Raw genomic sequence first — 56,701 nt, 5'->3', positions numbered from 1 at the left:
TATCGCCATCGCCCCCTCGATTTACCGTTTCTCGCCCTTAATCCCTAGCGATTCTGCCAGCTGCTGCGCCAGCCGGTTGTTGTCGTCCGCGCCGTATTCCCAGAACATCGCACCGCCCAATCCCTGGCTTTTGATGTACTCGGCTTTGATGGCCACCGAACGCGGGTTCTCGTAGGAGATGGCGAACAGGGGTTTGCCTTCGGCGGATTGCAGCGTCAGGTAAGGTACCTTGGCGTCGTCATCCCAGTGTTCGTGAAAACGATGCTGCGGATCGTTGAGCAATTTGCTGACGATATCGTGGTATTTGAAGTAGGTGTCTTTGCCGAGATCCAGCCCCAGCGCGTTGAACTGGGCGATTTCGCGCGCACTGAAATAAGGCTGCGTCACCGGATGTTTGGCGGCGTCCGGCTTGTCCCAGTCGATGCCCGCCTCGGTCGCCCGCTTCGGCACCCGACCGTAGAAACCGATGCCCAGATTCATTTGCGCCGGTTTCAGTCCGGCAGCCAGATAATTCTTTACCACGAAATCGGCGCTGTAACGGTCGGCGGCCGCCACGGTTGGCCAACGCTTTGAATCGTACAGGTTGGCATTGAAATACTGCGTGCCGTAAGCCATGTCGTAGGTCATCAGATTGATGTAGTCGAGGTAAGGGGCAATGCTTTTCACATCGACCCATTCCTGCGGGCTTTTGACGTTGGCCCCGACGGCGATAGTTAACAGCTTGCCTTTACCCAGCGCCTGGTGAAGCTCTTTCAGCAGCAGGGTGAAGTTGTCGCGGTCTGCCGGTTGGCTTTCCACCAGCCCCCAGGCGCCGTTCACCGGATATTCCCAGTCCAGATCGATGCCATCCAGTTGATACTGTGCGATCACCTGCAGCGCGGAGCGGATGAATATCGCCCGGTTTTCCGCAGTTGCCGCAGCGGCGGAGAAGCCCTGTGCGCCCCAGCCGCCGACCGACAGAAGCACTTTCAGCTCGGGGTTCTGCTTGCGCAGCGTCGGCAGCCGTTCCAGATCGGCCATTACCTTCGGCGACAGGTAGATCTGGTGGCGGCGAGCGGGGTCTTTCAGCGCCGCATTGATTTCGTCTTTCTCGTCGTTGTAGATCAGGCCAAAAGAATAGTTGAGGTGGGTGATTTGCGTGACGTCCAGCTTGTCGATGTCGCCACCGGGACCGGCGGTGACGTCGCCGCCGCCGTTGAAGTAACCGACGGAGAGATACGCCGCCTGGGCCGTGCTTGCGCCGGCCATAGCCAACTGCACCGCCGCCAGCAAAGGCAGCAGTTTTCGGGTTATTTTCATGTCTGTCTCCTTGGGCCGGCAAGGCCGACCGCACCGCCAGAGGCGGTTACAATAAAGCCGGGCTCAGCGGGCCCCGGATGCGTATAACCGGTTGACGCCAAAAGCGTCGCAGCCATAACAGCAAAAGCGCCTGTCGGTCACAAGCCGTTGGGGAAGAAGAAGGGCGGTATTGTGAGCGGCGTCGATATTTTCGCCGCCGCGCAGAGAGGGCGCCGGTGGCACCCGAGAGGATTTAGTTGGCGAGAAATTGTGACAGGGTAACCAGTTGTGCGCCTGCGCGCGCCATGCCCTGCAGCGCCCGCTCGCTGTCGTCCGGCTGCAGATTAACGCCGCGGCAGCCGTCGACGATCACTTGCGTTGGATAGCCGGCAGCCAGCGCATCCAGCACGCTGAACTTCACGCAGTAGTCGGTCGCCAGGCCCATGATTGCCAGCCGCTGGACGCCTTGTGATTGCAGCCAGTTGTGCAGCTCGGTCTGAGCCCGGTGGCCGTTATCGAAAAACGCGCTGTAGCTGTCGATATCCGTATCCTGGCCTTTGCGAAAGACGGCATTGATGTGTTGCCGTTGCAGCTGAGGGTGAAAATCGGCGCCGTGGCTCTCTTGCACGCAGTGCACCGGCCACCACACCTGCGGTAGACCTTCCAGCTCGCCGAGGGTACCGACCTGCGTATGGGAGTTCACCGCAAAGCTGCGATGATTGGCGGGGTGCCAGTCCTGGCTGGCGACTACCGGCTCGCCCCGCGCCAGACTGGCGGCGATCGCCTGATTGGCGACCGGGATGACGGCGTCGCCTGCCGTGACCGCCAGCGCGCCGCCGGGGCAGAAATCATTTTGCAGATCGATCAACAACAGGGCCGTTTTCATCGCTACTCCAGAGGTCAGTAGGTTAACCGTTGATACTCAGTTCACCGCGCAGGTCCTGCTGCATCAGGGCGCGGATTTGTTCCGGCGTCAGCGGCTGGCTCAACAGATAGTGCAATTTGGTCAGGGCGGCTTCCACCGTCATGTCGAAACCGCTGATCACCCCGGCGTGCGCCAGCGCGTTGCCGGTGGCGTAGCCTTCCATATTGACGCGCCCGGAGATACATTGCGTCAGGTTGACCACCACGATGCCGCGTTCGGAGGCCGCACGCAACTCGTCGATCAACTCGGCCTTTTGCGGTGCGTTGCCGACGCCGTAGGAGCGTAGAATCAGCGCTTTGACCGGCTGCAGCAGGAAATTACGCACTACCGCGCCGGAAATGCCCGGGTAGATGGTGACTACGCCGATCGGCTGTGGCGTGATGTCGTGCACCCGCAGTGCGCCGTTGCAAGCCGGGCTGTCGATGCCGTGCTGGCGACGAATGTGAATACCGGCTTCCAGCAGCGGCGGCAGATTCGGAGAGGCGAAAGCGTCGAAGCCGTCGGCGTGCGCTTTGGTGGTGCGGTTGCCGCGGAACAGCTTGTTGTTGAAGAACAGGCTGACTTCGTTCACCGGATGGTTGGCCGCCAAATACAGCGCGTTGAGCAGGTTAGTCTGGCCATCGGAACGCAGCTCCGCCAGCGGAATTTGCGAGCCGGTGACGATCACCGGTTTAGCCAGGTTTTCCAGCATGAAGGAGAGCGCCGACGCGGTGAACGCCATAGTGTCGGTGCCGTGCAGGATTACGAAGCCGTCGTAGCGATCGTAGTTCTGCTTGATGTCGTCGGCGATGTGCTGCCAGTCTTCCGGCGTCATGTCCGAAGAGTCGATCAGTGGTGCGTATTCATGAATGGTGAAATCGGGCATCTCCGGGCGATGGAATTCAGGCATCAGCGCCAGCTGGCGCTGCAGGTGACCGGAAACCGGGATGTAGCCGTGATCGGAGCGCTGCATGCCGATGGTGCCGCCGGTGTAGGCGACGTAAATGGATTTCTTTTGCATGGTCATGATTTTAACAAAGATAAGATGGGCTGAATTATAGGGGTATGGCGGCAGAAAAAAAGCCCGGCGGAGGCCGGGCTGCAGAATTATTTGTTAGCGGACTTCTCCGCAGGTGAGGCAGATCGCATAACGGTTCTGCGGATCGTTCAGGTTATTGAACAAGCCCGGCTGTTCTTTCACCGCATTGGCGACCGAGACCAGTGGAGCGGGCAACATGGCCTGAATCGCCGCCGGCAGCAGGGCGTGAATGGAAACGCCGAACTGGCTGAGCACCATATCGCTCAGGCTTGGGGTATCGACGAACCAGTCGAGCTGCCACTGCTGCAGCTTGGCCAGCTCGGCGGCTTTCTTCACCGCGTCGTCGAAATCGCCCAACTGATCGACCAGGCCGTTAGCCTTGGCGTCACTGCCGAGCCAGACGTGGCCTTGGGCGATTTGATCGACCTGTTGCGGGGTCATCTTGCGTGATTTGGCGACCAACTCGAGGAAGTTCTTATACCCGTTTTCGATGTTCAACTGCATCATCTGCGAGAACTCCTGCGGCAACGCCTTGGTGACCGCAATGTCGGCCAGCGGTGAGGTCGCCACGCCGTCGGTGTGCACGCCCAGCGTATCCAGGGTTTTCTCATAGGTGTTGATTATGCCGAAAATGCCGATGGAACCGGTCAGGGTGCTCGGGCTGGCGATGATGTAGTCGGCCGGCGTCGAAACCCAGTAGCCGCCTGATGCGGCCATGCCGCCCATCGACACGACCACCGGTTTGCCGGCGGCGCGCACGGCGGCCAGTTCGGAGCGGATCACTTCGGACGCGCTGACGCTGCCGCCCGGGCTGTTGACGCGGAACACCACGGCCTTGATGGCCGGATCCAGACGTGCCTGACGCAGCTCGGCGGCGGTGGTATCGCCACCGACGTTGCCCGGCGTCTGCGGGCCGTCCATGATGGCGCCGTTGGCGAACACCACGGCGATCTTGCCGCCTTGGTTGGCATCGGGCTTCGGTTGGTAGTCGTAGATGCTGGTGGCGTTGAAATCGTTCGCCTGCTTATCCCAGCCGAAGGCCTTGACCAGCTGATTCTCGATCGCGGTGCGCGACGCCAGCTCATCTACCAGCTTATTGTCCAGCGCATAGCGGGCGGTGTCGCCACCGGCCGCCTGCAGGCCGCTCAGCACGCCGGCGGCGCCCGGGAACAGCTGCTGCGGCGTCAGCTGACGGTTGGCCGCCACGGTCTCCAGATAGTTCTGCCACAGACCGCCGATCCAGCGGCTGTCCGCTTCGCGCGCCGCTGGGGACATATCATCGCGGATCAGCGGCTCGACCGCCGATTTATAGGTGCCGACACGGAAGATATTGGTAGTGACCTTAAGCATGTCCAACAACGATTTGTAGTAAAGATTGTTGGTGGCGAAACCGTGCAGATCGACCGCGCCCTGAGGCGACAGGTAGATTTTGTTGGCGTAGCTGGCCAGGAAATATTGCGTCTGATTGTAGCTGTCGCCGATGGCGAAGATTGGCTTGCCGCTGTCGCGGAATTCGCGCAGCGCCTTGCCGATATAACGCAGCGACGGCTGATCGGCACCGGCGAAGTCATTCAGCTGCAACACCATGCCGGTAATGTTTTTGTCGTCTTTGGCTTTGCGGATGCTGTCCACCACGTCGAACAGCGAGTTTTCCTGCAGGCGGCTGCTGGAGGCACCCAACAGCTCGCGGCCCCATTGCCGTACCCGGTTGTTTACCGAAGGCTGATCGACCACCACGCCGCTTAAGTCGACCAGCAGCGCGCCGCGTGCCGGGGCCGTCGAGGTGGAGGAACTTTGGAAGGACAGATAGATGCCGACCCCAACCAGGATCAGCAATACCAGGAACAGGTTAAGGATCAGTTCCCTGATAAAATTCAGCAGACGCCATGTCCACCGGAAAATGCCGGCAATAATTTGCCACAATGTGCGCATGTGCTCTCCAACAAGAGTCGAGAATGTTCCGCTATCCTAATGAGCGGCCGGGTAAATGTCAGCTTTAAATCGTGGCACGCAGACGCTATCGCCGAGGCTGTAACTCGTCGTTTAGCTATGTTAACGTGGCCGGAATGAAAATTGTTATCAGGAGTTTACGATGGATGCTCTGGATCTTTTATTGAATCGCCGCTCGGCTTCGCGCCTGGCGGAACCGGCGCCGGCGGGGGAAGTGCGCCAAAATATCATCAACGCGGGTCTGCGTGCGCCCGATCACGGTGCGCTGCAGCCGTGGCGTTTCGTGATGATCGAAAATCAGGGCCTGGAGCGCTTCAGCCAGCTGCTGCAGGCGGCGGCGAAGCAGGATCAACTGGACGAAGCGGCGATCGAAAAGGCCACCAAGGCACCGTTCCGCGCACCGCTGATCATCACCGTCATCGCCCATTGTACTGAAGAGACCAAGGTGCCGCGCTGGGAGCAGGTGGTTTCCGCCGGTTGCGCGGTGCAGGCGATGCAGATGGCGGCGCTGGCGCAGGGCTTTAACGGCATCTGGCGCACCGGCGCCTGGACCGAACATGCGTTGGTGCGCGAAGCCTTCGGCTGCCGCGAGCAGGACGAGATCGTCGGCTTCCTCTATCTGGGCACGCCGCAGTTGAAGGCCGCCACCAAGGTGACACCGCCGGACAGCACGCCTTTCGTCAGCTATTTCTGAGTTTGCTCCAACGGGGCGCGGCGAAAATGCGCCAAACCCCGCAAAATCGCATGGTTTCTGAGCAGGCCGTTCGCTTATCGGCGGCGCGCTCTTATCAATCCCCTCGGCAAGCGCTACCCTATGTTATCTTGAGTGCCGTTACCGAAGGGAGTGGACTATGACATCGCCAGCGATCCGTTTAACCCAGTACAGCCATGGCGCTGGCTGCGGCTGCAAAATCTCACCGAAAGTTCTCGAAACCATCTTGCACAGCGAGCGGGAAAAGTTCGTCGATCCGCGCCTGCTGGTCGGTAATGAAACCCGTGACGACGCAGCGGTGTACGACATCGGCAACGGCGTCGGCATCATCAGCACCACCGACTTCTTCATGCCGATCGTCGACGATCCGTTCGATTTCGGCCGCATTGCGGCCGCCAACGCCATCAGCGACGTGTACGCCATGGGCGGCAAACCGGTCATGGCGATCGCCATTCTCGGCTGGCCGATCGCCAAACTGCCGCCAGAGGTGGCACAGCAGGTGATCGACGGTGGGCGTTTCGCCTGCCAGCAGGCGGGAATCGCGCTGGCAGGTGGCCATTCCATCGATGCGCCGGAGCCTATTTTCGGCCTGGCGGTCACCGGCATAGTCAATACCGAACGGGTGAAGAAAAACAGTGCCGCACAGGCCGGGGCGAAACTCTATCTGACCAAACCGCTGGGCATCGGTGTGCTGACGACCGCCGAGAAGCAAAGCAAGCTGCGCCCTGAGCATCAGGGCCTGGCGACGGAAGTGATGTGCCGCCTGAACAAGCCGGGCGCCGACTTTGCCGAGGTAGCGGGCGTCACGGCGATGACCGATATCACCGGCTTTGGCCTGCTGGGCCATCTGAGCGAAGTATGCCAGGGCTCAGGTCTGCAGGCGACGGTCTGGTTTGATCGGGTGCCGAAACTGCCGGATGTCGAGGCGTATATTGCCGAAGGCTGCGTGCCAGGCGGCACCGGGCGTAACTTCGACAGCTATGGCCATCTGGTGGGCGAGATGAGCGATTTGCAGCGCCAACTGCTGTGCGATCCGCAAACTTCCGGTGGCTTGCTGTTGGCAGTATTGCCTGAGTCGGAAGCGCAGGTGCTGGCGATTGCCGCGCAGCACGGTATCACGCTTGAGGCCATCGGTGAGCTGCATGTGGCATCAGCCGGTAAGCCGCTAATCGAGGTCGTGTAGTGTCCAGCATGCCAGGAAGACCGGACTGCGCCGATTATCAACGCATTTTTTTGCAGGACGTGCCGCTGATTGACGTGCGCGCGCCGATCGAGTTTCAGCAGGGCGCCTTCGCACAGGCGGTGAATTTGCCGCTGATGGTCGACAGCGAGCGGCAGGCGGTCGGTACCTGCTATAAACAGCATGGTCAACAAGCGGCGATCGCGCTCGGCCATAGTCTGGTGAACGGCAAACTGCGCGAGCAGCGCACCGCCGCCTGGCTGGCAGCCTGCGCAGAGCGGCCCGAAGGCTACATTTATTGCTTCCGCGGCGGGCTGCGCTCGCAGCTGGTGCAGCAATGGCTGCATGAGGCCGGCGTGGATTACCCGCGTATCACTGGCGGTTATAAGGCACTGCGTAATTATCTGCTCGGTGTACTGACGCAAAGCGCAGCATTACCGATGGTCCTGGTGGGCGGCAATACCGGCAGCGGCAAGACGCTGCTGGTCAACGAATTGGCCGACGGCGTCGATCTGGAAGGCGCGGCGCGCCATCGCGGTTCATCTTTTGGCCGAACGCTGGCGGGCCAGAGCTCGCAGATAGATTTTGAGAATCGTCTGGCTGTGTTATTGCTGAAAAAACAGCATGGTGGCAGCCGCCGTTGGGTGCTGGAGGACGAAGGGCGGATCATCGGCAGCAACAATCTGCCGCTGCCGTTGTTCAACGGCATGCAGCAGGCGCCGGTGGCGGTGATCGACGATCCGTTCGACATTCGCCTGGCGCGCCTGCAGGCCGAATACATTGACGGCATGCGCGAACAGTTTGAACAGGCCTATGGCGTGGAAGAAGGCTGGCGGCAGTACGACGACTATTTGCATCACGGTCTGTTCGCCATCCGCCGCCGTTTGGGCCTGGAGCGCTTCCAGCAGCTGACGCAGCGGCTGGAGGCGGCGCTGCGGGTGCAGCACCTCAGCGGCCAGGGCGACGCGCACCGCGAATGGTTGGCGCCCCTGTTGCAGCAGTACTACGATCCGATGTATTGCTATCAGTTGGAAAAGAAAGCCCAGCGGATTGTTTTCCGTGGGAACTATGCAGAAGTAAGAGAATTCTTGATGACGTTCAGCCAGAAAAACGGTGATTAATGCGACTGTTCATAGCCGAGAAACCGAGTTTGGCGCGCGCCATTGCCGACGTCTTGCCCAAGCCGCACCGCCGTGGCGACGGCTATATCGCCTGCGGCAACAACGACGTGGTGACCTGGTGCGTCGGTCACCTGTTGGAACAGGCCCAGCCTGACGCCTATGACAGCCGCTATGCGCGCTGGTCGTTGGCGGATCTGCCGATTATTCCCGAAAAATGGCGCTTGCAGCCGCGGCCTTCGGTCAGCAAACAGCTCAACGCCATTAAAAAGTTGCTGCTCGAAGCCGATGAAGTGGTTCACGCCGGTGACCCGGATCGCGAAGGGCAACTGCTGGTGGATGAGGTGCTGGACTACCTGGATTTGACGGCGGAGAAGCGTCAGAAGGTGCGCCGCTGTTTGATCAACGATCTCAACCCGCAGGCGGTAGAACGTGCGGTCGAACGCCTGCGCGACAACCGTGATTTCATTCCGCTGTGTGTGTCTGCGTTGGCGCGTTCGCGCGCCGACTGGCTGTACGGCATCAATATGACCCGCGCTTATACGCTGCTGGGCCGCAACGCCGGTTACGACGGCGTGCTGTCGGTGGGCAGAGTGCAGACGCCAGTGCTCGGATTGGTGGTGCGCCGCGACGAAGAGATTGAAAACTTCGTGCCAAAAGACTTCTTTGAGGTCAAAGCGCACATCGTCACGCCGAAAGAAGAACGCTTCGTGGCGCTGTGGCAACCCAGCGACTCCTGCGAACCTTATCAGGATGAAGAGGGGCGTTTGCTGCACCGGCCGTTGGCTGAGCACGTGGTCAAGCGCATCGAGGGCCAGCCGGCCCTGGTCACGGCCTATAATGATAAACGGGAATCAGATACCGCACCGTTGCCATTCTCGCTCTCCACGCTGCAAATCGAGGCGGCCCGGCGCTACAACCTCAGCGCGCAACAGGTGCTGGACGTTTGCCAGCGGCTGTACGAAACCCACAAATTGATCACCTATCCGCGTTCCGACTGCCGCTATCTGCCGGAAGAGCATTTTGCCGGCCGCCACGCGGTGCTGAACGCCATCAGCGTGCACCAACCCGAGCTGTATCCGCAGCCGGTGATCGACAGCGATCGCCGCAACCGCTGCTGGGACGATAAAAAGGTCGATGCGCACCATGCCATCATCCCCACCGCCCGTGCCGGCAAGGTGAATCTGACGCAGGATGAACGGAACGTGTATGGGCTGGTGGCGCGCCAGTATCTGATGCAGTTTTGTCCGGATGCGGTGTTCCGCAAATGCGTGATCGAGCTGGATATCGCCGGCGGCAAATTTGTCGCTAAGGCGCGTTTCCTGGCGGAAGCCGGCTGGCGCACGCTGCTGGGCAGCAAGGAGCGCGACGAGGAAAACGAAGGCGCGCCGCTGCCGGTAGTGGCCAAAGATGATGAGCTATTGTGCGAACGCGGTGAAGTGGTGGAGCGCCAGACGCAGCCGCCGCGGCCGTTTACCGATGCCAGTCTGCTGTCGGCTATGACCGGCATCGCGCGATTCGTACAAGATAAAGCGTTAAAGAAAATCCTGCGGGCGACCGATGGTTTAGGAACGGAAGCGACGCGAGCGGGGATCATCGAATTGCTGTTCAAGCGGGCGTTTCTGTACAAGAAGGGACGCTATATTCACTCCAGCGAAACCGGGCGCGCGTTGATTCATTCGCTGCCTGATCTTGCTGCGCGTCCTGATATGACGGCCAACTGGGAAGCCACGCTGACGCAAATCAGCGAGAAATCCTGCCGCTATCAGGACTTTATGCAGCCGTTGGTCGGCACGCTGCAGGAGCTGATTTATCAGGCCAAGCAGAGCCGGGCGAGCATGGCGTTTCGTGGATTGCCGCCGCCGCCCTCCAGCGGAGGCAAAAAACGCAGGAAAAGCGCCGGTAAGGCGCAGGAGAAGAGTGAATGAAGCGTGGATTCAGTGGAGTATTGGCTGCCGCTGCCCTGATGTTTTCCGGCCTGGCCGCCGCCAACCGCGGCGATGTGGACGTGGTGTTACCGGTTTCGCCGGAGATTTGGGGCACGGCCAAAAGCGGCGTCAACCCGCCGCCGGCACAGCCCTGCAACCGCTGTTGCGTCTACCAGAACCAAAACTATTCCGAAGGCGCGGTGCTTAAAGTGGAAGGGGAAGTGCTGCAGTGCGTGCGTGAGCCTAACACTATCGGCACCAACCCCTTGGTTTGGGTGCGCTTGAAGAAGTGACGATGTAACCTATTGCCGTGCTCAGCGTGCATCGCCTTGCGCGGCGATATAGTCTGCCAGCAGTGGAACGTCGGCGGGCGCGAGGGCGTATTTCTGCGCCTGTTGCGGCGTAACCCAGACCAGCGCCGAGTGGCAGCGCTGTTGCAACTCACCGGTGAAATCCGCGACGCGCCAGGCATGCAGCCGAATGATGCGTTCGCCTTGCTGCCACTGATTACTGCTCACATAGTCGTCGATACGGGCGCAAATCCCCAATTCTTCATCCAGTTCGCGCTTCAGCGCCTCTGGTTGGCTCTCGCCGGCTTCAACCTTGCCGCCGGGAAACTCCCACAGACCGGCCTGATCGCTGCCTGCGTCGCGCTGAGCCAGCAAAATGCGGCCGTTCTGTTCCAGAATAGCGGCTACCACGTCGATAATTTTCATTGGCTTCACAGAGTAAAACCCCGGCGAGCGCCGGGGTGATGGGATTACAGCGTAAATTCTGCCCAGACAGGCGCGTGGTCGGAAGGTTTCTCCATACCGCGGGTTTGGTAATCGATGCCGGTGGCGATGCAGCGTGAAGCCAGCGGGGTGCTGGCCAGCAGCAGATCGATACGTAGGCCGCGGTTGTCGTCGAACCCTTTGGAGCGGTAGTCGAACCACGAGAATTCGTCGTTGCGCCCCGGGTTGGTGTGGCGGTAGGTGTCCACCAGGCCCCAGTTCAGCAGGCGGTCCATCCATTCGCGCTCTTCCGGCAAGAAGGAACACTTGCCGGTGCGCAACCAGCGTTTACGGCTGTCTTCGCCGATGCCGATGTCATAATCACTCGGGCTGATGTTCATGTCACCCATGATCAACACCGGGGATTCCGCCGACAGCTGCTGCTCCAGGTAGTTTTGCAGATCCTGATAAAAGCGTGTTTTAGCTGGGAATTTGATCGGGTGGTCGCGGCTTTCACCTTGTGGGAAGTAGCCGTTGATCACCGTCAGCGTGCCCTGTGGCGTTGCCAGATCGGCCATGATGATGCGACGCTGAGCGTCTTCTTCATCGGTCGGGAAGCCGCGGCGCACGGCCAGAGGCTCCGCTTTGGTCAGCAGTGCCACGCCGTAATGGCCTTTTTGCCCGTGATAGAACACGTGATAGCCATGCTGGCTGACTTCTTCCAGCGGGAACATGTCGTCGTGAACTTTGGTTTCCTGCAGACCGATCACGTCGGGCTGGTGCTGTTCGATAATTGCCGCCAGCTGATGCGGACGCGCGCGCAGTCCATTGATATTAAAAGAGACAAACTTCATGAGCGGTGCCGTTTTCACGAGAAAAATGTGTTGTGATAGTAGCAGAGTTCGGCGGGAAATGTAACGCAGACAGCGGCGGGACCGCTGACTGCGCAGCAGGTTTATTTCGCCCAGCGGTCGTAATTTTTGGGTTGATAGTCGTCAAATTGTTGCAGCAGCGTTTGCGATGATTCGCTGATGTGCAGGGTGCCGAGGTAGTCGTGGCGCATAAACCCCTGATCGGCGACGTGTTCGAGGAATTGGCTCAACGGGCGGTAGAACCCGTTAACGTTCAACAGGCCGACCGGCTTGTTATGATAGCCGATTTGCCCCCAGGTCCAGATTTCAAACAGCTCTTCCAGCGTGCCGATGCCACCGGGCAGGGCGATAAAGCTGTCTGCCAGCGCGGCCATACGGGCTTTGCGCGTATGCATATCAGGCACCACTTCCAGTTCGGTCAGGCCGCGATGCGCGGTTTCCGCTTCAACCAGACGCTCGGGGATAATGCCGACAGCTTCACCACCCGAGGCTAACACGGCGTCCGCCACGATCCCCATCAACCCTTTTTTGCCGCCGCCGTAGATCAAACGGCGCCCCTGTGCGGCCAGCAACTGCCCCAGTTGACGAGCATGCTCGGCATAAGCAGGATTGACGCCTTCGCTGGCGCCACAAAAAACGCAAATATTGTTTCGCATCCACCTGTTCCTTACTGCACTAAAGAAGCCAGTGGTATAGCGAATTGTCGGCCGGAGTTCAAGCTACGGCTGGGCGGGTGGAAATAAAACATCAAGGTGAAAGTGGGGAATAAGGGAGATAAATTGAGTTTTATTGATGCGAGAGCATTGGATGTGATGTGCTTTAAGTCGGTTTAGGGAGTTTTTGCAAGAGATGGTGGTGGGGGAAGGATGATTCGTCGCTGCGCGCCTCACCCTGCGGGCCGTGCTGAAGCGCGTTGTCTCACTGCGTGAGACTCGAACCTTGGTCGAAGCTTCTCATCCTTCCCCGGTGCGGAGAATTATGGATGCGATGTGTTTTAAGTTTGTTTGGGATTTTCTATAAAGGGATGGTGGTGGGGGAAGGATGATTCGTCGCTGCGCGCCTCACCCTGCGGGCCGCGCTGAAGCGCGTTGTCTCACTGCGTGAGACTCGAACCTTGGTCGAAGCTTCTCATCCTTCCCCGATGAGGAGCATTATGGATGCGATGTGTTTTAAGTTTGTTTGGGATTTTCTATAGATGGATGGTGGTGGGGGAAGGATTCGAACCTTCGAAGTCTGTGACGGCAGATTTACAGTCTGCTCCCTTTGGCCGCTCGGGAACCCCACCATGGTATTCATGGATTTACTGATTTTTTAAGGAATGGGCTAAATTCCTGTTGTGTGCTTCTAAGGATTACCGCGCTAAAGCGCGTTGTCTCGCTACGCTCGGCTCGAACCTTGTCGAAGCTTCTCATCCTCCCCCTCGGCGTTTAATGAGATTTCAGCTTTCGCTTCAAATTCATCAACAAAGAGAAGATGGTGGTGGGGGAAGGATTCGAACCTTCGAAGTCTGTGACGGCAGATTTACAGTCTGCTCCCTTTGGCCGCTCGGGAACCCCACCATATTACATGGCTATTTAACTGGCCTTGCTTGCGAGAGCGCTGTCTCGGTAAGCGGGGCGCATCATATCAAATGAAGCGGATGTGTAAAGCATTGAAATGCAGAAAATGAATCGTTTGACGTTTTTTTATTCTTGGCGGTGCATCCCTGAACGAAATGCACCGATTTATTGAGCGATTACAGAATAACGGTGCGGTTGCCATAGACGAAGACGCGCTGGGCCAGCACCTGATACAGCGCGCGGCTGAGCACGTTTTTCTCCACGTCGCGGCCGGCGCGCATCATATCCTCGGCGGAATAGGTGTGATCGACATGGATCACGTCCTGCATGATGATTGGGCCTTCGTCGAGGTTATCGTTAACGTAGTGGGCGGTGGCGCCGATGATTTTTACCCCGCGCTCGTAGGCTTGGTGATAAGGGCGCGCGCCGATAAACGCCGGCAGGAACGAATGGTGAATGTTGATCACCTGATTTGGATAGTGCTGCACGAAGGCTGGGGTCAGCACGCGCATATATTTGGCCAGCACTACATAATCCGGCTGATATTGATCGATCTTGGTCGTCATTTCGCGGTCGTGTTGTTCACGCGTCAAGCCTTCGTGACTTACCAGATGGAAAGGAATATCGAAACGCTCCACCAGTGATTGCAGCGTGTCGTGGTTGCCGATCACGGCGGCGATCTCCACGTCGAGGCCGCCATAGGCGCTTTTCATCAACAGATCGCCCAGGCAGTGGGCCTCTTTGGTGACCAGCACCACGATGCGCCGACGCCCGGTACTGTGCAGCTCGCGCAGCGAACCTTCCGGCAGTGCACTGTCAAGATCGGCCAGCAGCGTGTTGTCGTTAAAAATGCCTTCCAGTTCGGTGCGCATGAAGAAACGCCCGGTACGGTGGTCGACGAACTCATTATTCTGGACGATATTGAGTTCGTGCTTGTAACAGATGTTGGTGATCTTGGCGATCAGCCCTTTGGCGTCCGGGCAGATGGTGCGTAACACTTTCCGTTGTACATTTTGGTGTGGCATGGGTTTGAGGATCCTGTCTGATACTGAACGGCCTGTCTGCGCAGGCGTAAACGTGAAGAACCGGCCGGCTAACGCCCGCAGCACTTCTTATATTTTTTCCCTGAGCCACAGGGACAAATTGCATTTCTGCCCGGCTGGGGTTTGGTGCCGTCGATATAATACCAACGTTGATTGCAACGAAGGAAGCGCGAGCGCTCATGCATCGCCTGCGGTTCGCCGCTCTCGCCATCGGTAAAACGGGCGACGAATTCGACGAAGCCTTCGTCCGGCTCATGACCGGCTTTCTCTTCCACGATCGTCAGGCCCAGCCATTCGGTATTTTTAAAGCTGTCGACGATCGCATTGCGCCACGCTTCGGCGCCGCAGTCGGGGTGCCAGGTGGCGATCAGATAGTCGACGTTATGATTAACGTAGGCGGTGAAGCGTGAACGCATCAGCTGACCGGGCGTCGGTGCCGGCTGATTGCCGTTGATAAAAGGGGCGCAGCACGCGTTATACGCCAGTCCGCTGCCGCATGGGCATGATTCGGGCAAAATAACTCCTGAGTAGACGAGGCAGAAAATGAATTTAGCGCATATGTTACCTAACAATATTCGTTAGTGACAATCTACCCTGAAAGCGGAGAACACCTTTCACTGAGAGGATGGTGCGATGCGGCAAATCAAGATCGGACTGGCGCTGGGAGCAGGCTCGGCCAAAGGCTGGGCGCATATCGGCGTGATCAATGCGTTAAAGAAACTGGGAATTGAGGCCGATATCGTTGCCGGCTGTTCTGTCGGTGCGTTGGTGGGTGCGGCGTTCGCCAGCCATCGCCTGCCGGCGATGGAGCAGTGGGTGCGGTCGTTCAGCTATTGGGACGTGATTCGTCTGATGGATTTTTCCTGGCAGCGCGGTGGCTTGTTGCGCGGTGAGCGGGTGTTTAACGCCGTCGGACAGTTGTTGAAGATCAATGACATTGCGGAATGTGCGTTGAAGTTCGGCGCCGTGACGACCAATCTCAGCACCGGGCGCGAACTGTGGCTGACCGAGGGCGATATTCATCAGGCGGTGCGCGCGTCTTGCAGCATGCCCGGCCTTTTGGCACCGGTGTGGGCCGATGGCTATTGGCTGGTGGACGGCGCGGTAGTCAATCCGGTGCCGGTGTCGCTTTGCCGGGCGATGGGGGCCGATATTGTCATCGCAGTCGATTTGCAGCACGACGCCCACCTGATGCAGCAAGATCTGTTCTCGGTACGTGGCGAGGAAGAAAGCCCGGGCGATGCGCCTGCAGACACCTGGCGCGGGCGTCTGAGAGAGCGCGTCGGCAGGATGCGACAGCGTAAACCGACGACGGCGCCGACGGCGATGGAGATTATGGGCACCTCGATTCAAATGCTGGAAAATCGCCTGAAGCGCAACCGAATGGCGAGCGACCCGCCGGACGTGTTGATCCAACCTTTTTGCCCACAAATCTCGACGCTGGATTTCCACCGCGCCGAGGAAGCGATCGAGGCGGGATTACTGGCGGTGGAAAAACAACTGGATCGGTTGTTGCCGTTGATAAAAAATAGATAATTCTCGGTTCTCGGTTGGTAATGCGCGGTCGGTCTGTTTCAGACGAGCATAAGTGACCTTTTTGAGCCACTATTACACTATGGAAAGGGACGAGGCTCGGCTGATGGCATTACCACTCACTCACAAGCGCATCTTGATCGTTGAGGACGAACAGGTTTTTCGTACCGTGCTGGTCGGTTATTTGACCTCGCTGGGCGCTGAAACCAGCGAGGCAACCAACGGTTTACAGGCGCTGAGTGCCGTCGATGACTTCAAACCGGATCTGATTCTATGTGACCTCGCGATGCCGGAAATGGGCGGTATCGAATTCGTTGAACATCTGCGTTTGCAAGGGGTGCAGATCCCGGTGCTGGTGATCTCGGCCACCGACAAGATGGCTGACATCGCCAAGGTGCTGCGGTTGGGCGTGCAGGATGTGCTGCTGAAACCGCTGACCGATCTCAATCGCCTGCGTGAAGCGCTGCTGGCGTGTTTATACCCCAATATGTTCACCTCCCAGGCGATTGAAGAGGTTGAGCTGTTTCAGGATTGGGATGCGCTGAGCAAAAATCCTTCCGAAGCCGTCAAGCTGCTTAAACAATTACAACCGCCGGTACAGCAGACCATTGCGCATTGCCGGATCAACTATCGGCAGTTAACCACCGGCGAAAATCCTGGTCTGGTGCTGGATATCGCCGCCTTGTCAGAAAAAGACTTGGCGTTCTATTGCCTGGACGTCACGCGCGCCGGAGATAATGGCGTATTGGCGGCGTTGCTGTTGCGCGCATTATTTAATGGACTGCTGCAAGACCATCTGGCTAATCAACAACATCGCCTGCCGCAAATGTCGGCATTGTTAAAGCAGGTTAATCAATTATTGCGGCAAGGGAAATTAGACGGCCAATTCCCTCTGTTGTTGGGATATTATCACGCCGAAAATAAAAACCTGATTCTGGTTTCCGCCGGGCTGCATGCCAACGTCAATACCGGTGACAATCAAATTCAGCTGAGCAACGGTGTACCGCTGGGGACGCTGGGGGCCACCTACATGAATCAGATCAGTCAACGTTGCACCGCCTGGCAGTGTCAGGTATGGGGAAGCGGTGGCCGATTGCGACTGATGCTCAGCGCTGAATAACAGGCAACGAGCGGCGAGATCTTAAGCTATTCACTTATCGGCAATTAAACCGTCTATTTATTCTCCCGATTATCAGAACGGGTAATAGTCCTAAATGTTTTCTATTTGTGTTCTGACTAATGCTCGGCGCGCATAAGCTGGTATACTCCGAAGGTTTTTTTATATCGAGCCCAAGCTCATAAAATGAGCGCTTTAGCTTTAAGAGAGGAAATAATGCCTGCTGTAAATCGCAAAGTCAGAAAAGCCGTGATCCCGGTTGCAGGCTTGGGTACGCGGATGTTACCGGCCACCAAAGCCATTCCAAAAGAAATGCTGCCGCTGGTTGATAAACCGCTGATCCAATACGTCGTCAATGAATGCATTGCGGCAGGGATTAACGAGATTGTGCTGGTCACTCACTCCTCCAAAAACTCGATCGAAAACCATTTTGATACCAGTTTCGAACTGGAAGCGATGCTGGAAAAACGCGTCAAGCGCCAATTGCTGGATGAAGTCCAGTCGATCTGCCCGAAAGGCGTCACTGTAATGCAAGTCCGCCAGGGGAATGCCAAAGGCCTGGGGCACGCTATCATGTGCGCCTACCCGATGGTGGGCGATGAGCCGGTTGCGGTGGTGCTTCCGGATGTGATCCTCGACGAATACAGCGCCGATCCGAAAAAAGATAACCTGCGCGAAATGTTGCAGCGCTTCGAAACCACCGGTGTCAGCCAGATTATGGTTGAACCCGTGCCGCATAAAGATGTTGGAAACTACGGCGTAGCCGATTGCCAGGGTGTCGAGCTGCAACCGGGCGAAAGCGCACCGATGGTGAGCGTGGTCGAGAAGCCATCACCGGATAAAGCGCCTTCCAACCTGGCGATTGTCGGTCGTTACGTGCTGTCCGCAGATATTTGGCCGCTGTTGGCGAAGACGCCTCCAGGCGCAGGCGACGAAATTCAGCTGACCGACAGCATCGAAATGTTGATGCAACAGGAAACGGTGGAAGCGTATCACCTGAAAGGCGTAAGCCATGATTGTGGCAACAAACTGGGTTACATGCAGGCATTTGTGGAATACGGCATGCGCCATGCCAGCCTGGGCAAAGAATTTTCTCAGTGGCTGCAACAGGTTGTTGCTGCTGACAAGAAATAATTGAGTGATCTTTCGTCTTAATTTGAAAAACTAGGATTTTCACATGAAAGTAACAGTTTTTGGTATTGGTTATGTGGGTCTGGTACAGGCCGCCGTGCTGGCTGAAGTTGGCCACGACGTTATGTGCATTGACGTCGATGAGCGAAAAGTCGAAAACCTGAAAAAAGGAAATATCCCGATTTTTGAACCGGGTCTGACGCCGCTGGTGCAGCAAAACTACGAAGCAGGCCGTCTGCATTTCACTACCGATGCCAAGGCAGGTGTGGCGCACGGGAATATCCAGTTCATCGCCGTCGGTACGCCGCCGGATGAAGACGGTTCCGCTGATCTGAAATATGTCACTGCGGTTGCGCGCACCATCGCCGAGCACATGACCGATCGTAAAGTGGTGATCGACAAGTCTACCGTGCCGGTCGGCACGGCGGACAAGGTGCGTCAGGTGATGGCTGAAACGCTGGCTAAGCGCGGCAGCAACGTGCAGTTTGACGTGGTATCCAACCCGGAATTCCTGAAGGAAGGTGCGGCAGTAGCAGACTGCATGCGCCCTGAGCGCATCGTGATCGGTACCGATAATAAAGATGTGATCGAACCTATTCGCGAGCTGTACGAGCCGTTTAACCGCAATCACGATCGCATGATCATGATGGATATCCGCAGCGCAGAGCTGACCAAATATGCCGCCAACTGCATGCTGGCGACTAAAATCAGCTTTATGAACGAAATGTCCAACCTGGCGGAAATGTTGGGCGCTGACATTGAGAAAGTGCGCCAGGGCATCGGTTCCGATTCCCGCATCGGTTATCACTTCATCTATCCTGGCTGCGGCTATGGCGGTTCTTGCTTCCCGAAAGATGTGCAGGCGCTGATCCGTACTGCGGAGCAGATCGGTTACCAACCGAAACTGCTGCAGGCGGTAGAGCAGGTCAACTACAAACAGAAAGACAAGCTGAACAGCTTTATCAACGACTACTTTGGCAGCGATCTGAAGGGGAAAACCTTTGCGCTGTGGGGCCTGGCGTTCAAGCCGAATACCGATGACATGCGTGAAGCGTCCAGCCGCGTGCTGATGGAGCAGCTCTGGGCTGCCGGCGCCACTGTTCAAGCTTACGATCCGGAAGCAATGAACGAAGTTCAGCGCATCTATGGTCAGCGTGACGATTTGAAGCTGATGGGAACCAAGGAAGCTGCGTTGCACGGCGCCGATGCTTTGGTGATCTGCACCGAATGGCAGAACTTCCGTGCACCGGACTTCGATGTGATCAAAAGTGCACTGAAGCAGCCGGTGATCTTTGATGGACGTAACCTGTACGATCCGGAGCGTTTGGAAAATCGCGGCTTTACCTACTACGCGATTGGCCGCGGTGCTTCGATTAAGCCGGTTATTTAAGGAGTGAGCATGAAATTCCTGGTTACAGGCGCCGCAGGGTTTATTGGTTATCACGTTGCAGAGCGTTTGTTGACCGCCGGTCATCAGGTTGTCGGCATTGATAACCTGAATGACTATTATGACGTGGGCCTGAAAATGGCCCGTCTAGACAGGCTGGCGGATAAGCCAGGATTCCGCTTTATCAAGCTGGATTTGGCCGATCGTGAAGGTATGGCGGCATTGTTTGCCGAGCATCAGTTTCAGCGAGTCATTCATTTGGGGGCTCAAGCCGGCGTACGTTATTCGCTGGTCAATCCGTTGGCTTATGCGGACGCTAACCTGATCGGCCATTTAAACGTTCTGGAAGGCTGCCGTCATAATAAAGTTGAGCATTTGCTTTATGCTTCTTCCAGTTCGGTATATGGCCTGAATCGCAAGCTGCCGTTTGCCACTGAAGATTCTGTCGACCACCCAGTGTCACTGTATGCGGCAACGAAAAAAGCCAATGAGCTGATGTCACACAGCTACTCCCATTTATACGGTCTCCCGACGACCGGGCTGCGGTTCTTTACCGTTTATGGTCCTTGGGGGCGTCCGGATATGGCGTTATTCAAATTTACCAAAGCCATATTGGCGGGGGAGAGCATCGACGTATATAACCACGGTGAAATGCACCGCGATTTTACTTACATCGATGATATCGCCGAAGCAATCGTGCGCTTGCAGGCGGTTATTCCGCAGGCGGACCCATCATGGACCGTTGAGCAGGGATCGCCGGCGACCAGTTCTGCACCGTATCATGTTTATAATATCGGCAATAACACCCCCGTTAAGCTGATGGAATATATCCGTGCGCTGGAGCAGGCATTGGGAGTGACGGCCCGTAAGAATATGCTGCCGATGCAACCAGGTGATGTGATGGATACCAGTGCGGATACGGAAGAGCTTTATCGTGACATTGGTTTTAAACCGGAAACCAGCGTTGAAGAGGGCGTGAAGCGCTTTGTTGACTGGTATAAGGCATTCTATCAGGTTCAATAATTGAACGTGATTTAATGCGATACAGGGGCCCCAGGGTCCCTTTTTTTTCACTGGAATCCCATACACGGAAGGAAAAGTGAATTAGGATATTTACTAAAAGGCGAGGAGAATGGCTGTGTCAGGTCTGAAAGCTTTAAAATGAAAAGGCCCCCCGCAGAGAGCCTTTCAGATACGGATTGAATCGCTATTACAGCAGGAAATCGTCCAGAGATTTACCTTGCTCTTCGATAGCTTTCTTAATCACCGCAGGAGTACGGCCTTGGCCGGTCCAGGTTTTCAGTTCGCCGTTTTCGTCTTTATATTGGTATTTAGCAGGACGTGCTGCACGTTTTGCTTTACCGGCAGCCTTGTTGGCAGCCATAGTTTGCAGCAGTTCATTTGGGTCGATACCGTCAGCAATCAGCATTTCGCGGTATTGCTGCAGTTTACGAGTGCGTTCTTCGATTTCTGCTTGAGCCTGGCTGTCTTCTTCGCGACGTTCGTTCACAACAACTTCCAGTTTCTCGAGCATTTCTTCCAGCGTTTCCAGTGTGCATTCTCTTGCCTGGGCGCGCAGAGTGCGGATGTTGTTCAAAATCTTTAATGCTTCGCTCATTGTCCTAGTCTCAAATTATATTGGTGGGGGGCGTCTCGATAATAATAGAGTGCTCTTTTCTTTTCTGCAATAGCCAAATTGACTTGAATACTCAAATTTACCTTTAAAAAAACCTTTAATCGGATCAGTCCGACTAATAATAGGAAGGCCCGTTAACTATTACCCTCACCGTGCTTAAGTCAAAATTTCAACAGACATGCTTTAAAAGGCGCGTGTCGTAAGGCTTTCATCGATAAGTTATCGCCGTAATTTATATCAATATTACAATGGGTTCTGTGGGCTTAATCACGCCATGGCGAGGCAGACATTGTAAACAATAGGGGTATATAGGTAAAGATTGCGTCAGGAAACGTCGTGGTGTCGGCAAAGGTGATTAAATGCCCTGAGTTGGCCTTCACCTATAATACACAAGGGCTCCATCGTGGCAGCAGTGCCTGTGACGAGGAAAGGGCGACTCGGCATTAATGGGCAAATGACCGGGCTTAACCATTAGCAGGAATTAATAGTGATGACAGGCATACATTATCCTGTAAATAGACGTAAAAAGAACATACCGACAGAACGATATGTTTCGCTTGAAAGCGCATTATTACGGCGAACGCAATATTCGTTCGCTTTGGGCTGAGCCGGGAGGCGGGTTATGGTACACTTACCGCCCTAATCAACATTTGAATATTTCTTATACCATCGGAGTGGCGGGGCCATGGCTCAACTTTATTTTTATTACTCTGCGATGAATGCCGGCAAGTCCACCGCGCTGCTACAGTCTTCATATAACTATCAAGAGCGTGGGATGCGCACGCTGGTGTTCACCGCGGAGATCGATCACCGCTATGGTGTAGGCAAAGTCAGCTCACGCATCGGTTTATCTTCGCAGGCCCAGCTCTATAACAACGACTCAATGCTGTACACCATGATTCAGCAAGAGCATCAACAGCAGCCGGTACATTGTGTGTTGTTGGATGAAAGTCAGTTCCTGACCAAAGCGCAGGTTGAGCAATTGTGCGATGTGGTGGATCAACTGGACATTCCCGTATTGTGTTACGGCTTGCGTACCGATTTTCTCGGTGAGCTGTTTGTCGGCAGCCAATATTTGCTGGCCTGGGCCGATAAGCTGGTGGAATTGAAAACCATCTGCCACTGCGGGCGCAAAGCCAATATGGTGTTGCGGTTGGATGAGAATGGCAAAGCGATGCACGCCGGGGAGCAGGTGGTGATTGGCGGTAACGAGAGCTATGTCTCCGTCTGTCGCAAGCATTATAAAGAGGCGATTCATTCCCTGGAGTAAGATGAGAAACGCCGCCAAAGCCCGCTGAGGGCGTTTTAGCGGCGGAACGGGAAAGACAGCGCCTCGGGCGCAATAAAAAACCCGCCGTTTGGCGGGTTTTTTTATCGGTTCATGCAACCGTTATTTCTTGGGCTTCTTTACAGCGGCTTTGGCGGCAGCCGGCGCGGCCACTTCCTCTTCTACCGCTTCGCTGAATTCGCGACCGTAGAAGGTATCCAGCATGATTTGCTTCAGCTCGGCAATCAGCGGATAGCGTGGGTTGGCGCCGGTGCACTGGTCATCGAAAGCGTCTTCCGACAGCTTGTCGACTTTCGCCAGGAAGTCCGCTTCCTGCACACCTGCCTCACGGATGGAGGCTGGGATACCCAACTCGGTTTTCAGCTCGTCCAGCCAGGCCAGCAGTTTCTCAATCTTCTGCGCGGTGCGGTCGCCCGGCGCGCTCAGGCCGAGGTGGTCGGCGATTTCAGCGTAGCGGCGACGTGCCTGAGGGCGGTCGTACTGGCTGAAGGCCGTCTGCTTGGTTGGGTTGTCGTTCGCGTTGTAGCGAATGACGTTGGAAATCAGCATCGCGTTGGCCAGGCCGTGCGGAATGTGGAACTCCGAACCCAGCTTGTGCGCCATGGAGTGACAGACCCCGAGGAAGGCGTTGGCGAAGGCGATACCGGCGATGGTGGCGGCGTTGTGCACGCGTTCACGAGCAACCGGGTTTTTCGCGCCTTCTTTATAGCTGGCCGGCAGATACTCTTTCAACAGTTTCAGCGCCTGCAGCGCTTGGCCGTCGGAGTATTCGTTCGCCAGCACCGAGACGTAGGCTTCCAGCGCGTGGGTGACCGCATCCAGGCCGCCGAAGGCGCATAGGGATTTCGGCATGTTCATCACCAGGTTGGCGTCGACAATCGCCATATCCGGGGTCAGCGCATAGTCGGCCAGCGGGTATTTCTGCCCGGTGGTGTCGTCGGTTACGACGGCAAACGGCGTGACTTCCGAACCGGTGCCTGACGTGGTGGTGATGGCGATCATTTTCGCTTTCACGCCCATTTTCGGGAACTTGTAGATACGCTTGCGGATGTCCATGAAGCGCAGCGCCAGATCCTCGAAGTGGGTTTCAGGATGTTCGTACAGCACCCACATGATTTTCGCGGCGTCCATCGGCGAACCGCCGCCCAGCGCGATGATGACGTCCGGTTTGAAGGAGTTCATCTGCTCGGCGCCTTTACGCACGATGCTCAACGTCGGGTCGGCTTCCACTTCGAAGAACACTTCGGTTTCGATGCCGTGTGACTTCAGAACCTTGGTGATCTGGTCGGCATAGCCATTGTTGAACAAGAAACGGTCGGTCACGATGAAGGCGCGTTTTGCCCCGTCGGTCGCCACTTCTTCCAGCGCGATAGGCAGCGAGCCACGGCGGAAGTAGATCGATTTCGGAAGTTTATGCCACAACATGTTTTCTGCTCGCTTCGCTACAGTTTTCTTGTTGATCAGGTGTTTAGGTCCGACGTTTTCAGAGATGGAGTTACCACCCCAGGAGCCGCAACCCAGCGTCAGCGAAGGCGCGAGTTTGAAGTTATACAGGTCGCCGATACCGCCCTGAGAAGCCGGGGTGTTGATCAGGATGCGAGCCGTTTTCATTTTATCGCCGAAGTAGGCGATGCGAGCCGTTTGGTTATCCTGGTCGGTGTACAGGCATGAGGTGTGACCGATACCGCCCATGGCGACCAATTTTTCGGCTTTGGCGACGGCGTCTTCGAAATCTTTGGCACGGTACATCGCCAGAGTAGGCGACAGTTTTTCATGTGCGAAAGGTTCGGACTCGTCGACCAGCTTCACTTCGCCGATCAGCACTTTGGTGTTGGCCGGCACTTTGATGCCCGCCATCTCGGCGATTTTCGGTGCGGATTGCCCCACGATAGCGGCGTTCAGACCGCCGTTTTTCAGGATGATGTCCTGAACAGCCTTCAGTTCTTTGCCCTGCAGCAGATAGCCGCCGTGGGAAGCGAAGCGTTCGCGCACCGCATCATAAATAGAGTCGACGACGATGACCGACTGTTCGGAAGCGCAGATAACGCCGCTGTCGAAGGTTTTGGACATCAGGATAGAGGCGACCACGCGCTTGATGTCTGCAGTTTCGTCTACCACCACCGGCGTATTACCGGCACCGACGCCGATGGCCGGTTTGCCGGAACTGTAGGCGGCCTTCACCATGCCGGGGCCACCGGTGGCCAGGATCAGGTTGATGTCCGGGTGGTGCATCAGCTGGTTGGACAGCTCGACGGTCGGTTGGTCTATCCAACCGATGATGTCTTTCGGCGCGCCGGCGGCGATAGCGGCTTGCAGCACGATATCGGCGGCTTTGTTGGTGGCATTCTTCGCACGTGGGTGCGGCGAGAAGATGATGCCGTTACGGGTTTTCAGGCTGATCAGTGCCTTGAAGATCGCGGTAGAAGTTGGGTTGGTGGTAGGAACGATACCGCAAATCAAGCCGATAGGTTCGGCGATGGTGATGGTACCGAAAGTGTCATCTTCAGACAGGATGCCACAGGTTTTTTCATCTTTATAGGCGTTGTAGATGTACTCGGAAGCGAAGTGGTTTTTGATCACTTTGTCTTCGACGATACCCATTCCGGATTCTTCCACGGCCATTTTGGCCAACGGGATACGGGCATCAGCAGCGGCGAGGGCGGCAGCGCGGAAGATTTTATCCACTTGCTCTTGAGTGAAGTTGGCATATTCGCGCTGGGCTTTTTTGACACGTGCAACTAGCTCGTTCAGTTCAGCGACATTCGTTACAGCCATAATGCTCTCCTGATAATGTTAAACTCTTTCAGTAAATAAGCCGTGCGAGCCACTAGTATAGTCATAACGGGAATAAACGGTGATTCGAATACCGGGGCTTTCCCGCGTTACTTCTTCGCATGCTGCTGATTTGCTTAAAGAGCTTTACCCTACGCCAACCGGAGGGGCAGACAATGAGGAGAACGAAAACGTCGATGTGGCCACCTACTTTGTTCTACTCCCTGACTACGACTAAGAGCTTACCCACTGTTGGGTAGTTGATTTGTGATCTAAATCATGAAAAGTGCAAGCTGACACCTTTCAGCTTGCCGGTGTTGGGAATCATTCTTAATAACTGTGAGCAATGACTCTTTTTTCAACATAAAAAATCAAAAGGCCATACATCACTTTAACAAAGGGCATTTGTTTCGTGGCATAACTTACTGACAGTCAAAAATGCTGCTTTTACCGGATGGATTACCCACGGTAATTCCATTACATTAGCGCGCATAGGCAGCACACCTTTTTATAGCGATTAATGCGGAGCCATCTGTGGGCCAATCTCTGTTGGATCTTTCCGGCTTTATCAAGTTCTTTGTCGGTCTGTTTGCGCTGGTCAACCCGGTGGGCATTTTGCCGGTGTTCATCAGCATGACCAGCTATCAGGCGGAAGCGGGGCGCAATAAAACCAACCTGACCGCCAACCTGTCGGTCGCCATCATTCTGTGGACGTCGCTGTTCCTGGGCGAAGGGATCTTGCGGATGTTCGGCATCTCTATCGATTCTTTCCGCATCGCCGGCGGCATTCTGGTGGTGACCATCGCCATGTCGATGATCAGCGGCAAGCTGGGGGAAGACAAACAGAACAAACAGGAGAAATCGGAGAGCGCGATCCGCGAAAGCATCGGCGTGGTGCCGTTAGCGCTGCCGCTGATGGCGGGGCCGGGGGCGATCAGTTCCACCATCGTATGGAGTTCTCGTTATCACAACTGGCAAAGTCTGCTCGGTTTTACGGTGGCGATCGCCTTGTTCGCCTTTTGCTGCTGGTTGCTGTTCCGCGCCGCGCCGCTGTTGGTGCGTTTGCTGGGGCAGACCGGCATCAACGTGATCACCCGTATCATGGGGCTGTTGCTGATGGCGCTTGGCATCGAGTTTATCGTTACCGGCATTAAGGCGATATTCCCCGGCCTGTTGTAATACCCCTCGTTTAGCCGCGCCTCTTTCGCGTTAGCGCGGCTAAAATTAATTTTAAAGTTTAAATTATTTATTAGTTCGCATTATTATAGTGCACAGGATGAATAAAATTTATGCGGTTGCACTCTTATGTTGCATAAATCTCATGTTGCTGTTCAAAAAAAACGCTAAGCGTTATTTCAGTCACTTTTCCTCCCCATTTCTGCCCATCTTTCCCTCGTTCAACGATAACGCTGTTGTTAAATTAGTCACATCATTCTGTGGGGCTTGTCTCACTTTCATCCAGGTGTTATTAGTGATTAACCGCACATAGGCAGGTGTTTGTTCTTTGAATGGTTAGATTGTTAACTGAATGTTTCTTTTTGCGGCGGTGAGATTGTGCTGTCGGTTTCAAACGAAATGAATTTGGTTTTTTTATCTTTAAAATCATTGTGTTGATCGAAAACCTCCCGGGTGTCAGTCTCCAGGGATGGATTGGGCTTCGCGCGATAAAAGAGAATTGCTTAACATTTTCGTAAAATTTATTGGCTATGGAATTTGGCTTCTGCTAATTTCCGAGCAACTTTCCCGTGGTCAATTAACTGAAATGCGCCACAAAAACGGGAATGATTTTTGCTGGTATCCGTTTATTTAGAATTCTTATAAACACTTCGCAAACTTCGATAAGCGATGCTTGTCGGTGAAAAGGAGCCTCGATTATGCAGCAAACCCTGAAGCGTACTTCTTTGACCTTGTTGATTAGCGGCGCGCTGGGCGTCGGCGCCGTAAATAGCAGTTTGGCGGCAGAGGTTCCGGCCGGCGTCCAATTGGCGCAGCAGCAGAATATTGTGATCAACAACGGTAGCGAAGTGGCTTCATTGGATCCGCATAAGGTCGAGGGCGTACCGGAAAGCAATATCATTCTTAACCTGCTGGAAGGGCTGGTGAGCACCGACGCCAACGGGCATGTGGTGCCGGCGGCGGCGACAAGCTGGGAAAACCAGAATTATCAGCAGTGGACCTTCCACCTGCGCCCCGGCGCGGTGTGGAGCGACGGCAGCCCGGTGACCGCGCAAGACTTTGTCTACAGCTGGCAGCGTCTGGCCGATCCGAAAATCGCCTCGCCCTATGCCAGCTACCTGCAATACACCAAAGTCGAGAATATCGACGACATCCTGACCGGTAAGAAGAGCCCGCAGACCCTCGGCGTCAAAGCGCTGGACGATCAGACGCTGCAGGTGACGTTGAGCGAACCGGTGCCGTATTTTATCAGTATGCTGAGCCACACGTCGCTCAAACCGGTGAAACGAGCGGTGGTGGAGAAATTCGGCGACAAATGGACGCTGCCAGCCAACTATGTCGGCAACGGCGCTTACCGCCTGAAAGAGTGGGTGGTGAACGAGCGCATTGTGCTGGAGCGCAGCCCAAGCTACTGGAATAACAAGCAGACGGTGATCAATCAGGCGATCTTCCTGCCGATCGCTTCCGAAGTCAGCGATGTCAACCGCTTCCGCAGTGGCGAGATCGACATCACCAACAGCGCCATTCCGCCGTACCTGTACGTCAAAATGAAGCGCGAAGTGCCAGAGCAACTGCACGTTAACCCTTATCTGTGCACCTTCTATTACGAACTCAATAACCAGCGGGCGCCGTTCACCGATCCGCGTGTGCGCGCGGCGGTCAAGATGACGCTGGATCGCGACATTATCGCCAACAAAATCATGGGCCAGGGGCAGATCCCGGCTTACACCTTCACGCCAACCTTCACGGAAGGCGCCAGCTTCGCTCAGCCGGCGTGGGCCGGCTGGAGTCAGGAACAACGCAACGCCGAAGCCAAAAAACTGCTGGCGGAAGCGGGTTACAGCGACGCCAAGCCGCTGAAGTTCTCGCTGCTGTACAACACCTCCGATCAAAACAAACAGCAGGCGATCGCCGCCGCGTCGATGTGGAAGAAGAACCTGGGCGCCGAGGTCACGCTGCGCAATCAGGAGTGGAAGACTTCGCTGGAGAGCCGCCATCAGGGGCAATACGACGTGGCGCGCGCCACCTGGTGCGGGGATTATAACGAACCCAGCGCGTTCCTGAACCTGGTGCTGTCCAACAGCAGCATTAATACCGTGTTCTACAAAAGCCCGGCGTTCGACGCCATCATGGCCGCCACGCTGAAGGCACCGGATGAGGCCGCGCGCGCCGCGCTCTATCAGCAGGCGGAGGCGCAGCTGGACAAAGACTCCGCGTTGATCCCGGTTTATTACCGCGTTAGTGCGCGTTTGATCAAGCCGACGGTGGGCGGGTTCACCGGCAAAGATCCGCTGGACTATACCGACGTTAAAAATCTTTACATTATCAAGCAGTAAAGGGGTATTCCTCACGCCGAGGCGCAGGGAATATAGGGAAGGCCGGCCGCCGCATTCGTTCCGCGGCGGCGGGAAAACAGAGTCCGCTTACGGGCAACGCAGGCTCCACGAAGAGCCTGTGATAATAAAAACTGGAGTCGATAAGTATGACCAACATCACGAAGAAAACGCTCATTGCCGCCGGCGTTATCGCCGCGCTGGGTATCACAGCTACTACCAGCGCTTTCGCCGCTGACGTCCCGGCGGGCGTGCAGCTGGCCGACAAGCAAGAAATCGTTAAAAACAACGGTTCCGAAGTGCAGTCGCTGGATCCGCACAAAATTGAGGGCGTGCCGGAAAACAACGTCACGCGCGATCTGATGGAAGGCCTGGCGAACAACAGCCTGGACGGTTCCATCGTGCCGGGCGTCGCGGAAAGCTGGGATAACAAGGATTTCAAAGTCTGGACCTTCCACCTGCGTAAAGACGCCAAGTGGTCCAACGGCAAGCCGGTGACGGCGCAAGATTTCGTCTACAGCTGGCAGCGCGTGGTGGATCCGAAAACCGCGTCGCCTTATGCCAGCTACCTGCAGTACGCCCATGTGGAAAACGTCGATGACATCATCGCCGGTAAAAAAGACAAGTCGACGCTGGGCGTGAAGGCCATCGACGACCACACCTTCCAGGTGACCCTGAGCGAACCTGTGCCTTATCTGGTTGAAATGACCCCGCACTACGCCATGAAGCCGGTTTACAAAGATGCGGTGGAGAAGTTTGGCGAGAAATGGACGCTGCCGGCCAACTACGTCAGCAACGGCGCTTATAAACTGAAAGACTGGATTGTCAACGAACGCATCGTACTGGAACGCAACCCGGAATATTGGGATAACGCCAAAACCATCATCAATAAAGTGACGTTCCTGCCTATTTCGTCGGAAGTGACCGACGTTAACCGCTACCGCACCGGTGAAATCGACATGACTTACAACAACATGCCGATCGAACTGTTCCAGAAGCTGAAGAAAGAGATCCCAAAAGAGGTGCATGTCGATCCTTATCTGTGCACCTATTACTACGAAATCAACAACCAGAAAGCCCCGTTCACCGACGCTCGCGTGCGTGAAGCGCTGAAGCTGGGCATGGACCGCGACATCATCGTCAACAAGGTGAAAAACCAGGGCGATCTGCCGGCCTACAGCTTTACGCCACCATACACCGACGGCGCCAAGCTGACCGCGCCGGAGTGGTTCGGCTGGACGCAGGAAAAACGTAACGAAGTGGCGAAGAAACTGCTGGCCGACGCCGGCTACGGCCCGGGCAAACCGCTGACCTTCTCCCTGTTGTACAACACCTCCGATCTGCACAAGAAACTGGCGATCGCCGCCGCCTCCATCTGGAAGAAAAACCTGGGCGTGGACGTGAAGCTGGTGAACCAGGAGTGGAAAACCTTCCTGGATACCCGTCATCAGGGTACCTATGACGTGGCGCGCGCCGGCTGGTGCGCCGACTACAACGAGCCGAGCTCGTTCCTGAACATGATGCTGTCCGACAGCAGCAGTAACACCCCGCACTATAAGAGCGCCGAGTTCGACAAGCTGATGGCCAACGTATTGACCGCGAAGACCAAAGACGAGCGCGCCGATCTGTATCAGAAAGCGGAAGTTCAGCTGGATAAAGATTCCGCCATTGTTCCGCTGTATTACTATGTGAACGCCCGTTTGGTGAAACCTTACGTCGGTGGCTACACCGGCAAAGACCCGCTTGATAACGTGTACGACAAAAACCTGTACATCATCAAGCATTGATACGGTAAGAGCCGGCGGCGCAGGCCGCCGGCCCATGTTGAGAATAATAAGCCGTCATCAGGCTGTCGCACAGGGTTAGGGCAATGCTTAAATTTATACTTCGTCGCTTGTTGGAAGCGATCCCGACACTATTTATCCTTATCACCATCTCATTCTTCATGATGCGCCTGGCGCCCGGCAGTCCATTTACCGGGGAGCGCGCTTTACCGCCGGAAGTTATGGCGAACATCGAAGCCAAATATCATTTAAACGATCCGATCTGGAAACAGTACGGTCATTATCTGGCGCAGCTTGCGCAGGGAGACTTCGGCCCGTCCTTTAAATACAAGGACTATTCGGTGAACGATCTGGTCGCCAGCTCTTTCCCGGTATCCGCCAAACTTGGCCTGGCCGCGTTTCTGCTGGCGGTGGTGCTGGGGGTGAGCGCCGGCGTTATCGCCGCGCTGAATCAGAATACCAAATGGGACTACACGGTGATGGGGTTCGCCATGACCGGGGTGGTAATACCCAGTTTCGTGGTGGCGCCGCTGTTGGTGCTGATCTTCGCCATCACGCTGAAATGGCTGCCGGGCGGCGGCTGGAACGGCGGCGCGCCTAAATTCATTATCCTGCCGATGGTGGCGCTGTCGCTGGCTTATATCGCCAGCATCGCCCGTATCACGCGCGGCTCGATGATTGAAGTGCTGCACTCCAACTTTATCCGCACCGCGCGCGCCAAAGGCTTGCCGATGCGTCGCATCATTTTCCGCCACGCGCTGAAGCCGGCGCTGCTGCCGGTGCTGTCCTACATGGGGCCGGCGTTCGTCGGCATCATCACCGGTTCGATGGTCATTGAAACCATCTACGGTCTGCCGGGGATTGGCCAGCTGTTCGTTAACGGCGCGCTGAACCGCGATTATTCCCTGGTGTTGAGCCTGACCATTCTGGTGGGCGCCCTGACCATTCTGTTCAACGCGATCGTCGATGTGCTGTATGCGGTCATCGATCCGAAAATCCGTTATTAATCTGGAGCACGCGAATGATGTTGACTAAAAAGAACAGCGAAGCTCTGGAACACTTCAGCGAGAAGCTGGAAGTGGAAGGGCGCAGCCTGTGGCAAGACGCACGCCGGCGCTTTATGCACAACCGTGCGGCGGTCAGCAGCCTGTTTATTCTGGCGCTGATCACGCTGTTTGTGGCGCTGGCGCCGATGCTGTCGCAATTTGCCTACGATGATACCGACTGGGCGATGATGTCCGCCGCGCCAAGCGTGGAGTCGGGGCACTATTTCGGCACCGACTCCTCCGGGCGCGATCTGCTGGTGCGCGTGGCGATCGGCGGGCGCATCTCGCTGATGGTGGGCGTGGCGGCGGCGCTGGTGGCGGTGATCGTCGGCACCCTGTACGGCGCGATGTCCGGCTATCTGGGCGGCAAGGTCGACTCGGTGATGATGCGTTTGCTGGAGATCCTCAACTCCTTCCCGTTCATGTTCTTCGTGATCCTGCTGGTGACCTTCTTCGGCCAGAACATCCTGTTGATCTTCGTGGCGATCGGCATGGTGTCGTGGCTGGATATGGCGCGTATCGTGCGCGGCCAAACCCTCGGCCTGAAGCGTAAGGAATTCATCGAAGCGGCGCTGGTGTGCGGCGTCTCCACGCGCAACATCGTGCTGCGGCACATCGTGCCGAACGTGCTCGGCGTGGTGGTGGTGTACGCGTCGCTGCTGGTGCCGAGCATGATCCTGTTCGAATCCTTCCTCAGCTTCCTGGGGCTGGGCACGCAGGAGCCGCTCAGCAGCTGGGGCGCATTGCTCAGCGACGGCGCCAACTCAATGGAAGTTTCACCGTGGTTGCTGCTGTTCCCGGCGGGTTTCCTGGTTGTCACTCTGTTCTGTTTCAACTTTATCGGCGATGGCCTGCGTGACGCCCTCGACCCGAAAGATCGTTAAGGAGTGCAATCATGAGCACCATTGAACATCCTCAACTGCAAACCGGCGCCGGCGTCAAAACGTCGCCGCTGCTGGACGTGAAAGACCTGCGTGTCACGTTCTCCACGCCGGACGGCGACGTGACGGCGGTGAACGATCTGAATTTCGATCTGCGCGCCGGCGAAACGCTGGGCATCGTCGGTGAATCCGGTTCCGGTAAATCGCAGACCGCGTTCGCTTTGATGGGCCTGCTGGCCAGCAATGGCCGCATCGGCGGCTCGGCCAAATTCAACGGTCGCGAAATCCTCAACCTGCCGGAAAATCAGCTCAACAAGCTGCGGGCCGAAGAGATCTCGATGATCTTCCAGGACCCGATGACCTCGCTCAACCCTTATATGCGCGTTGGCGAACAGCTGATGGAAGTGCTGATGCTGCATAAGAAAATGAGCAAAAGCGAAGCCTTCGAAGAGTCGGTACGCATGCTCGACGCGGTGAAAATGCCGGAAGCGCGCAAGCGCATGCGCATGTATCCGCACGAGTTTTCCGGCGGCATGCGCCAGCGCGTGATGATCGCCATGGCGCTGCTGTGCCGGCCGAAGCTGCTGATCGCCGATGAACCGACCACCGCGCTGGACGTGACCGTCCAGGCGCAGATCATGACGTTGCTCAACGAGCTTAAGCGCGAGTTCAACACCGCCATCATCATGATCACCCACGACCTGGGCGTGGTGGCCGGCATCTGCAACAAGGTGCTGGTGATGTACGCCGGCCGCACCATGGAATACGGCAGCGCGCGCGAGGTGTTCTACCAGCCGAGCCACCCGTACTCCATCGGTCTGTTGAACGCGGTGCCGCGCCTCGACGCCGAAGGCGAAGCGTTGCTGACCATTCCCGGCAATCCGCCGAACCTGCTGCGGTTGCCGAAAGGCTGCCCGTTCCAGCCGCGCTGCCCGTACGCCATGGAACAGTGCGCGAGCGCTCCGCCGTTGGAGCAATTTGGGGAAGGGCGCCTGCGCGCCTGCTTTAAACCGGTGGAGGCGTTGGTATGACAGCGGTAACCGACAAGAAAGTGCTGCTCGAAGTCGCCGATTTGAAAGTGCACTTCGACATTCATGACGATAAACAGTGGTTCTGGCAGCCGCCTAAAACCCTGAAAGCGGTTGATGGCGTCACGCTGCGGCTGTTCGAGGGTGAAACCCTGGGGGTGGTTGGCGAATCCGGCTGCGGCAAATCCACCTTCGCGCGCGCCATTATCGGCCTGGTGAAAGCCACCAGCGGGCGCGTCGCCTGGTTGGGGAAAGATTTGCTGGGCATGAGCGACGCCGATTGGCGCAAGACTCGCAGCGATATCCAGATGATCTTCCAGGATCCGCTGGCTTCGCTCAACCCGCGCATGACCATCGGCGAGATCATCGCCGAGCCGCTGCGCACCTACTACCCGAAGATGCCGCGGCAGGAAGTGAAGGACAAGGTCAAGGCGATGATGCTGAAGGTCGGCCTGCTGCCTAACCTGATCAACCGCTATCCGCACGAGTTCTCCGGCGGCCAGTGCCAGCGTATCGGCATCGCACGCGCGCTGATCCTCGAGCCGAAGCTGGTGATCTGCGACGAACCGGTCTCCGCGCTGGATGTGTCGATTCAGGCGCAGGTGGTAAACCTGTTGCAGCAGCTGCAGCGTGAGATGGGGTTGTCATTGATCTTTATCGCCCACGATTTGGCGGTGGTGAAGCACATTTCCGATCGCGTGCTGGTGATGTACCTGGGCCATGCGGTGGAGCTGGGCACCTATGACGAGGTGTACCACAACCCGCAGCACCCTTACACCAAAGCGCTGATGTCGGCGGTGCCGATCCCGGATCCGGACAAGGAGAAGGAAAAGCAGATCCAACTGTTGGAAGGGGAGCTGCCTTCGCCGATCAACCCGCCGTCCGGCTGCGTGTTCCGCACCCGTTGCCCGATAGCCGGGCCGGAATGCGCCAAGACGCGTCCGCTGCTGGAGGGCAGCTTCCGCCATGCGGTGTCCTGCCTGAAGGTCGATCCGCTGTAATGCGCCGTTAGTCGGCAACAAAAAGCCCCGCTGAATGAGCGGGGCTTTTTTTTATCTGATGCGCTAGCGGCGAATTACTCTTTCCACAGAATGTGGCACAGCTTGTGGTCTTTCTCGCGGCAGATCAGCACGCGGGCGAACACGTCGTTGATCGGCTCGCCGTCGCTGTCCGCCAGACCGATCACCACTTCGGCGAAGAAGTCTGGGTTCAGATCGTAGTCCACGTGCTCACTCCAGTCTTCGGAAGGGTCGTACAGTTCGGCGCCGCCGCGTTCTTCAAACTGCAGGTTGAACAGCAGAATATCCGCCGGATCCAGATTGTCGCCGGCCAACTCGAGGAAGATATCGTAGGCCTGTTCCAGCGTTTCGTCTTCGGTAAGGCGGTTATTCAAATCCATAAAAAAATCCTGATAACAAATGATTTGGCGCTATTAAAGCACGCTCGCCGTGGCTTTTACAGCAGCGGGCTGAAAAAGTAGAACAGGCGCTCGACCAGGCGATGCCAGAACGGCCGCTTCAGCCACTCTTTTGCGTTCAGCAGCTTGGAGCGGGCGATGTAATCTTCCTGCACGCAGGCCAAATCGCTGCCGAAGCCGTCATCGTCAATCACCAGCGTGATTTCGAAATTCAGCCACAGGCTGCGCATGTCCAGATTGACGGTACCGACCAGGCTGAGCTGGCCGTCTACCAGCACGCTCTTGGTATGCAGCAGGCCACCTTCGAACTGATAGATTTTCACCCCGGCTTCCAGCAGCTCGGAGAAGAACGCCCGGCTGGCCCAGCGCACCATCATCGAATCGTTGTCGCGCGGCACGATGATACTGACTTCGACGCCGCGCAGGGCGGCGGTGCAGATGGCGTGCAGCAGATCGTCGCTCGGCACGAAATACGGCGTGGTCATAATCAGCTGCTCGCGCGCGGAATAGACCGCGGTCAGCAGCGCCTGGTGGATCATCTCCTCGGGGAAGCCGGGGCCGGAGGCAATCACCTGAATGGTATGGCCGCTCTCTTGTTCGAACGGCATGATGTTGACGTCCGGCGGCGGTGGCAGAATGCGCTTGCCGGTTTCAATCTCCCAGTCGCAGGCATAGACGATGCCCATGGTGGTGGCCACCGGCCCTTCCATACGCGCCATCAGATCGATCCACTGGCCTACGCCCGCATCCTGTTTGAAGTAGCGCGGATCGACCATGTTCATGCTGCCGGTATAGGCGATGTAGTTGTCGATCAGCACCACCTTGCGGTGCTGGCGCAGGTCCATGCGGCGCAGAAACACGCGCAGCAGGTTGACCTTCAGCGCTTCGACCACTTCGATGCCGGCGTTGCGCATCATCGCCGGGTAGGGGCTGCGGAAAAATTGCAGACTGCCGGCGGAATCCAGCATCAGGCGGCAGTGTACGCCGCGCCGCGCGGCGGCCATCAGCGATTCGGCTACCTGATCGACCAGGCCGCCGGGTTGCCAGATATAGAACACCATTTCGATGTTGTGGCGCGCCAGTTCGATATCGCGGATCAGCGCTTTCAGCGTGTCATCGGTGGTGGTGAGCAGCTGCAGCTGGTTGCCCTTGACGCCGTCGATGCCCTGGCGGCGGTTGCACAGCTGGAACAGCGGTTCGGCGACCTCGCTGTACTCGGTGGCGAAGATGCGGCGGCTCTCTTTCAGCTCCTTCAGCCAGCGGGCGGTCGACGGCCACATGGCCTTGGCGCGTTCGGCCCGGCGCTTGCCCAGATGTAATTCGCCGAACGATAAATAGGCCACGATGCCGAATAGCGGCAGAATATAGATAACCAGCAGCCAGGCCATGGCAGAGGGAACCGCACGGCGTTTCATCAAAATGCGCATCGTCACGCCGGCGATCAGCAGCCAGTAGCCGAACACCATGAGCCAACTGATTACGGTATAAAATGTTGTCATAAAGGCGAAAAATCCCGTTCGCAAACCACCAATGATGAGTGTACGCACAGATCGGTCAAGGCGAAACCTTTTATCGGCGCTTATGTTACATAAATATGATGAAGTTAAGGCACTTGCTGAAAATGAAAGGGCGGCTTTTGCCCGCGAGGCGTCCGTTGTGGCACCGATAACTGCGACTTGGATCACGGGCGGAAAGGGCTATAATGCCCGCGGTTGGCATTAGACGAACGAGTGACGGAATTATGAGACGCAGTAGAAATGAAGTGGGCCGCTGGCGCATGTTGCGGCAGAGCCAACGCCGCCGGCATCGCTGGCTGGAACGCCAATCGTGCAGCAATCGCCATATTATCCGGGTGCGGCGGCGCTTGGACGATCAGCATCGGCGCGCGCTGCTGTTTGCGGTATCCTGCGAGTGGTAAAACGAAAACAGTCCCGTGAGGGACTGTTTTGTTATTGAGTCTGGGTTATTTGCCCAGATAGGCGTTGAGCATCCAGACCTGTTTTTCCTGCTCTTTGATGTAATCACTCATCAGTGACGCCGTGCCTTCGTCACCGGCGTCTGCCGCCACTGACAGCAGCTCACGCTGCTGTTGCAGCAAGATTGAATACCCTTCCAACAGCCCGCGCAACGTGCCTTTATCATCGGTCACGTTGGTGTGCTCCTTGATGTCGGCGGTTTTCAGATAGTCGCTGAAAGCGTGGCGCGGCTGTGAACCCAGCGTCAGAATACGTTCCGCCAGCTCATCCACCTTGGTCAGCAGATCGTTATATGTCTCTTCGAATTTTGCGTGCAGTTCAAAGAACTGCGGGCCGGTGATGTTCCAGTGATAGCCGCGCACGTTCATATACAGCACCTGATAGTTCGCCAATAGCGCGTTCAGCGCTTCGGCGAGTTTTGCCGATTGTTTACTGTCGAGGCCGATATGGGTTTTCGCTGCTTTCTTTGCCGTTGCCATAATAATCTTCTCCTGATTATTTGTTCCGATAGTAGACAGAATCAATTTCCATAGCTGTTACAGTAACCGGATTTATCGCAGGGTTAAACACGATAACAGGCATTATTGTTATCGCTCAAACCGATGACGATAAATCCGTCGAGCAAGTTGCCGAATCAGTTTACGCAGGATCCAACGGCGAAAAAAGCCGCTTTTATCGGTTACTTGCGCAGCGCAAGTCTTACCGCACCGGCGCCCAGCGCCATCAATAGTGCTGCGGCGATCAGCACCGTAATAAAGGCGCGATCAAAGGCCAAACGCGCCAGCTGCGTCAGCTGCTGCGCGCGATCGGCCGCCATCCCGGCCGCCAGTCGCAGAGCTTCGTCGATGCTGTCGTAAGCCAAATCGCTGACCGGCAGCTCCGCCGGCAGCGCCAGGCTGTGGCTGTAGACTGCGGTCATCAATCCGCCGAGCAGCGTCACGCCCAGTACGCCACCCAGTTCGTAGGAGACGTCTTCAATAGACGCTGCCATGCCGGACTTTTCCTCCGGCGCGTTCAGCATGATGGCGGTAGAAGCGGCGGTGATTACGCCGCCGAGGCCAAAGCCCACGAGCGCCAGGCTCGCCAATTGCAGCGCCATGCCGCTCTGGTACCACGCGGCAAGACCGGCAATGCCGAGGGTAGTCAGGACAAAACCGCCGAGGATGATGCTGCGTTCGCCGTAGCGCGGCAACAGCAGGCCGGCTACGGGCCCCGCCAGCGCTGAGGCCAGCGGGATCGGCAAAATAAACAGCGCCGCCTGCAGCGGGCTGAGGCCGAGCACCAGCTGCAGGCGTTGGCTGAGCACCAGCTCGACGCCGATCAGCGCCACCATTGACAGCAGGGCGACGCCGATGCCGCCTGCGAACAGCCGGTTGCGGAACAGAGAGAAATCGATCATCGGGTGGGCGCTGCGCTGCTGGCGACGCACGAACAACACCAGGAACAACACGCCGATCAGCGCTGCCACAAGCAAGGTGCTCACATCAGGGGCCGGTTTGCTCAGCTCCTTCAGCGCATAGATAGTGCCGACCAGACCTATCATGATCTGCACCGAGCCGACGATGTCCGAAGGGCGCGGATTGTCGCCACCACAGCGCGGTATCAGTTTCCACGCCAGCGGCCAGACCAGCAGCACGACCGGCACATTGATCAGGAACACCGAACCCCACCAGAAATACTCCAGCAGCAGGCCGCCGACCACTGGGCCGATAGCTGCGCCGCCGGAAGCCACCGAGGCCCAGATGCCGATTGCCAGCGCACGTTCGCGTTCGTCGGTAAAGACGTGGCGCACAATGGACAGCGTGGCGGGCATCATCATTGCCGCACCAACGGCGAGGAACACGCGAGCGGCGATCAGCCATTCGGCGGTAGGCGAGAAAGCGGCGCACAGCGACGCGACGGCAAACGCCGGCAGACCGGCGAGAAACAGCCGTTTATGGCCGATGCGGTCGCTCAGCATGCCGGCGCCGGGCAACAGGCCGGCCACCACCAGCGGGTAGGCGTTGACGATCCAGAGTTTTTGCGAGGCGCTGGCGTCCAGCGCCTGGGTTAACCGCGGCAGGGCGGTATATAACACCGTCATATCGATGACGATCAGGAACAGGGCGCTGGCGACCATCGTCAGGATCAACCAGCGGTTCTTGGCGTACATAATTCATATCCAGTTAAAGTGGGCGGCGCGGAGGCGCCGCCATTGCGGTAACCCTCCGGCGATGCCGGGTGGTATACTGGTGATAATATATATCCATACGTTCGTATTGAAAAGAAGGGTTTCTTAATGGGACGTCAACGCAGCATCGATCGCGACAAGGTTTTGGACACCGCCGAGGAGATCGTCGCCACCCAGGGCGCCGCCGGTTTGACCATCGACGCCGTCGCCAAAGCGATGGGGATCTCCAAGGGCGGGGTGCAGTATTGCTTCGGCAGCAAAGACGCCCTTATCGATGCCATGTTCGATCGCTGGGGTAGCGCCTATGAGACGCTGTTTACGGCGATCGCCGGCGACGCTCCTTCGCCGCAGACCGCCGTGCGGGCGCATATGCTGGCCACCCACAGTTCGGATCAGACCTCCAGCGCCAAGGCCGCCGGGCTGATGGCGACGCTGATTCAAACGCCGGAACATCTGGCGAGCACGCGCGAATGGTACCGCAGCCGTATCGCCGGTTTGGATTTGTCGACCGAAGAAGGCAAACGCGCGCGCCTGGCGTTTCTCGCCACCGAAGGCGCCTTTATGCTGCGTTACTTTGGTTTGATGGATATCGACCAGGCGGAATGGGAAACGATGTTCACCGATATGCAGGCGTTGATTTTAACGGGCAGCGCCTATCGCACTGATAGCTAGTAAAGCGTGCGGCGAAAGGCGTATGTTTATCGCACAAGATATTCCCTCGAAGAACTTTTTAGCCAGCTACTCCGTGCTGGCTTTTTTTTGTCTGCAACAAGCTTCGGACTAAAGGCCCCCTGAGTGCATGGGCACCGGTCATTACTTGCGTGCGTCCAACAGTTGCTGGGCATTTTCTGCAGTGTCGACGGTCCACGGAAACAACGCTGAGGCGATCATTTTATCGGTCATTTCCAACGTCATCTGCTCCAGCCTTCCTACCTCAACCGCCTGGCAAGCGTTGAATCTGGCGAACCGCCGTATTGCCGGTCCCGAGATAAAACCGGGCAAGGTGGTGGTGCGGGGAAAACTCGTCGTGTAACGGCATTTCTCTGCCTTTGTATGGGGGATAAAAGTAGCAGAAGGAGGCGTTACATCCAATAGACCAGTATGTTCGGTGGGCAATAGAACAACACTCCCGATATTGATGCATGGTTCATTCGTTCATAGAGTTACATGGCTGTATATAAATACAGTAACCCTGTGAGGATAATATGATGAATACTTGCCCTGATATCGCTACGTTACGAAACACTCTTCCTGGCGCAGTCGGTGAATTGATCGCCGTGACCGCATACTACGGCGATTGGAATGCCAGCAATCGTCAGCCCGTCGGCGGCGGTATCTTCGTCGCCAAAGCACAATCGACACCGATGGATGATGGCGGGATGTTCATCCGTCCCAACGCCGCTTGGTTGTGGGTGCGCGTCCTGGACGTTGCCGGTACGGTGTCGCCTTATATGTTCGGTGCGAAAGGTGACGGTATTTCAGAGGACGCCGCTGCCATTCAAGCCGCTCACGATTATGCCAGCTCGCAGGCGGTATCCAGCGGTTCACGCGTATTGAAAAACGGGAATCTGCAGTTCGGGAGCGGGCAGTTTAAATGTACGGAAACGCTGAAGCTGGATTTGAAAACCGTCGATTACGATTTCTCCGGCGCCTTGCTGGATTTTAGCGCCATGACACAGGGCAACGCCACCGAACGTAAAATCGCGATTCAATGGCAAAACAACGCCGGTTATACCCAGGGCAATCTCAGCGTGAAAAATTTGCGTATGATTGGCCCTGGCGCCAATTCATTTGTCGATGGCATGACGTTTTCTACTTCGCTCTCGGCTAACTATGGTCGCAATTCGCTGACCTTTATCGGCGGTGGGATCGAAGGTTTTGCGTATGGCATAACCGGCACTACCGATTTTTACTTCCTGCGCATGTATGGCTTTAGTTTCAATCACTGTGACATTTGCTATTACTTCCCCGACAATACTTCCAATTCCGGTGAAGAGATGAATTTCCACAGCTGCATTTTCGCTCAGAGCAATTGCGGTGTGAAATTACAGGGGGGCTACAGCTATTTTTTAAACTGTTCCTTTGATTACATTTACGGTAAGAACGGGCCGCAAACCTCCTCCAGCCATGTCGGAAAGTATATGCATATCGAGGGTGGACAACATATTTTCCGCGATTGTCACGTTGAAGGCTATGGCCCACAAAATTACATCCTGAACATTCCGGATGCTAAACTTTGCAAAGTCAACATTATCGGCGGTCTTTTTACCTTCAAAGCCGGCGGTAGCCCGACGGCCTATCCGACAACCTCTAACCCATTCTATGTGGGTAATTTGGCGCGAGTGGTATTTGATAAGGTCAATATCGGTCAGATGCAACAAGGTGGTGACGCCAACGTCAGTGGTTGGATTGATGGCACGGGTTCTGTCTCTCTACGTAATACGCAATTGCCTATCTCTTGGCCTTATCTGTTAACTCAGGTGCGAACCGATACAACCGTACAGGACAATTGGCTGGATGGCACGACGTATAGCAACGGTAGCGACAAATGGGCTGAGGAAGTTTGGGTTCTGCCGCCGGGAGGTGTTAATACGGTACGCAAATCTCGCTACGGGTGGGGTACGACTAACAGCACCAATTTCAGCCTTATTCGCCAGGCCGATTTTGTTTCATTGGGGCGCAACGCGGCCGCTGGTAATGGTGTGTTCCAGGCGGTGCTGGGAACCGTCAGCCTGAAAGGTTACGGCAGCGTTATTCACCATGTTCGCGCCAACACTTACGCGGGTGATGGGCAACGCTGCCAAGTCAAAATTCTATGGGCGAAGCTGCGCGAATATGGTCCACAACAAGACGTTGAACCCCAAATTCTCAAGCAGGAAACCGGTCACGTTTACACTTATCAATTTAGCGGCAATGAATCTGATTTGAAAAACGTTATCATCCCAGGCCAAATGCAGGGTTATCCTACGCAGCCGCCCGCCTTCGAGCGAGCGCCGGACTGGGCTACGCACGCTTTCTTGCTTATTGACGTCACTGAAATGAAAAGTAACTTTGATCTGCGCATTACGGATGTTTACCTGCGACAGGTCTGACGCGAGTACCCTGCATTAATCGAGCATGACATGCCGCACATTTCGTTACTGCATGGAATGTGCGGCCTTGACGTCCTGTGCTTGATGCGGGTGTCGCCGGCTAACGTAATGAAGCCTTTTGTGCCTTACTGAATTAAGGACAGATCTTCAGTTCGCACTTAACCCAACCCGCGTTGCCACATCGCGTGTCAAAATGGCGTTCGTTTCTTCGTCCTACAACTCCGAACGCCGGATGTAGTTCACCGTGGTTTGTACAGTTTGACCGGCTAGGATGTAAAACTGGTGCCGAATAGCAGCCGTTTGACGGCGACAGTGTCTTCGTTCGGTGCGCGGTGACCTGCACGCTGCGTTAGGGCGAGATCATGCCTTGACCGGGAACGGCGTGCCGCTCCCGGGATTGAAACCTGCCGCGTGTCAGAACACCTGCTTGAACGGCTTCACCGTCACGTCGGCATAGACCCCGGCGGCGATATAAGGGTCCTGCTGCGCCCAGGCCTGGGCTTCCGCCAGCGACTCGAATTCGGCGATCACCGTCGAACCGGTAAAGCCGGCGGTGCCGGGTTCGTTGCTGTCGATGGCCGGGTTAGGGCCGGCGACCACCAGGCGGCCGGCGTCGCGCAGCGCCTGCAGGCGCGCCAGGTGTGCCGGGCGCACCGCCAGACGGTTTTCCAGTGAGTTGGGGGCGTCTTGCGCGTAGATCAGATAAAGCATGTTTCACCTTTAAAATCATGGCTATAAAACGGTGCTACCAAAGTAGCGCAAAAGGTGCGACAGGGGAACGGTGCGCGGTGAATTTCCTGGCGGATTGGCGCTTATGCCTTGAAGCCGCTACTTTTTATTCGTATAGTGCGGCGCGCTTAAACAGACATGCCATTGAGGTGAGGATATGACGGAACTGGTAAGGGAAAAACTCGATTTGCCGGCGGGCAAAAGTAAACTACTGCTGCATTCTTGCTGCGCGCCCTGTTCCGGTGAGGTGATGGAGGCGATCCAGGCTTCCGGGATCGAGTACGCCATTTTCTTCTATAACCCCAACATTCACCCGCAAAAAGAGTATCTGCTGCGCAAGGAAGAGAACATCCGTTTCGCTGAGAAGCACGGTGTGCCGATTATCGATGCCGATTACGACACCGACAACTGGTTCGCCCGCGCCAAGGGGATGGAAAATGAGCCGGAGCGCGGCATTCGCTGCACCATGTGTTTTGACATGCGTTTTGAGCGTACGGCGCTGTATGCGCATGAGCACGGTTACGACACCATCTCCAGTTCATTGGGCATCTCGCGTTGGAAGAACATGCAGCAGATCACCGACTGCGGCATCCGGGCGGCGGAAAAATATCCTGACCTGGTGTACTGGGATTACAACTGGCGCAAGAAGGGCGGTTCGTCGCGCATGATAGAGATCAGCAAGCGCGAACGCTTCTATCAGCAGGAATACTGCGGCTGCGTCTATTCGTTGCGCGATACCAACCTGCACCGCAAGGCGCAAGGGCGGCCGCTGATTAAGCTGGGCGTGCTTTACTATGGCGATGAGGAATAACGCTTAATCACCGCAATCAACCCGCTACGGCGGGTTTTTTACTTTTGGCGCCCGGCCAAACGTTAATGAAGCGTGTTGTTCAGGCGATAAAAAAGCAACGGGCAGGTTAATATCCTTATGAGTTTGCTGGTTTTAGCCGCGCATACTGACGATTAAAGCGATAGTTTGCCTTTCGTTATTGAATATGATTGCTATTTGCATTTAAACTTGGCGAACCAGAGGAAACAGAATCATTATGCCGCTAAAAAAGATGTTCCTTAATCGCCGTATATCCGTGCCTTTCGTCTTGTCCGTAGGCCTGCACAGCGCCCTGGTGGCGGGATTGCTTTACGCTTCGGTAAAAGAAGTGGCGGAGCTGCCGAAGCCAGAGGACGCGCCGATCAGCGTCATGATGGTCAACACCGCCGCGATGGCCGAACCACCGCCACCGGCGCCGGCCGAGCCGGAACCGCCGCAGGTCGAACCTGAGCCGGAGCCTGAACCTGAACCTATCGTGGAGCCGCCGCCGAAGGCGATCGTGAAGCCAGAGCCGGTCAAGCCGAAACCGAAGCCTAAGCCGAAGCCGAAGGTAGAAAAACAGGTCAAACCGGAGCCGAAGAAGGTCGAACCGCGCGAGCCGTCGCCGTTCAACCACGATTCTCCGGCTAAACCGATCGATAAAGCGCCGGTGAAACAGGCGCCTGCCGCGCCGGTGCAGGGCAACTCGCGCGAGGTCGGGCCAAGACCGCTCAGCCGCGCCAATCCGCTTTATCCGCCGCGAGCCCAGGCTTTGCAGATCGAAGGCAACGTGCGGGTGCAGTTCGATATCGACAGCGACGGGCGCGTCAGCAACGTGCGTATCTTGTCGGCTGAGCCGCGCAACATGTTCGAACGTGAAGTGAAGCAGGCGATGCGCAAATGGCGCTATGAAGCCAAAGAAGCGAAAGATCGCACCGTCACTATCCGCTTCAAGCTGAACGGCACGACCGAATTGAACTGAATTCGGTCACCACCAAAAAGAAAGGGTCGCCTTGGCGACCCTTTTTGCATTTGCGGCGCAGCCGCAGGCTTATTCTTCGAAGCCGACGCGGAAATTCATTTTGCCCTCAGGAAGCGCGCGCGAGTTGCCTTCCGCATCAACCGCCACGTAGGTGAACACCGCTTCGGTCGCCCGGTAGCGCTGGCCGATTGGAGCGGAAGAGACTTTCTTGACCCACACTTCGATATTGATGGTGATCGAGCTGCGTCCGGTACGGATGCAGTGCGCATAGCAGCAAACCACGTCGCCTACCGCCACCGGTTTCAGGAAGGTCATGCCGTCCACGCGCACGGTCACCACGCGCCCTTCGGCGATCTCTTTTGCCTGGATGGCGCCGCCGATATCCATTTGCGACATCAGCCAGCCGCCGAAGATATCGCCGTTGGCATTGGTATCGGCCGGCATGGCCAGCGTGCGCAGCACCAGCTCGCCGCTGGGTAAAGGTCGTTGTTGTGTCATAGCAGTCTGCTTTTAAAAGGAGGGAATAACATCATACTGCCCGCGGCAAGCGCCGCAGGCATTAACAATTTTGTAACTATTTTTTCTGTTCTTCCGGCATGTGCCGGTAAATATAGATACCGCTGAGGAGGGTGAAGACCAGCGTGAGCACCGTCAGGCCAAAGACTTTGAAATTGACCCAGACGCTTTGCGGCAACCAGAAGGCGACATAGATGTTCGCCAGGCCGCAGGCCAGGAAGAAGATCGCCCAGGCCAGGTTGAGGTTACTCCACACTTTGTCCGGCAGAGTCAGCTCTTTGCCCAGCATGCGCTGAACCAGCGGTTTTTTGAGCACCCATTGGCTGATCAGCAGCGCCAGCGCGAACAGCGCGTAAATCACCGTGACCTTCCACTTGATGAACAAATCGTTGTGGAACACCAGCGTCAGGGTGCCGAACACCAACACCATCAGGAAGGTGATCAGCGTCATCTTCTCGACCTTGCGGTATTTCACCCAGGTGAACACCAGCGCCAGCGCGGTGGCGACAATTAACGCGCCGGAAGCGACGTAAATGTCGTACAGCTTGTAAAAAGCGAAAAAGACAATTAACGGGAGGAAATCAAGAAACTGCTTCATAAATCAATCCATCATCTGTTCATCGGCCGACTATACCGGATTCGGCGAGCTCTGTGTACCGCCGGGCGTTGCCGATTATCGGCGTTTGGCCGGCGGATTTCTGCCGCGAAAGCAGGAATTTGCATAAACTTACGCAAGAAAGCGCGGGCGCATTGCCAGCACGGGCCGCAGGTCGCATAGTAAGTATCATAATAACCAGATAATTTACCGCGGAAAACAGCATGCAGTGGAAATCTCTCCAGGCCCTGACGCCTGGTTTGACGCATTTATTGGGGTATCAGCGCAGCTGGCTCAAGCCGGATATTCGCGCCGGCCTTTCCGTCGCCGCCGTCGCCTTGCCGGTGGCCATCGCTTACGCCGAGCTGGCCGGGGTCAGCCCGGTGGTGGGGCTCTATTCCTGTATCTTACCGATGGTGGCCTATGCGCTGTTCGGCTCGTCACGCCAGCTGATCGTCGGGCCCGACGCCGCCACCTGTGCGGTGATCGCCGCGGTGGTGACGCCGCTGGCGGCGGGCAATATGGAGCGCCATTGGCAGCTGACCATCATGATGACCGCCATGATGGGCGGTTGGTGCCTGCTGGCCAGCCGGTTCAAACTGGGAGCACTGGCGGATCTGCTGTCGCGGCCGATCCTCAGCGGGCTGCTGAACGGCGTGGCAATTACCATTATCGTTGATCAGATCGGTAAGGTGCTGGGGTTCACGGTGCGTCCGGCGCAGCTGATCGAGCGCATCTACGCGCTGCCCGGCAATCTGCTGCACAGCGACTGGTTGACGATGGCGGTGTCATTGCTGACGCTGGTGACGCTGCTCGGATTTAAAAAATGGCGGCCTAACTGGCCGGCGCCGCTGTTTGCCATCGTGCTGGCGGCGTTCGTTACCTGGGCGGGCGGCCTGCAGCAGCATGGCGTGGTGACGGTGGGCGGTTTCAGCGGCGTGTTGCCGATCGTCCAGTGGCCGGACTTCCAGCCCGGTTTGCTGCGCGACATGGTGATCCCGGCGCTCAACCTGGCGGTGGTGAGCTTTGTCAGCATGATGCTCACCGCCCGCAGCTTCGCCGCCAAGAACGGTTATGAGGTGAACGCCGACGCCGAGTTTCGTGCGCTGGGGTTGGTGAATATCGTCTCTGCGCTGTCGCAAGGTTTCGCCATCAGCGGTGCGGACTCGCGCACTGCGGTGAATGACGCCAACGGCGGCAAGAGCCAGCTGGTGTCGATCATCGCCGCCGGGGTAATCGCCTTTGTCTTGCTGTTCCTGATGGCCCCGCTGCAGTTTATTCCGGTGGCGGGATTGGGCGTGGTGCTGATGTATGCGGCCTGGTCGCTGCTGGATATTCGCGGCATCTGGGTTTTGCGCCGCCGCAACGCACAGGCTTTCCGCCTGGCGCTATTTACCTTCCTCAGCGTGCTGCTGGTGGGGGTGATCAGCGGTATCGGGTTGGCGGTTTTGCTGGGGCTGATGCAGTTTCTGCGCACCGTCTTCCGTCCGACGGAACAGCTGCTGGGCGTCAACGACGAAGGCATGATCCATTCCATGGGCAACAACAATGGGGTGAAGGCGGTGCCTGGCGTCATGATGTATCGTTTCAATTCGCCGCTGACCTATTTCAACGTGGCCTATTTTAAACGTCGCATCCTCAATTTGGTCGACAGCACGCCGTTCCAGCCGCGCTGGGTGGTGGTGGACGCGGTAGCCAGTTTTACTCATGCCGATATCAGCGTGCTGGCGGCAATCGACGAACTGAAGCGTGATCTGTTACAGCGTAACGTTAAGTTGGTGTTGGCAGGGCGCCGCACCGAGCTGACGCGCTGGTTCCGCATCAACCGGTTAGGGCGCGACAAAGAACTGATTTTGGTGCCGGACCTGTATCTGGCGCTGAAGTTGATTCAGAGTAAGGAGCAGGCGGAAGCCGCCACTATGGGGTAAACAAAAAAGGGGCACGCCAAAGCGTGCCCCTTGCTTTGGGTTGCTTGGCGTTAGCCGCGCAACAGCATGTACAGACGGAACAGGTAGATCAGCAGCAGGGCAGACACCAGGTTGCTCAACGCGGTCAGCACCACGCTGGCGACGTTCGGCGTCAGCACCGACAGATGGCTCACCAAAAACAGCACCAGCAGCTTGGCCGCCAGCCACAGCATCATCGCAGGCACAATCACGCGCGCATTGGCGAAGGCCAATTTGCTGCTCAGTTTGAGCGAAGCGAACACGCCTTTTTTGTCGACGGAGGCGATCACCGGCGCCAGCGCGAAGGCGATCGCCATGAGCACGCCCGGCACCACAAACAGCGTCAGGCCGAGCTGGATCAGTAGGGTGCAGATAAACAGCAGCAGCAACAGACGCGGCAGATCGGGCGCCGAGGCGCCGAGCGCGCGCAGGGCGCTGGTGCGTTCTCCTTGCGACACCAGACGGATCAGCGTCAGCATCCCGCCGACCAGCAGCACGTTGCCGACCAGCGCGGAGAAGGTGGCGGCCGCCGATACTTTCAGCAGCACCATCTGCTGTTCCGGCGTCATCTGCTGGATCACTTCCTGAATGCCCATACCGGTAGATGAAGCGAAATCGCTGGTGGAGGCAGCGAGCGTCGCCAACTGTTCGGCATCGGGGCTGAAGGCCTGATTCAGCAGCACGGAGATAAACGCCGTCAACAGCGCCAGCATCAGAATGCTGGCCAGTTGGTTGCGTAAAAAATTAAAACTGTCACGGTACAAAGCGTTGGCCGTGATAGGCATGCAGACTCCTTGGCGTCGGGAAAACAGAGATAAATCAGTGGGTGATTGTACCCTGTTCCACGCCGCTGTGGCACCCCGCGAATTGCACTACGCCTATTTCTTCAACGATCGGCGTTTCAGGCAGCGATAGCGGCAAGGGCACCGGCAGGGGCGGCAGGCCGTAGCGTTCCCGGGCGCGATCGCAGGCTTCGTTGCGCAGGCCGTTTTCACCGGACTGATCGAACTCCCTGCACGGGCTGGGCCGATTGAGGTAGATCGAGCAGGACACGGCTTTGCCGATCTCGCCGTCCAGTGCATTGCAGCGGGGGGACTTGCTGTTAGTCCCCTGCATACAGCGCAGGAACGGGGTCAGCGGCTCTGTCAAGGAAAGGGGAACGGTGCCGCCGCCGTCTTCGGCTTCGGCCCAATAGAATGAAACTCGAAAATAACCGCAGCATGCGCCGCAGCTGACACAGGGATTAAGGACTTCGCTCATCTTGATTGCCCACCGACTCCTTACGGCACCAACCAAAACCAACACGGAAAATGAAATTACCTCAGCCGCATTTTTCTCCGCAACCGAAATTTGAACATGTAGATAATTTGCAACAAAATCGATTTTTTGATGCAGATCAATCCTTGATTTATTAAGCGGTTAGGTAACCTTGTTTTTAGTAGGATTTTAAATTTTTACACATAAGATGTGATCTCGATGGGATCACAAATACCCGAAAGTAGGTATATTCCCCCTCGAGAGATTAACCACACAAATGGAATGGATAATGAAAAAGACAACTCTGGTGGTATTGGCGACGATGATGGCGCCTATGTTGGCAAGTGCGCATCAGGCCGGTGATTTCCTGTTCCGCGCGGGAACCGCGACGGTGCGTCCAAATGCGGGTTCGGACAACGTATTGGGGTTGGGTTCGCTGGATGCGAAAAATAACACCCAGCTCGGTCTGACCTTCGGTTACATGGTGACGGACAACATCGGCGTTGAGTTGTTGGCCGCGACACCATTCCGCCACAAGGTTACGCTGGGCGGCACCGATCTGGCGACCGTTCACCAATTGCCTCCTACGCTGATGGCGCAATACTACTTCGGCGATAAGCAGGACAAACTGCGTCCTTACCTGGGCGTTGGCGTTAACTACACCACCTTCTTCGACGAGAAGTTCAACGACTACGGCAAAAGCGCCGGTTTGAGTAACCTCGATCTGAAAGACTCATGGGGTGTAGCGGCGCAGGCCGGTCTGGATTACAACCTGGATGAGCACTGGATGCTGAACATGTCGGTGTGGTGGATGAACATCGAAACCAAAACTCGCTTCAACGATGCGAATGGCGGGCACCACAGCTTCGATACGCGTCTGGATCCGTGGGTGTTCATGTTCGGGGCGGGTTATCGCTTCTGATGAAGGCCACAAACAGGGAGGCGTTGCGCCTCCCTGTGTCGCATTATTTAAGTTGCATCACGTTTTCAACCGATTTCACGCCGGCAACGCCGCGAGTGACCTGCACCGCACGGTTGGCGTCATCGCTGGACGTTACGAAACCGCTCAACTGAACGCGTCCTTTAAAGGTTTCCACGCTGATTTCGCGCGACTTGATGTTTTTATCCGCCAGCAGTGCCGATTTCACTTTGGTGGTGATCACCGTGTCATCGATATAACCGCCTGTTCCCTCTGATTTTGCCGTCGGCGCGCAAGCGCTCACCGCGACCGCCACAACGGCTGCCATGCACAAGGCCGAAAGGGTTTTAAAAAGCTTCATAAATTACTCTCCATGCAATGTTATGGTTGAAATTCGTACAGTTTTTCGCCGCAGCGTGCGCATTCCCCAAGCAAACAAAGAAATGCATAGCGAACAAAGTTCATTGTGAGACAAGACCAGGGTTTGTTCAAACTTTTGCTGCAAATAAATGGAACAAACCTTGAGGGGAAACAAGCTGTTAAAGCGAGCGCCGACAGGGCGCTCGCTAAAGAGGATCACGCCCGGGTGGCGCGTTTCATATTGCTGACGAAGGCCGCCAGCTTGGTCAGCATCTCCGCCGGGTTGGCATGGTGCTGTTCGATGATTTTGACGATGGCCGAGCCGGAGATCGCGCCGGCGGCCCCGGCCTGCAGCGCAGCTTTCACCTGTTCGGGTTCGGAGATGCCGAAGCCTTGCAGCGGTGGTGCGGCGTGATACTCGCGCAGTTTGTTCACCAGGTGATGCAGCGGCAGCTGCGCCCGGCTTTCGGTGCCGGTCACCCCGGCGCGCGACAGCAGGTAAGTATAGCCGCGGCCGTGCGAGGCGATTTCACGCAGCAGATCGTCATCGGCGTTCGGTGGGCAAATGAAGATCGGTGCGATACCGTGGCGAGCGGCGGCGGCGCGGAACGGCGCAGACTCTTCAAACGGCACGTCGGCGACCAGCACCGAATCCACGCCCACTTCGGCGCAGCGTTGGTAAAACGCATCGATGCCTTTATGGAACACCAGGTTGGCGTACATCAGCAGGCCGATGGGAATGGTCGGGTGCTTCTGGCGGATAGCCGCCAACATCTCGAAGCACTGGGTAGGCGTGACGCCGGCGGCGAAGGCGCGCAGCGTCGCGCTTTGGATGGTTGGGCCATCCGCCAGCGGATCGGAGAAGGGGATGCCCAGCTCCAGCGCGTCCGCGCCGGCTTCGATCAGGGTGTCGATAATCTGCAGCGACAGCGCCGGATTAGGATCGCCCAGCGTCACAAACGGGACGAAGGCGCCTTCCTTGCTGCTTTCCAGACGCGTGAACAGTTGCTGATAACGTTCCATCAGATTTCTCCCCGTGCTTTCAAAATGTCGTGAACGGTAAATATGTCTTTGTCGCCGCGGCCGGACAGGTTGACCACCAGGATCTGCTCTTTTTGCGGTGTTTCACGGATCATTTTCAGCGCGTGCGCCAGGGCGTGTGAAGACTCCAGCGCCGGAATGATGCCTTCATGGCGCGACAGCGCCTTGAACGCTTCCAGCGCTTCGTCGTCGGTGATCGACACGTATTCGGCGCGGCCGATGCTGTTCAGGAAGGCGTGTTGCGGCCCGACGGACGGGAAGTCCAGCCCGGCGGAGATCGAATAGGATTCTTCAATCTGACCTTCGGCGGTCTGCATCATCGGCGCCTTCATGCCGAAGTAGATGCCGACGTGACCGTGCTTCAGCGGCGCGCCGTGCTGGCCGGTTTCGATGCCCAGACCGGCGGGCTCCACGCCGATCAGCCCAACGTCGGCGTCATCGATAAAGTCGGCGAACATGCCGATGGCGTTGGAGCCGCCGCCGACGCAGGCGATGACCGCATCCGGCAGGCGGCCTTCGCGCTCCAGCACCTGCGCTTTGGTTTCTTCGCCGATCATGCGCTGGAATTCACGCACGATGGTGGGGTAAGGGTGCGGGCCGGCGGCGGTGCCGAGCATATAGTGCGCGGTTTCATAGCTGCCGGACCAGTCGCGCAACGCTTCGTTGCAGGCGTCTTTCAGGGTGGCGGAACCGCTGTGCACCGGGATCACTTCAGCGCCCATCAGCCGCATGCGGAACACGTTAGGCGACTGGCGTTCGACGTCTTTGGCGCCCATATAGATGCGGCATTTCAGGCCGAGCAGCGCACAGGCCAGCGCTGAAGCGACGCCGTGTTGGCCCGCGCCGGTTTCCGCAATGATCTCGGTTTTGCCCATGCGCTTGGCCAGCAGGGCCTGGCCCAGCACCTGGTTGGTCTTGTGCGCGCCGCCGTGCAGCAGGTCTTCACGCTTCAGATAAAGCTTGGTGTTGCTGCCGGCGGTGAGGTTTTTGCACAGCGTCAGCGCCGTCGGGCGGCCCGCGTAGTTCTTCAACAGGTCGATAAATTCCGCCTGGAATTCCGGATCGCGCTGCGCGCTGACAAAGGCTTCTTCCAGTTGTTTCAGGGCCGGCATCAGAATTTGCGGCACATATTGGCCACCAAATTCGCCGAAGTAGGGGTTAAGCAGCGTCATGATAGTTCCCGTTATTATCCGTTATTAATATAGAGCCGTATTCAGTAGGCGCGCAGGGTCTGGAAGACCGAGGCCAGGCGCGCGGGATCTTTGATGCCCGGTTCGCTTTCCACGCCGGAGTTGAAGTCCAGCCCGGCGCAGCCGAGCTTGGCCGCTTCGACGCAGTTGTCGGCGCGCAGGCCGCCCGCCAGCATCACGTTAGTCAGATCTTCGCCTTGCAATACCGACCAGTCGAAGCGTTGGCCGGTGCCGCCGGCGCCGTTGTCCAGCAGATAACGGTCTACATGCTGCAGATCGCGCGCCGGCACCCGATCTTTCACGCTCAACGCTTTCCAGATGCGGCAATCGGCCGGCAAGCGGGCGCGCAGGGCGCTGATATAGGCCTGATCTTCCGCGCCGTGCAATTGCACCGCATGCAGACCGAGGCGCTCAACGGTCAGCGCCACGGTATCGACCTGGGCGTCGCAGAACACGCCGACGTATTTCAGGGGCGCGCCGGAGATCACTTCGCGGGCGCGGGTGATGTCCACATACCGCGGTGAACGCCCAACGAAGATTAGCCCGCCGTAGATGGCGCCGGCCTGATAGGCGGCGGCGGCGTCCTGCGGACGGGTCAGGCCGCACACTTTGTTGTCACCCAAGATCACGCGGCGCACGGCGGCGCGCAGATCGGGTTCCGACATCAGCGCACTGCCGATCAGGAAGCCGTTGGCGTAATGGCTCAGCTCGCGGATCTGCCCGTAATTGTTGATGCCCGACTCGCTGATCACCGTCACGCCATGCGGCACGCGCGGCGCCAGTTGGCGGGTGCGATCCAGGTCGATGCTCAGATCGCGCAGATCGCGGTTGTTGATGCCGACTACGCGCGCTTCCAGCGCGATTGCGCGCTGCAGCTCTTCTTCACTGATCACTTCAGTCAGCACGCCCATATTCAGGCTGTGGGCCACCGCCGCCAGCTGGCGGTACTGCTCGTCGGTCAACACCGACAGCATCAGCAGAATGGCATCGGCCTGATAGTAGCGCGCCAGGTAAATCTGATACGGGTCGATGATAAAGTCTTTACACAACACCGGCTGGCTGACGGTTTTACTGACCAGCGGCAGGAAATCGAAACTGCCCTGGAAGTATTTTTCGTCGGTCAGCACCGAGATCGCCGAGGCGAAATCTTTATAGACCGTGGCGATCTCCACCGGATCAAAGTTTTCGCGAATCAGTCCCTTGGAAGGAGAGGCTTTCTTGCATTCGAGAATGAACGCCGTCCGGGTGCCCTGCAGCGCGTGATAGAAGCTGCGTTCGCTCGATACGATGTCATTCTGAAAGCCGGCCAGGGGCTGTTGCTGTTGTCGCGCCGCGATCCATTGCGCTTTGTCGCGGACAATCTTGTGTAGCACGGTTTCCTGCATCATTTATCCTCTTGCCGCCAGTGCGATGACACGCTCATAGGCCTGCCCGCTGTTGATCATATCCAGTGCCTGCCGCGCATTTTGGCGCAGGTCTTCATGTCCGAATAACTTCAGAAGCAACGCGACGTTGGCCGCGACCGCCGCAGCGTGCGCCGGCTCGCCTTTACCTTGTAACAGCCGCGCCAAAATGTCACGGTTTTCTTCCGGCGTGCCGCCCAGCAAGGCTTCCAGCGGATAGGTCTCCAATCCGAAGGACTGCGGCGTGAGCTGGTAGCTGCTGATTTCGCCGTTGTTCAATTCCGCTACGTGCGTCGTGGCGTGGATCGCCACCTCGTCCATGCCGCCGCCGTGAACCACCGCCGCGCGCTGATAACCCAGTACGCGCAGGGTTTCGGCAATCGGCAGCACCAGTTCCGGGCTGTACACGCCGATCAGCGCCAGCGGCGGACGTGCCGGGTTGATCAGCGGACCCAGCACGTTGAACAGCGTGCGGGTTTTCAACTGCTGGCGCACCGGCATGGCGTGACGAAAACCGGTGTGATACTGCGGCGCGAACAGGAAACACACGCCGAGATCGTCCAGCGCCTTGCGCGCATCTTCCGCCGGCAGATCCAGGCGGATGCCGAACGCCGCGAGCAGGTCCGAAGAGCCGGAGCGGCTGGAGACGCTGCGGTTACCGTGTTTGGCGATCTTCGCGCCGCACGCCGCCGCCACGAAGGCGCTGGCGGTGGAAATATTGATGCTGTTGGTACCGTCGCCGCCGGTACCGACGATATCGGCGAACAGGTAGTCAGGGCGCGGGAACGGCTGAGCGTCGTCCAGCAGCGCTTTGGCGGCGCCGGCGATCTCCTCCGGGCGCTCGCCGCGGACTTTCATGCTGATCAACGCCGCTGCCAGTTGGCTCGGCTCCAATTCGCCGCGCACGATGGCGCTGAACAGCTGTTGGCTTTCCTGCTGGCTCATCGACTCGGCGCGGTACAGTTTCTCAAGAATAGGTTGCATCGTCGTGTTCCTTATATTACTTCGCCAGCGCCCAGGCCAGGGTCTGCTCAAGCAGGCGCGCGCCGTGGGTGGTCAGAATCGATTCCGGATGGAACTGGAAGCCGCACACGCGGCGACGATCGTCGCGCACCGCCATCACCATCTCGCCGAAACGGGCGTTGACGGTCAGATCGGCCGGGATATTACTGCCGACCAGCGAGTGGTAGCGCGCCACTGGCAGCGGGTTCGCCATGCCGGCGAACATGCCCTCACCATCGTGAACGATCGCGGAGGCTTTGCCGTGCAGGATCTCGCCCGCTTGGCCGACCTGGCCGCCGTAGGCTTCGACGATCGCCTGGTGGCCGAGGCAGATGCCGATGATCGGCAGCCGGCCGAGCAGGCGCTGCAGCAGTTCCGGCATGCAGCCCGCTTCGGACGGCGTGCCGGGGCCGGGCGAGAGCATCAGCACCGGCTGGGTCATGTGCTCCAGGCGTTCGATGATCACCTCGGCGGCGATCTGGTTACGGTAAATCACCACCTGGTGGCCGCTGGCGCGCAGCTGATCGACCAGGTTGTAGGTAAAGGAGTCGACGTTGTCGAGCAGCAGGATATCGGCCATCAGAACACCTCCTTGGCATGGTGCGCAGTGGCGATGGCGCGCAGCACGGCACGGGCTTTGTTGCGGGTTTCGTCGGCTTCCGCCTGCGGGATGGAATCCAACACTACGCCGGCGCCGGCCTGCACGGTGGCGATGCCGTCTTCAACGTAGGCGGAACGAATGACGATGCAGGTATCCAGATCGCCGGTGGCGGTGAAGTAACCCACCGCGCCGCCGTAGCTGCCGCGGCGCGTGCCTTCCGAGGCGGCGATCAGCTGCATCGCCCGCACTTTCGGCGCGCCGCTCAGGGTGCCCATGTTCATGCAGGCCTGGTAGGCGTGCAGCACGTCGAGATCGGCGCGCAGGGTACCCACCACCCGGGAAACCAGGTGCATGACGAATGAATAGCGATCCACCTTGGTCAGGTCGGCCACATAGCGGCTGCCGGCCTGGCAGATACGCGCCAGATCGTTGCGCGCCAGGTCGACCAGCATCAGGTGCTCGGCCAGCTCTTTGTGGTCGGTGCGCATTTCCAGCTCGATGCGGCTGTCGAGATCCAGATCCAGCGAACCGTCAGCACGGCGGCCGCGCGGGCGAGTGCCGGCGATCGGGTAGATTTCGATTTGGCGATTGCCCGCGTCGTATTTCAGCGCGCTCTCAGGCGAAGCGCCGAACAGGGTGAAGTCATTATCCTGCATGAAGAACATGTACGGGCTGGGGTTGTTGTCTTTCAAGGTTTGGTAGGCCGCCAGCGGTGCCGGGCACGGCAGGGAGAAGCGGCGCGACGGCACCACCTGGAAAATCTCGCCCTGACGGATAGCTTCCTGCAGCCCACTGACCACCGCGCCGTACTCTTCGTCGCTCTGGTTGCAGCTCAGCTGCATATTCTCGAGCTTTTGGTGCGGGATCGGTTGCGGGGTTTGTTGCAACTCGGCCTGCAGCTGTTCCAGGCGTTGCTGCAAACGCTGCGCTTCACTCGCTTGCTCGCTGAAGACGCTGGCTTGCAGACGAGCCGAGCCGCGTTGGTGATCCAACACCAACAGGGTTTCCGCCAGATAGAAGCAGAAGTCCGGGCAGCGCTGATCCTGGCGCAGCGCCGGCAGATCTTCGAAACCGGCGACCAAATCGTAGGCGAACAGGCCGCCCAGCATCACGGCTTCGCGCTCGTCCGACGGGGAGTCCACCAGGGTCAGCAGTGTGCGCAGCGCGTCGAACACCGACAGTGAGCGCAGGCGGGCGTCTTCGTCTTGCACCGCATCGATCGCGGGGAAGGTCAGCTCGCGGCCGTTGGGGCGCGCCTGATTGCGCACCTCGGGCGGCAGCGCTTCGTC

The 56,701-nt window shown here is 57.3% G+C and carries 51 protein-coding genes, 2 tRNA genes, 2 other RNA genes and 1 pseudogene (1 of these 56 only partly in view); 26 read left to right on the top strand and 30 right to left on the bottom strand.

Annotated elements, in window-relative coordinates:
* Nucleotides 1–21 precede the first annotated feature (21 nt).
* The 4 genes from EGY12_RS20150 to sppA form a co-directional block, all read right to left on the bottom strand.
* On the bottom strand, nucleotides 22–1,299 hold the full coding sequence (locus EGY12_RS20150) for a glycoside hydrolase family 18 protein (RefSeq protein ID WP_123895143.1): 1,278 nt from the start codon (nucleotides 1,297–1,299) through the stop codon (nucleotides 22–24).
* Between the two features lie 232 nt (nucleotides 1,300–1,531).
* A complete protein-coding gene (pncA, locus tag EGY12_RS20145) occupies nucleotides 1,532–2,164 on the bottom strand; it encodes a bifunctional nicotinamidase/pyrazinamidase (RefSeq protein WP_123895142.1) in 633 nt (210 codons plus the stop codon).
* 22 nt (nucleotides 2,165–2,186) lie between these two features.
* Nucleotides 2,187–3,203 (bottom strand): asparaginase, encoded by a 1,017-nt coding sequence (gene ansA / locus EGY12_RS20140; RefSeq protein WP_047730911.1) that lies wholly within the window; start codon nucleotides 3,201–3,203, stop codon nucleotides 2,187–2,189.
* Between the two features lie 93 nt (nucleotides 3,204–3,296).
* Nucleotides 3,297–5,153, bottom strand: a complete 1,857-nt coding sequence (sppA, locus tag EGY12_RS20135; RefSeq protein ID WP_123895141.1) for a signal peptide peptidase SppA — start codon at nucleotides 5,151–5,153, stop codon at nucleotides 3,297–3,299.
* A 160-nt stretch (nucleotides 5,154–5,313) separates the two neighbouring features.
* On the opposite strand from sppA, the gene EGY12_RS20130 reads away from it, so the two are divergent.
* The 5 genes from EGY12_RS20130 (at nucleotide 5,314) to EGY12_RS20110 (ending at nucleotide 10,402) form a co-directional block, all read left to right on the top strand.
* Nucleotides 5,314–5,865: an NAD(P)H nitroreductase gene (locus EGY12_RS20130; protein ID WP_004932204.1), complete on the top strand. Its 552-nt coding sequence runs from the start codon at nucleotides 5,314–5,316 to the stop codon at nucleotides 5,863–5,865.
* Nucleotides 5,866–6,022: 157 nt separating this feature from the next.
* Nucleotides 6,023–7,066 carry a selenide, water dikinase SelD gene (gene selD, locus EGY12_RS20125; RefSeq protein WP_123895140.1) on the top strand — a complete coding sequence of 348 codons (1,044 nt, stop codon included), beginning with the start codon at nucleotides 6,023–6,025 and terminating at the stop codon, nucleotides 7,064–7,066.
* Nucleotides 7,066–8,184, top strand: coding sequence for a tRNA 2-selenouridine(34) synthase MnmH (gene mnmH, locus EGY12_RS20120; RefSeq protein WP_371415376.1), 1,119 nt, complete (start codon nucleotides 7,066–7,068; stop codon nucleotides 8,182–8,184). The genes selD and mnmH overlap by 1 nt, the downstream gene beginning before the upstream one ends.
* Nucleotides 8,184–10,109, top strand: a complete 1,926-nt coding sequence (locus tag EGY12_RS20115; RefSeq protein ID WP_123895138.1) for a DNA topoisomerase III — start codon at nucleotides 8,184–8,186, stop codon at nucleotides 10,107–10,109. The genes mnmH and EGY12_RS20115 overlap by 1 nt, the downstream gene beginning before the upstream one ends.
* Nucleotides 10,106–10,402, top strand: a complete 297-nt coding sequence (locus EGY12_RS20110) for a YnjH family protein (RefSeq protein WP_123895137.1) — start codon at nucleotides 10,106–10,108, stop codon at nucleotides 10,400–10,402. The genes EGY12_RS20115 and EGY12_RS20110 overlap by 4 nt, the downstream gene beginning before the upstream one ends.
* 21 nt (nucleotides 10,403–10,423) lie before the next feature.
* On the opposite strand, the gene EGY12_RS20105 is transcribed toward EGY12_RS20110, so the two are convergent.
* The 9 genes from EGY12_RS20105 to EGY12_RS20065 all read right to left on the bottom strand — a co-directional run bounded on the left by EGY12_RS20105 (nucleotide 10,424) and on the right by EGY12_RS20065 (nucleotide 14,811).
* Entirely contained in the window at nucleotides 10,424–10,825 is a 402-nt protein-coding gene (locus tag EGY12_RS20105; protein WP_123895637.1) for a pyrimidine (deoxy)nucleoside triphosphate diphosphatase, read from the bottom strand.
* A gap of 44 nt (nucleotides 10,826–10,869) precedes the next feature.
* Nucleotides 10,870–11,676, bottom strand: coding sequence for an exodeoxyribonuclease III (gene xthA / locus EGY12_RS20100; protein ID WP_123895136.1), 807 nt, complete (start codon nucleotides 11,674–11,676; stop codon nucleotides 10,870–10,872).
* Nucleotides 11,677–11,777: 101 nt separating this feature from the next.
* A complete protein-coding gene (locus EGY12_RS20095) occupies nucleotides 11,778–12,350 on the bottom strand; it encodes a TIGR00730 family Rossman fold protein (RefSeq protein WP_123895135.1) in 573 nt (190 codons plus the stop codon).
* A 194-nt stretch (nucleotides 12,351–12,544) separates the two neighbouring features.
* Nucleotides 12,545–12,672: non-coding RNA, RtT sRNA (locus tag EGY12_RS20090), on the bottom strand.
* A gap of 47 nt (nucleotides 12,673–12,719) precedes the next feature.
* Nucleotides 12,720–12,847, bottom strand: a non-coding RNA gene (locus EGY12_RS20085) — RtT sRNA.
* Between the two features lie 47 nt (nucleotides 12,848–12,894).
* Nucleotides 12,895–12,979, bottom strand: a tRNA-Tyr gene (locus tag EGY12_RS20080).
* A 189-nt stretch (nucleotides 12,980–13,168) separates the two neighbouring features.
* A tRNA-Tyr gene (locus tag EGY12_RS20075) sits at nucleotides 13,169–13,253 on the bottom strand.
* A 176-nt stretch (nucleotides 13,254–13,429) separates the two neighbouring features.
* Nucleotides 13,430–14,278, bottom strand: coding sequence for a formyltetrahydrofolate deformylase (gene purU / locus EGY12_RS20070; RefSeq protein WP_123895134.1), 849 nt, complete (start codon nucleotides 14,276–14,278; stop codon nucleotides 13,430–13,432).
* 68 nt (nucleotides 14,279–14,346) lie between these two features.
* Nucleotides 14,347–14,811 carry a YchJ family protein gene (locus EGY12_RS20065; protein WP_123895133.1) on the bottom strand — a complete coding sequence of 155 codons (465 nt, stop codon included), beginning with the start codon at nucleotides 14,809–14,811 and terminating at the stop codon, nucleotides 14,347–14,349.
* A gap of 118 nt (nucleotides 14,812–14,929) precedes the next feature.
* Between EGY12_RS20065 and rssA the strand changes: the two genes are divergently transcribed.
* The 5 genes from rssA (at nucleotide 14,930) to EGY12_RS20040 (ending at nucleotide 20,487) form a co-directional block, all read left to right on the top strand.
* Nucleotides 14,930–15,832: a patatin-like phospholipase RssA gene (gene rssA / locus EGY12_RS20060; RefSeq protein ID WP_123895132.1), complete on the top strand. Its 903-nt coding sequence runs from the start codon at nucleotides 14,930–14,932 to the stop codon at nucleotides 15,830–15,832.
* A gap of 103 nt (nucleotides 15,833–15,935) precedes the next feature.
* Nucleotides 15,936–16,949 carry a two-component system response regulator RssB gene (gene rssB / locus EGY12_RS20055; protein WP_123895131.1) on the top strand — a complete coding sequence of 338 codons (1,014 nt, stop codon included), beginning with the start codon at nucleotides 15,936–15,938 and terminating at the stop codon, nucleotides 16,947–16,949.
* Nucleotides 16,950–17,162: 213 nt separating this feature from the next.
* Nucleotides 17,163–18,080 (top strand): UTP--glucose-1-phosphate uridylyltransferase GalU, encoded by a 918-nt coding sequence (gene galU / locus EGY12_RS20050; RefSeq protein ID WP_049198238.1) that lies wholly within the window; start codon nucleotides 17,163–17,165, stop codon nucleotides 18,078–18,080.
* 43 nt (nucleotides 18,081–18,123) lie between these two features.
* Nucleotides 18,124–19,467: a UDP-glucose/GDP-mannose dehydrogenase family protein gene (locus tag EGY12_RS20045; RefSeq protein WP_049198237.1), complete on the top strand. Its 1,344-nt coding sequence runs from the start codon at nucleotides 18,124–18,126 to the stop codon at nucleotides 19,465–19,467.
* Nucleotides 19,468–19,476: 9 nt separating this feature from the next.
* Entirely contained in the window at nucleotides 19,477–20,487 is a 1,011-nt protein-coding gene (locus EGY12_RS20040; protein ID WP_049198236.1) for an NAD-dependent epimerase, read from the top strand.
* Between the two features lie 187 nt (nucleotides 20,488–20,674).
* On the opposite strand, the gene hns is transcribed toward EGY12_RS20040, so the two are convergent.
* Nucleotides 20,675–21,082: a histone-like nucleoid-structuring protein H-NS gene (hns, locus tag EGY12_RS20035; RefSeq protein ID WP_004932170.1), complete on the bottom strand. Its 408-nt coding sequence runs from the start codon at nucleotides 21,080–21,082 to the stop codon at nucleotides 20,675–20,677.
* Between the two features lie 703 nt (nucleotides 21,083–21,785).
* Between hns and EGY12_RS20030 the strand changes: the two genes are divergently transcribed.
* Nucleotides 21,786–22,370, top strand: a complete 585-nt coding sequence (locus tag EGY12_RS20030) for a thymidine kinase (RefSeq protein ID WP_049198235.1) — start codon at nucleotides 21,786–21,788, stop codon at nucleotides 22,368–22,370.
* A 120-nt stretch (nucleotides 22,371–22,490) separates the two neighbouring features.
* On the opposite strand, the gene adhE is transcribed toward EGY12_RS20030, so the two are convergent.
* Nucleotides 22,491–25,163 carry a bifunctional acetaldehyde-CoA/alcohol dehydrogenase gene (adhE, locus tag EGY12_RS20025; protein WP_049198234.1) on the bottom strand — a complete coding sequence of 891 codons (2,673 nt, stop codon included), beginning with the start codon at nucleotides 25,161–25,163 and terminating at the stop codon, nucleotides 22,491–22,493.
* A 531-nt stretch (nucleotides 25,164–25,694) separates the two neighbouring features.
* On the opposite strand from adhE, the gene EGY12_RS20020 reads away from it, so the two are divergent.
* The 7 genes from EGY12_RS20020 (at nucleotide 25,695) to oppF (ending at nucleotide 34,409) form a co-directional block, all read left to right on the top strand.
* The gene (locus EGY12_RS20020) at nucleotides 25,695–26,339 is read left to right on the top strand and encodes a YchE family NAAT transporter (RefSeq protein ID WP_015378089.1); all 645 of its coding nucleotides are present in this window, start codon (nucleotides 25,695–25,697) and stop codon (nucleotides 26,337–26,339) included.
* Nucleotides 26,340–27,034: 695 nt separating this feature from the next.
* Nucleotides 27,035–28,672, top strand: a complete 1,638-nt coding sequence (locus tag EGY12_RS20015; RefSeq protein WP_123895130.1) for an ABC transporter substrate-binding protein — start codon at nucleotides 27,035–27,037, stop codon at nucleotides 28,670–28,672.
* A gap of 146 nt (nucleotides 28,673–28,818) precedes the next feature.
* Nucleotides 28,819–30,456, top strand: coding sequence for an oligopeptide ABC transporter substrate-binding protein OppA (oppA, locus tag EGY12_RS20010; protein ID WP_123895129.1), 1,638 nt, complete (start codon nucleotides 28,819–28,821; stop codon nucleotides 30,454–30,456).
* 83 nt (nucleotides 30,457–30,539) lie between these two features.
* Entirely contained in the window at nucleotides 30,540–31,460 is a 921-nt protein-coding gene (gene oppB, locus EGY12_RS20005) for an oligopeptide ABC transporter permease OppB (RefSeq protein WP_004932150.1), read from the top strand.
* Nucleotides 31,461–31,474: 14 nt separating this feature from the next.
* A complete protein-coding gene (gene oppC, locus EGY12_RS20000) occupies nucleotides 31,475–32,383 on the top strand; it encodes an oligopeptide ABC transporter permease OppC (RefSeq protein ID WP_123895128.1) in 909 nt (302 codons plus the stop codon).
* Between the two features lie 11 nt (nucleotides 32,384–32,394).
* Complete coding sequence (locus EGY12_RS19995) at nucleotides 32,395–33,411, top strand: ABC transporter ATP-binding protein (RefSeq protein WP_033634782.1); 1,017 nt, start codon at nucleotides 32,395–32,397, stop codon at nucleotides 33,409–33,411.
* Entirely contained in the window at nucleotides 33,408–34,409 is a 1,002-nt protein-coding gene (gene oppF, locus EGY12_RS19990; RefSeq protein ID WP_019452737.1) for a murein tripeptide/oligopeptide ABC transporter ATP binding protein OppF, read from the top strand. The genes EGY12_RS19995 and oppF overlap by 4 nt, the downstream gene beginning before the upstream one ends.
* A 74-nt stretch (nucleotides 34,410–34,483) precedes the next feature.
* On the opposite strand, the gene EGY12_RS19985 is transcribed toward oppF, so the two are convergent.
* A complete protein-coding gene (locus tag EGY12_RS19985) occupies nucleotides 34,484–34,807 on the bottom strand; it encodes an HI1450 family dsDNA-mimic protein (protein WP_004932139.1) in 324 nt (107 codons plus the stop codon).
* Between the two features lie 56 nt (nucleotides 34,808–34,863).
* Complete coding sequence (cls, locus tag EGY12_RS19980; RefSeq protein ID WP_025159793.1) at nucleotides 34,864–36,324, bottom strand: cardiolipin synthase; 1,461 nt, start codon at nucleotides 36,322–36,324, stop codon at nucleotides 34,864–34,866.
* Between the two features lie 242 nt (nucleotides 36,325–36,566).
* On the opposite strand from cls, the gene EGY12_RS19975 reads away from it, so the two are divergent.
* Entirely contained in the window at nucleotides 36,567–36,743 is a 177-nt protein-coding gene (locus EGY12_RS19975) for a YciY family protein (RefSeq protein ID WP_025159792.1), read from the top strand.
* 45 nt (nucleotides 36,744–36,788) lie between these two features.
* Here the strand turns inward: EGY12_RS19975 and EGY12_RS19970 are convergent, their stop codons facing one another.
* The gene (locus tag EGY12_RS19970) at nucleotides 36,789–37,280 is read right to left on the bottom strand and encodes a Dps family protein (protein ID WP_123895127.1); all 492 of its coding nucleotides are present in this window, start codon (nucleotides 37,278–37,280) and stop codon (nucleotides 36,789–36,791) included.
* Between the two features lie 200 nt (nucleotides 37,281–37,480).
* A complete protein-coding gene (gene smfY / locus EGY12_RS19965; RefSeq protein WP_123895126.1) occupies nucleotides 37,481–38,953 on the bottom strand; it encodes a multidrug efflux MFS transporter SmfY in 1,473 nt (490 codons plus the stop codon).
* A 126-nt stretch (nucleotides 38,954–39,079) separates the two neighbouring features.
* On the opposite strand from smfY, the gene EGY12_RS19960 reads away from it, so the two are divergent.
* From EGY12_RS19960 to EGY12_RS19950, 3 genes are all read left to right on the top strand, one after another.
* A complete protein-coding gene (locus tag EGY12_RS19960) occupies nucleotides 39,080–39,643 on the top strand; it encodes a TetR/AcrR family transcriptional regulator (protein WP_123895125.1) in 564 nt (187 codons plus the stop codon).
* Nucleotides 39,644–39,770: 127 nt separating this feature from the next.
* A complete protein-coding gene (locus EGY12_RS19955) occupies nucleotides 39,771–40,004 on the top strand; it encodes a hypothetical protein (protein ID WP_123895124.1) in 234 nt (77 codons plus the stop codon).
* 172 nt (nucleotides 40,005–40,176) lie between these two features.
* Nucleotides 40,177–42,063 carry a hypothetical protein gene (locus tag EGY12_RS19950; protein WP_123895123.1) on the top strand — a complete coding sequence of 629 codons (1,887 nt, stop codon included), beginning with the start codon at nucleotides 40,177–40,179 and terminating at the stop codon, nucleotides 42,061–42,063.
* 414 nt (nucleotides 42,064–42,477) lie between these two features.
* Here the strand turns inward: EGY12_RS19950 and EGY12_RS19945 are convergent, their stop codons facing one another.
* Entirely contained in the window at nucleotides 42,478–42,774 is a 297-nt protein-coding gene (locus tag EGY12_RS19945; RefSeq protein ID WP_123895122.1) for a YciI family protein, read from the bottom strand.
* A gap of 175 nt (nucleotides 42,775–42,949) precedes the next feature.
* On the opposite strand from EGY12_RS19945, the gene EGY12_RS19940 reads away from it, so the two are divergent.
* Nucleotides 42,950–43,603 carry an epoxyqueuosine reductase QueH gene (locus EGY12_RS19940; protein WP_033634769.1) on the top strand — a complete coding sequence of 218 codons (654 nt, stop codon included), beginning with the start codon at nucleotides 42,950–42,952 and terminating at the stop codon, nucleotides 43,601–43,603.
* Nucleotides 43,604–43,838: 235 nt separating this feature from the next.
* Nucleotides 43,839–44,582 (top strand): TonB system transport protein TonB, encoded by a 744-nt coding sequence (gene tonB / locus EGY12_RS19935; protein WP_123895121.1) that lies wholly within the window; start codon nucleotides 43,839–43,841, stop codon nucleotides 44,580–44,582.
* 69 nt (nucleotides 44,583–44,651) lie between these two features.
* Here the strand turns inward: tonB and yciA are convergent, their stop codons facing one another.
* Together yciA and EGY12_RS19925 are read right to left on the bottom strand one after the other, a co-directional pair.
* Nucleotides 44,652–45,080: an acyl-CoA thioester hydrolase YciA gene (gene yciA, locus EGY12_RS19930; protein WP_004932085.1), complete on the bottom strand. Its 429-nt coding sequence runs from the start codon at nucleotides 45,078–45,080 to the stop codon at nucleotides 44,652–44,654.
* Between the two features lie 76 nt (nucleotides 45,081–45,156).
* Nucleotides 45,157–45,696, bottom strand: coding sequence for a septation protein A (locus EGY12_RS19925; protein ID WP_016927511.1), 540 nt, complete (start codon nucleotides 45,694–45,696; stop codon nucleotides 45,157–45,159).
* Nucleotides 45,697–45,917: 221 nt separating this feature from the next.
* Between EGY12_RS19925 and EGY12_RS19920 the strand changes: the two genes are divergently transcribed.
* Nucleotides 45,918–47,621 (top strand): SulP family inorganic anion transporter, encoded by a 1,704-nt coding sequence (locus EGY12_RS19920; RefSeq protein ID WP_123895120.1) that lies wholly within the window; start codon nucleotides 45,918–45,920, stop codon nucleotides 47,619–47,621.
* Between the two features lie 50 nt (nucleotides 47,622–47,671).
* Here EGY12_RS19920 and EGY12_RS19915 read toward each other — a convergent pair whose 3' ends face one another.
* A complete protein-coding gene (locus EGY12_RS19915) occupies nucleotides 47,672–48,424 on the bottom strand; it encodes a YciC family protein (protein WP_123895119.1) in 753 nt (250 codons plus the stop codon).
* A 34-nt stretch (nucleotides 48,425–48,458) separates the two neighbouring features.
* Nucleotides 48,459–48,899 (bottom strand): YkgJ family cysteine cluster protein, encoded by a 441-nt coding sequence (locus EGY12_RS19910; protein WP_123895118.1) that lies wholly within the window; start codon nucleotides 48,897–48,899, stop codon nucleotides 48,459–48,461.
* A gap of 286 nt (nucleotides 48,900–49,185) precedes the next feature.
* Between EGY12_RS19910 and ompW the strand changes: the two genes are divergently transcribed.
* Entirely contained in the window at nucleotides 49,186–49,818 is a 633-nt protein-coding gene (gene ompW, locus EGY12_RS19905) for an outer membrane protein OmpW (RefSeq protein ID WP_019452715.1), read from the top strand.
* A gap of 43 nt (nucleotides 49,819–49,861) precedes the next feature.
* Here the strand turns inward: ompW and EGY12_RS19900 are convergent, their stop codons facing one another.
* The 6 genes and pseudogenes from EGY12_RS19900 to EGY12_RS19870 form a co-directional block, all read right to left on the bottom strand.
* Entirely contained in the window at nucleotides 49,862–50,176 is a 315-nt protein-coding gene (locus EGY12_RS19900; protein ID WP_004932073.1) for a BON domain-containing protein, read from the bottom strand.
* Nucleotides 50,177–50,391: 215 nt separating this feature from the next.
* A complete protein-coding gene (trpA, locus tag EGY12_RS19895) occupies nucleotides 50,392–51,198 on the bottom strand; it encodes a tryptophan synthase subunit alpha (RefSeq protein ID WP_033634763.1) in 807 nt (268 codons plus the stop codon).
* Nucleotides 51,198–52,391: a tryptophan synthase subunit beta gene (gene trpB, locus EGY12_RS19890; RefSeq protein ID WP_172962970.1), complete on the bottom strand. Its 1,194-nt coding sequence runs from the start codon at nucleotides 52,389–52,391 to the stop codon at nucleotides 51,198–51,200. Before trpB ends, trpA begins: the two co-directional genes overlap by 1 nt.
* Before the next feature lie 38 nt (nucleotides 52,392–52,429).
* A complete protein-coding gene (gene trpCF / locus EGY12_RS19885; protein WP_172962969.1) occupies nucleotides 52,430–53,791 on the bottom strand; it encodes a bifunctional indole-3-glycerol-phosphate synthase TrpC/phosphoribosylanthranilate isomerase TrpF in 1,362 nt (453 codons plus the stop codon).
* A gap of 3 nt (nucleotides 53,792–53,794) precedes the next feature.
* Nucleotides 53,795–55,391 (bottom strand): annotated as a pseudogene (gene trpD / locus EGY12_RS23495) (bifunctional anthranilate synthase glutamate amidotransferase component TrpG/anthranilate phosphoribosyltransferase TrpD).
* Nucleotides 55,391–56,701, bottom strand: partial view of an anthranilate synthase component 1 gene (locus EGY12_RS19870; RefSeq protein WP_123895114.1) — the 3' portion only. 252 nt of this gene lie beyond the right edge of the window; only the last 1,311 of its 1,563 coding nucleotides appear in the window; the start codon falls outside the window, past its right edge; it ends in the stop codon at nucleotides 55,391–55,393. The pseudogene trpD and the gene EGY12_RS19870 overlap by 1 nt, the downstream one beginning before the upstream one ends.

It is taken from the genome of Serratia sp. FDAARGOS_506 (assembly GCF_003812745.1).
Taxonomy (GTDB): Bacteria; Pseudomonadota; Gammaproteobacteria; order Enterobacterales; family Enterobacteriaceae; genus Serratia.
This window is presented reverse-complemented; position numbering and strand designations above follow the sequence as displayed.

Excerpts from the sequence above, each read along its gene's own strand:
- EGY12_RS20150 (WP_123895143.1), bottom strand. The coding sequence starts at position 1,299 with ATGAAAATAACCCGAAAACTGCTGCCTTTGCTGGCGGCGGTGCAGTTG.
- pncA (WP_123895142.1), bottom strand. The coding sequence starts at position 2,164 with ATGAAAACGGCCCTGTTGTTGATCGATCTGCAAAATGATTTCTGCCCC.
- ansA (WP_047730911.1), bottom strand. The coding sequence starts at position 3,203 with ATGCAAAAGAAATCCATTTACGTCGCCTACACCGGCGGCACCATCGGC.
- sppA (WP_123895141.1), bottom strand. The coding sequence starts at position 5,153 with ATGCGCACATTGTGGCAAATTATTGCCGGCATTTTCCGGTGGACATGG.
- EGY12_RS20130 (WP_004932204.1), top strand. The coding sequence starts at position 5,314 with ATGGATGCTCTGGATCTTTTATTGAATCGCCGCTCGGCTTCGCGCCTG.
- selD (WP_123895140.1), top strand. The coding sequence starts at position 6,023 with ATGACATCGCCAGCGATCCGTTTAACCCAGTACAGCCATGGCGCTGGC.
- EGY12_RS20115 (WP_123895138.1), top strand. The coding sequence starts at position 8,184 with ATGCGACTGTTCATAGCCGAGAAACCGAGTTTGGCGCGCGCCATTGCC.
- EGY12_RS20110 (WP_123895137.1), top strand. The coding sequence starts at position 10,106 with ATGAAGCGTGGATTCAGTGGAGTATTGGCTGCCGCTGCCCTGATGTTT.
- EGY12_RS20105 (WP_123895637.1), bottom strand. The coding sequence starts at position 10,825 with ATGAAAATTATCGACGTGGTAGCCGCTATTCTGGAACAGAACGGCCGC.
- xthA (WP_123895136.1), bottom strand. The coding sequence starts at position 11,676 with ATGAAGTTTGTCTCTTTTAATATCAATGGACTGCGCGCGCGTCCGCAT.
- EGY12_RS20095 (WP_123895135.1), bottom strand. The coding sequence starts at position 12,350 with ATGCGAAACAATATTTGCGTTTTTTGTGGCGCCAGCGAAGGCGTCAAT.
- purU (WP_123895134.1), bottom strand. The coding sequence starts at position 14,278 with ATGCCACACCAAAATGTACAACGGAAAGTGTTACGCACCATCTGCCCG.
- rssA (WP_123895132.1), top strand. The coding sequence starts at position 14,930 with ATGCGGCAAATCAAGATCGGACTGGCGCTGGGAGCAGGCTCGGCCAAA.
- rssB (WP_123895131.1), top strand. The coding sequence starts at position 15,936 with ATGGCATTACCACTCACTCACAAGCGCATCTTGATCGTTGAGGACGAA.
- galU (WP_049198238.1), top strand. The coding sequence starts at position 17,163 with ATGCCTGCTGTAAATCGCAAAGTCAGAAAAGCCGTGATCCCGGTTGCA.
- EGY12_RS20045 (WP_049198237.1), top strand. The coding sequence starts at position 18,124 with ATGAAAGTAACAGTTTTTGGTATTGGTTATGTGGGTCTGGTACAGGCC.
- EGY12_RS20040 (WP_049198236.1), top strand. The coding sequence starts at position 19,477 with ATGAAATTCCTGGTTACAGGCGCCGCAGGGTTTATTGGTTATCACGTT.
- hns (WP_004932170.1), bottom strand. The coding sequence starts at position 21,082 with ATGAGCGAAGCATTAAAGATTTTGAACAACATCCGCACTCTGCGCGCC.
- EGY12_RS20030 (WP_049198235.1), top strand. The coding sequence starts at position 21,786 with ATGGCTCAACTTTATTTTTATTACTCTGCGATGAATGCCGGCAAGTCC.
- adhE (WP_049198234.1), bottom strand. The coding sequence starts at position 25,163 with ATGGCTGTAACGAATGTCGCTGAACTGAACGAGCTAGTTGCACGTGTC.
- EGY12_RS20015 (WP_123895130.1), top strand. The coding sequence starts at position 27,035 with ATGCAGCAAACCCTGAAGCGTACTTCTTTGACCTTGTTGATTAGCGGC.
- oppA (WP_123895129.1), top strand. The coding sequence starts at position 28,819 with ATGACCAACATCACGAAGAAAACGCTCATTGCCGCCGGCGTTATCGCC.
- oppB (WP_004932150.1), top strand. The coding sequence starts at position 30,540 with ATGCTTAAATTTATACTTCGTCGCTTGTTGGAAGCGATCCCGACACTA.
- oppC (WP_123895128.1), top strand. The coding sequence starts at position 31,475 with ATGATGTTGACTAAAAAGAACAGCGAAGCTCTGGAACACTTCAGCGAG.
- EGY12_RS19995 (WP_033634782.1), top strand. The coding sequence starts at position 32,395 with ATGAGCACCATTGAACATCCTCAACTGCAAACCGGCGCCGGCGTCAAA.
- oppF (WP_019452737.1), top strand. The coding sequence starts at position 33,408 with ATGACAGCGGTAACCGACAAGAAAGTGCTGCTCGAAGTCGCCGATTTG.
- EGY12_RS19985 (WP_004932139.1), bottom strand. The coding sequence starts at position 34,807 with ATGGATTTGAATAACCGCCTTACCGAAGACGAAACGCTGGAACAGGCC.
- cls (WP_025159793.1), bottom strand. The coding sequence starts at position 36,324 with ATGACAACATTTTATACCGTAATCAGTTGGCTCATGGTGTTCGGCTAC.
- EGY12_RS19975 (WP_025159792.1), top strand. The coding sequence starts at position 36,567 with ATGAGACGCAGTAGAAATGAAGTGGGCCGCTGGCGCATGTTGCGGCAG.
- EGY12_RS19970 (WP_123895127.1), bottom strand. The coding sequence starts at position 37,280 with ATGGCAACGGCAAAGAAAGCAGCGAAAACCCATATCGGCCTCGACAGT.
- smfY (WP_123895126.1), bottom strand. The coding sequence starts at position 38,953 with ATGTACGCCAAGAACCGCTGGTTGATCCTGACGATGGTCGCCAGCGCC.
- EGY12_RS19960 (WP_123895125.1), top strand. The coding sequence starts at position 39,080 with ATGGGACGTCAACGCAGCATCGATCGCGACAAGGTTTTGGACACCGCC.
- EGY12_RS19955 (WP_123895124.1), top strand. The coding sequence starts at position 39,771 with ATGGGCACCGGTCATTACTTGCGTGCGTCCAACAGTTGCTGGGCATTT.
- EGY12_RS19950 (WP_123895123.1), top strand. The coding sequence starts at position 40,177 with ATGATGAATACTTGCCCTGATATCGCTACGTTACGAAACACTCTTCCT.
- EGY12_RS19945 (WP_123895122.1), bottom strand. The coding sequence starts at position 42,774 with ATGCTTTATCTGATCTACGCGCAAGACGCCCCCAACTCACTGGAAAAC.
- EGY12_RS19940 (WP_033634769.1), top strand. The coding sequence starts at position 42,950 with ATGACGGAACTGGTAAGGGAAAAACTCGATTTGCCGGCGGGCAAAAGT.
- tonB (WP_123895121.1), top strand. The coding sequence starts at position 43,839 with ATGCCGCTAAAAAAGATGTTCCTTAATCGCCGTATATCCGTGCCTTTC.
- yciA (WP_004932085.1), bottom strand. The coding sequence starts at position 45,080 with ATGACACAACAACGACCTTTACCCAGCGGCGAGCTGGTGCTGCGCACG.
- EGY12_RS19925 (WP_016927511.1), bottom strand. The coding sequence starts at position 45,696 with ATGAAGCAGTTTCTTGATTTCCTCCCGTTAATTGTCTTTTTCGCTTTT.
- EGY12_RS19920 (WP_123895120.1), top strand. The coding sequence starts at position 45,918 with ATGCAGTGGAAATCTCTCCAGGCCCTGACGCCTGGTTTGACGCATTTA.
- EGY12_RS19915 (WP_123895119.1), bottom strand. The coding sequence starts at position 48,424 with ATGCCTATCACGGCCAACGCTTTGTACCGTGACAGTTTTAATTTTTTA.
- EGY12_RS19910 (WP_123895118.1), bottom strand. The coding sequence starts at position 48,899 with ATGAGCGAAGTCCTTAATCCCTGTGTCAGCTGCGGCGCATGCTGCGGT.
- ompW (WP_019452715.1), top strand. The coding sequence starts at position 49,186 with ATGAAAAAGACAACTCTGGTGGTATTGGCGACGATGATGGCGCCTATG.
- EGY12_RS19900 (WP_004932073.1), bottom strand. The coding sequence starts at position 50,176 with ATGAAGCTTTTTAAAACCCTTTCGGCCTTGTGCATGGCAGCCGTTGTG.
- trpA (WP_033634763.1), bottom strand. The coding sequence starts at position 51,198 with ATGGAACGTTATCAGCAACTGTTCACGCGTCTGGAAAGCAGCAAGGAA.
- trpCF (WP_172962969.1), bottom strand. The coding sequence starts at position 53,791 with ATGCAGGAAACCGTGCTACACAAGATTGTCCGCGACAAAGCGCAATGG.